Annotated in this window: 50 protein-coding genes (1 of these 50 only partly in view); 32 read left to right on the forward strand and 18 right to left on the reverse strand. The window is 69.4% G+C overall.

Features of this window, described 5'->3' with window-relative positions:
* Positions 1 to 218: 218 nt before the first annotated feature.
* Both rho and trxA read right to left on the reverse strand, forming a co-directional pair.
* Complete coding sequence (gene rho / locus G582_RS0110925) at positions 219 to 1,964, reverse strand: transcription termination factor Rho (RefSeq protein ID WP_028839863.1); 1,746 nt, start codon at positions 1,962 to 1,964, stop codon at positions 219 to 221.
* Positions 1,965 to 2,280: 316 nt separating this feature from the next.
* Positions 2,281 to 2,607, reverse strand: coding sequence for a thioredoxin (gene trxA, locus G582_RS0110930; protein ID WP_028839864.1), 327 nt, complete (start codon positions 2,605 to 2,607; stop codon positions 2,281 to 2,283).
* A 208-nt stretch (positions 2,608 to 2,815) separates the two neighbouring features.
* Between trxA and rhlB the strand changes: the two genes are divergently transcribed.
* The 4 genes from rhlB (at position 2,816) to G582_RS0110950 (ending at position 7,098) form a co-directional block, all read left to right on the forward strand.
* Entirely contained in the window at positions 2,816 to 4,546 is a 1,731-nt protein-coding gene (rhlB, locus tag G582_RS0110935) for an ATP-dependent RNA helicase RhlB (RefSeq protein ID WP_028839865.1), read from the forward strand.
* Positions 4,547 to 4,621: 75 nt separating this feature from the next.
* Complete coding sequence (gene ftsE / locus G582_RS0110940) at positions 4,622 to 5,311, forward strand: cell division ATP-binding protein FtsE (protein WP_028839866.1); 690 nt, start codon at positions 4,622 to 4,624, stop codon at positions 5,309 to 5,311.
* Positions 5,304 to 6,266 (forward strand): permease-like cell division protein FtsX, encoded by a 963-nt coding sequence (ftsX, locus tag G582_RS0110945; protein ID WP_028839867.1) that lies wholly within the window; start codon positions 5,304 to 5,306, stop codon positions 6,264 to 6,266. Before ftsE ends, ftsX begins: the two co-directional genes overlap by 8 nt.
* Before the next feature lies 1 nt (position 6,267).
* Entirely contained in the window at positions 6,268 to 7,098 is an 831-nt protein-coding gene (locus G582_RS0110950; RefSeq protein WP_038053843.1) for a response regulator, read from the forward strand.
* 54 nt (positions 7,099 to 7,152) lie between these two features.
* Here G582_RS0110950 and G582_RS16370 read toward each other — a convergent pair whose 3' ends face one another.
* A complete protein-coding gene (locus G582_RS16370; protein WP_051247159.1) occupies positions 7,153 to 9,438 on the reverse strand; it encodes a DUF5916 domain-containing protein in 2,286 nt (761 codons plus the stop codon).
* A gap of 196 nt (positions 9,439 to 9,634) precedes the next feature.
* On the opposite strand from G582_RS16370, the gene G582_RS0110960 reads away from it, so the two are divergent.
* Genes G582_RS0110960 through G582_RS0110970 form a run of 3 tightly spaced genes read left to right on the forward strand, consistent with a single transcriptional unit; the run spans position 9,635 to position 13,387 of the window.
* Positions 9,635 to 11,602, forward strand: a complete 1,968-nt coding sequence (locus G582_RS0110960; protein WP_028839869.1) for a M1 family metallopeptidase — start codon at positions 9,635 to 9,637, stop codon at positions 11,600 to 11,602.
* 50 nt (positions 11,603 to 11,652) lie between these two features.
* Positions 11,653 to 12,621: an alpha/beta fold hydrolase gene (locus G582_RS16375; protein WP_051247171.1), complete on the forward strand. Its 969-nt coding sequence runs from the start codon at positions 11,653 to 11,655 to the stop codon at positions 12,619 to 12,621.
* A 40-nt stretch (positions 12,622 to 12,661) separates the two neighbouring features.
* Complete coding sequence (locus tag G582_RS0110970) at positions 12,662 to 13,387, forward strand: hypothetical protein (RefSeq protein ID WP_038053846.1); 726 nt, start codon at positions 12,662 to 12,664, stop codon at positions 13,385 to 13,387.
* A gap of 10 nt (positions 13,388 to 13,397) precedes the next feature.
* Here the strand turns inward: G582_RS0110970 and G582_RS0110975 are convergent, their stop codons facing one another.
* Complete coding sequence (locus tag G582_RS0110975) at positions 13,398 to 14,333, reverse strand: carbohydrate kinase family protein (protein ID WP_028839871.1); 936 nt, start codon at positions 14,331 to 14,333, stop codon at positions 13,398 to 13,400.
* 207 nt (positions 14,334 to 14,540) lie between these two features.
* On the opposite strand from G582_RS0110975, the gene G582_RS0110980 reads away from it, so the two are divergent.
* From G582_RS0110980 to rarD, 14 genes are all read left to right on the forward strand, one after another.
* A complete protein-coding gene (locus tag G582_RS0110980) occupies positions 14,541 to 15,584 on the forward strand; it encodes a rod shape-determining protein (protein WP_028839872.1) in 1,044 nt (347 codons plus the stop codon).
* A 125-nt stretch (positions 15,585 to 15,709) separates the two neighbouring features.
* A complete protein-coding gene (gene mreC / locus G582_RS16380; protein ID WP_051247160.1) occupies positions 15,710 to 16,618 on the forward strand; it encodes a rod shape-determining protein MreC in 909 nt (302 codons plus the stop codon).
* Entirely contained in the window at positions 16,615 to 17,094 is a 480-nt protein-coding gene (mreD, locus tag G582_RS0110990) for a rod shape-determining protein MreD (protein WP_028839873.1), read from the forward strand. Before mreC ends, mreD begins: the two co-directional genes overlap by 4 nt.
* Before the next feature lie 6 nt (positions 17,095 to 17,100).
* The gene (gene mrdA / locus G582_RS16385; protein ID WP_425476550.1) at positions 17,101 to 19,050 is read left to right on the forward strand and encodes a penicillin-binding protein 2; all 1,950 of its coding nucleotides are present in this window, start codon (positions 17,101 to 17,103) and stop codon (positions 19,048 to 19,050) included.
* Entirely contained in the window at positions 19,047 to 20,174 is a 1,128-nt protein-coding gene (gene rodA / locus G582_RS0111000) for a rod shape-determining protein RodA (protein WP_028839874.1), read from the forward strand. Before mrdA ends, rodA begins: the two co-directional genes overlap by 4 nt.
* Positions 20,175 to 20,282: 108 nt before the next feature.
* Positions 20,283 to 21,392: a lytic murein transglycosylase B gene (gene mltB / locus G582_RS0111005; protein ID WP_028839875.1), complete on the forward strand. Its 1,110-nt coding sequence runs from the start codon at positions 20,283 to 20,285 to the stop codon at positions 21,390 to 21,392.
* Positions 21,389 to 22,594 carry a septal ring lytic transglycosylase RlpA family protein gene (locus tag G582_RS0111010; protein WP_028839876.1) on the forward strand — a complete coding sequence of 402 codons (1,206 nt, stop codon included), beginning with the start codon at positions 21,389 to 21,391 and terminating at the stop codon, positions 22,592 to 22,594. Before mltB ends, G582_RS0111010 begins: the two co-directional genes overlap by 4 nt.
* 126 nt (positions 22,595 to 22,720) lie before the next feature.
* Entirely contained in the window at positions 22,721 to 23,914 is a 1,194-nt protein-coding gene (locus tag G582_RS0111015) for a D-alanyl-D-alanine carboxypeptidase family protein (protein ID WP_156880469.1), read from the forward strand.
* 55 nt (positions 23,915 to 23,969) lie between these two features.
* Positions 23,970 to 24,251 (forward strand): DUF493 family protein, encoded by a 282-nt coding sequence (locus tag G582_RS0111020; RefSeq protein ID WP_028839878.1) that lies wholly within the window; start codon positions 23,970 to 23,972, stop codon positions 24,249 to 24,251.
* Positions 24,248 to 24,946, forward strand: a complete 699-nt coding sequence (gene lipB, locus G582_RS0111025; protein ID WP_211219353.1) for a lipoyl(octanoyl) transferase LipB — start codon at positions 24,248 to 24,250, stop codon at positions 24,944 to 24,946. The genes G582_RS0111020 and lipB overlap by 4 nt, the downstream gene beginning before the upstream one ends.
* Positions 24,947 to 24,983: 37 nt before the next feature.
* On the forward strand, positions 24,984 to 26,000 hold the full coding sequence (gene lipA / locus G582_RS16390; protein ID WP_051247162.1) for a lipoyl synthase: 1,017 nt from the start codon (positions 24,984 to 24,986) through the stop codon (positions 25,998 to 26,000).
* 155 nt (positions 26,001 to 26,155) lie between these two features.
* Entirely contained in the window at positions 26,156 to 28,339 is a 2,184-nt protein-coding gene (locus tag G582_RS0111035; protein WP_028839880.1) for a carboxy terminal-processing peptidase, read from the forward strand.
* Positions 28,340 to 28,415: 76 nt separating this feature from the next.
* The gene (gene yedA / locus G582_RS0111040) at positions 28,416 to 29,318 is read left to right on the forward strand and encodes a drug/metabolite exporter YedA (protein ID WP_038053855.1); all 903 of its coding nucleotides are present in this window, start codon (positions 28,416 to 28,418) and stop codon (positions 29,316 to 29,318) included.
* Entirely contained in the window at positions 29,315 to 30,235 is a 921-nt protein-coding gene (rarD, locus tag G582_RS0111045) for an EamA family transporter RarD (protein ID WP_248642766.1), read from the forward strand. The genes yedA and rarD overlap by 4 nt, the downstream gene beginning before the upstream one ends.
* Before the next feature lie 9 nt (positions 30,236 to 30,244).
* On the opposite strand, the gene G582_RS0111050 is transcribed toward rarD, so the two are convergent.
* The 4 genes from G582_RS0111050 to G582_RS0111065 all read right to left on the reverse strand — a co-directional run bounded on the left by G582_RS0111050 (position 30,245) and on the right by G582_RS0111065 (position 34,754).
* Positions 30,245 to 31,561 carry an ABC transporter permease gene (locus tag G582_RS0111050; RefSeq protein WP_028839883.1) on the reverse strand — a complete coding sequence of 439 codons (1,317 nt, stop codon included), beginning with the start codon at positions 31,559 to 31,561 and terminating at the stop codon, positions 30,245 to 30,247.
* 12 nt (positions 31,562 to 31,573) lie between these two features.
* The gene (locus G582_RS0111055; protein ID WP_028839884.1) at positions 31,574 to 32,731 is read right to left on the reverse strand and encodes an ABC transporter permease; all 1,158 of its coding nucleotides are present in this window, start codon (positions 32,729 to 32,731) and stop codon (positions 31,574 to 31,576) included.
* Between the two features lie 14 nt (positions 32,732 to 32,745).
* Entirely contained in the window at positions 32,746 to 33,435 is a 690-nt protein-coding gene (locus G582_RS0111060) for an ABC transporter ATP-binding protein (protein WP_028839885.1), read from the reverse strand.
* A gap of 68 nt (positions 33,436 to 33,503) precedes the next feature.
* On the reverse strand, positions 33,504 to 34,754 hold the full coding sequence (locus tag G582_RS0111065) for an efflux RND transporter periplasmic adaptor subunit (protein WP_028839886.1): 1,251 nt from the start codon (positions 34,752 to 34,754) through the stop codon (positions 33,504 to 33,506).
* Between the two features lie 295 nt (positions 34,755 to 35,049).
* Here G582_RS0111065 and G582_RS0111070 point away from each other — a divergent pair, with 295 nt between their 5' ends.
* Genes G582_RS0111070 through G582_RS0111085 form a run of 4 tightly spaced genes read left to right on the forward strand, consistent with a single transcriptional unit; the run spans position 35,050 to position 38,630 of the window.
* Positions 35,050 to 35,958 carry an ABC transporter ATP-binding protein gene (locus G582_RS0111070; protein ID WP_028839887.1) on the forward strand — a complete coding sequence of 303 codons (909 nt, stop codon included), beginning with the start codon at positions 35,050 to 35,052 and terminating at the stop codon, positions 35,956 to 35,958.
* Complete coding sequence (locus tag G582_RS0111075; protein WP_028839888.1) at positions 35,958 to 36,725, forward strand: ABC transporter permease; 768 nt, start codon at positions 35,958 to 35,960, stop codon at positions 36,723 to 36,725. The genes G582_RS0111070 and G582_RS0111075 overlap by 1 nt, the downstream gene beginning before the upstream one ends.
* A 49-nt stretch (positions 36,726 to 36,774) precedes the next feature.
* Entirely contained in the window at positions 36,775 to 37,977 is a 1,203-nt protein-coding gene (locus G582_RS0111080) for a sensor histidine kinase (protein ID WP_038053859.1), read from the forward strand.
* Positions 37,978 to 38,027: 50 nt separating this feature from the next.
* Entirely contained in the window at positions 38,028 to 38,630 is a 603-nt protein-coding gene (locus tag G582_RS0111085; RefSeq protein WP_028839890.1) for a response regulator transcription factor, read from the forward strand.
* A 7-nt stretch (positions 38,631 to 38,637) separates the two neighbouring features.
* Here G582_RS0111085 and G582_RS16395 read toward each other — a convergent pair whose 3' ends face one another.
* The 3 genes from G582_RS16395 to G582_RS0111100 are packed head-to-tail and all read right to left on the reverse strand — an operon-like array spanning position 38,638 to position 42,917.
* Positions 38,638 to 41,220 (reverse strand): EAL domain-containing protein, encoded by a 2,583-nt coding sequence (locus G582_RS16395; RefSeq protein ID WP_051247164.1) that lies wholly within the window; start codon positions 41,218 to 41,220, stop codon positions 38,638 to 38,640.
* 60 nt (positions 41,221 to 41,280) lie between these two features.
* Positions 41,281 to 41,832, reverse strand: a complete 552-nt coding sequence (locus tag G582_RS0111095; protein WP_028839891.1) for a cytochrome b — start codon at positions 41,830 to 41,832, stop codon at positions 41,281 to 41,283.
* On the reverse strand, positions 41,829 to 42,917 hold the full coding sequence (locus G582_RS0111100; protein ID WP_028839892.1) for a catalase family peroxidase: 1,089 nt from the start codon (positions 42,915 to 42,917) through the stop codon (positions 41,829 to 41,831). Before G582_RS0111100 ends, G582_RS0111095 begins: the two co-directional genes overlap by 4 nt.
* 126 nt (positions 42,918 to 43,043) lie before the next feature.
* Between G582_RS0111100 and G582_RS0111105 the strand changes: the two genes are divergently transcribed.
* Both G582_RS0111105 and G582_RS0111110 read left to right on the forward strand, forming a co-directional pair.
* Positions 43,044 to 43,559 (forward strand): RNA polymerase sigma factor, encoded by a 516-nt coding sequence (locus tag G582_RS0111105; RefSeq protein WP_028839893.1) that lies wholly within the window; start codon positions 43,044 to 43,046, stop codon positions 43,557 to 43,559.
* On the forward strand, positions 43,556 to 44,302 hold the full coding sequence (locus G582_RS0111110; RefSeq protein ID WP_028839894.1) for an anti-sigma factor family protein: 747 nt from the start codon (positions 43,556 to 43,558) through the stop codon (positions 44,300 to 44,302). The genes G582_RS0111105 and G582_RS0111110 overlap by 4 nt, the downstream gene beginning before the upstream one ends.
* A gap of 9 nt (positions 44,303 to 44,311) precedes the next feature.
* On the opposite strand, the gene G582_RS0111115 is transcribed toward G582_RS0111110, so the two are convergent.
* From G582_RS0111115 to G582_RS0111145, 7 genes are all read right to left on the reverse strand, one after another.
* Positions 44,312 to 45,688 (reverse strand): leucyl aminopeptidase family protein, encoded by a 1,377-nt coding sequence (locus tag G582_RS0111115; protein WP_028839895.1) that lies wholly within the window; start codon positions 45,686 to 45,688, stop codon positions 44,312 to 44,314.
* Positions 45,685 to 46,398, reverse strand: coding sequence for an HAD family hydrolase (locus tag G582_RS0111120; RefSeq protein WP_028839896.1), 714 nt, complete (start codon positions 46,396 to 46,398; stop codon positions 45,685 to 45,687). The genes G582_RS0111115 and G582_RS0111120 overlap by 4 nt, the downstream gene beginning before the upstream one ends.
* Positions 46,399 to 46,460: 62 nt before the next feature.
* Positions 46,461 to 47,579: an AI-2E family transporter gene (locus G582_RS0111125; protein ID WP_051247166.1), complete on the reverse strand. Its 1,119-nt coding sequence runs from the start codon at positions 47,577 to 47,579 to the stop codon at positions 46,461 to 46,463.
* Entirely contained in the window at positions 47,576 to 47,947 is a 372-nt protein-coding gene (locus tag G582_RS17270; RefSeq protein ID WP_051247167.1) for a hypothetical protein, read from the reverse strand. The genes G582_RS0111125 and G582_RS17270 overlap by 4 nt, the downstream gene beginning before the upstream one ends.
* A 10-nt stretch (positions 47,948 to 47,957) precedes the next feature.
* Positions 47,958 to 48,533: a phage holin family protein gene (locus G582_RS16405; RefSeq protein ID WP_248642768.1), complete on the reverse strand. Its 576-nt coding sequence runs from the start codon at positions 48,531 to 48,533 to the stop codon at positions 47,958 to 47,960.
* A gap of 6 nt (positions 48,534 to 48,539) precedes the next feature.
* On the reverse strand, positions 48,540 to 48,896 hold the full coding sequence (locus G582_RS0111140; protein ID WP_028839898.1) for a hypothetical protein: 357 nt from the start codon (positions 48,894 to 48,896) through the stop codon (positions 48,540 to 48,542).
* 60 nt (positions 48,897 to 48,956) lie between these two features.
* Positions 48,957 to 50,387: a Do family serine endopeptidase gene (locus G582_RS0111145; protein WP_028839899.1), complete on the reverse strand. Its 1,431-nt coding sequence runs from the start codon at positions 50,385 to 50,387 to the stop codon at positions 48,957 to 48,959.
* Positions 50,388 to 50,944: 557 nt separating this feature from the next.
* Here G582_RS0111145 and G582_RS0111150 point away from each other — a divergent pair.
* The 5 genes from G582_RS0111150 to G582_RS0111170 form a co-directional block, all read left to right on the forward strand.
* Positions 50,945 to 53,095, forward strand: coding sequence for an adenosylcobalamin-dependent ribonucleoside-diphosphate reductase (locus G582_RS0111150; RefSeq protein ID WP_038053861.1), 2,151 nt, complete (start codon positions 50,945 to 50,947; stop codon positions 53,093 to 53,095).
* A gap of 109 nt (positions 53,096 to 53,204) precedes the next feature.
* Positions 53,205 to 53,810: a histone H1-like repetitive region-containing protein gene (locus tag G582_RS16410; RefSeq protein WP_051247169.1), complete on the forward strand. Its 606-nt coding sequence runs from the start codon at positions 53,205 to 53,207 to the stop codon at positions 53,808 to 53,810.
* 79 nt (positions 53,811 to 53,889) lie between these two features.
* Positions 53,890 to 54,660, forward strand: coding sequence for a TSCPD domain-containing protein (locus G582_RS0111160; protein ID WP_028839901.1), 771 nt, complete (start codon positions 53,890 to 53,892; stop codon positions 54,658 to 54,660).
* An 84-nt stretch (positions 54,661 to 54,744) separates the two neighbouring features.
* Positions 54,745 to 55,758, forward strand: a complete 1,014-nt coding sequence (locus tag G582_RS18010) for a hypothetical protein (RefSeq protein WP_156880465.1) — start codon at positions 54,745 to 54,747, stop codon at positions 55,756 to 55,758.
* Positions 55,759 to 56,350: 592 nt separating this feature from the next.
* Positions 56,351 to 56,748, forward strand: the 5' portion of a protein-coding gene (locus G582_RS0111170; protein ID WP_028839903.1) for a hypothetical protein. Its footprint extends 79 nt past the window's final position; the window shows 398 of its 477 coding nt (coding positions 1-398); the start codon lies at positions 56,351 to 56,353; its stop codon lies beyond the right edge, outside the window.

Below are 56,748 nucleotides of genomic sequence, written 5' to 3' on the forward strand. Positions count from 1 at the left end.
GAATGGCATTACGCACTGATAGGCGAAGGTCTGTTCGATGATTGGCGCGACAAGGGCGCCCGGATGGCAGATTTGCTGTCTTTCTGCCGTATTCGGCCAGCGGCCAGCCACGTCGATCAAGGCGTGCTGGAGCTTTGATCGCTGCCCCGGCGGCACCATAAAACGAAAACGCCCCGCATCGCTGCGGGGCGTTCCGTATGCATCGACGGCGCGGCGGCCTACTTCCGCATCGAACCGAAGAACTCGTCGTTGGACTTGGTGTTCTTCATCTTGTCGAGCAGGAACTCCATCGCCGCGATCTCGTCCATCGGGTGCAGCAGCTTGCGCAGGATCCAGATCTTCTGCAGCAGGTCGGGTTCGATCAGGTAGTCCTCGCGGCGGGTGCCGGACTGGTTGACGTTGATCGCCGGGTAGACGCGCTTCTCGGTGATGCGGCGGTCCAGGTGCACTTCGGAGTTGCCGGTGCCCTTGAACTCTTCGTAGATCACCTTGTCCATCGCGCTGCCGGTGTCGACCAGGGCGGTGGCGATGATGGTCAGGCTGCCGCCTTCCTCCACGTTGCGGGCCGCGCCGAAGAAGCGCTTCGGGCGGTGCATGGCGTTGGAGTCCACGCCGCCGGTCAGCACCTTGCCGCTGCTGGGCATGACGTTGTTGTAGGCGCGGGCCAGGCGGGTGATCGAGTCGAGCAGGATCACCACGTCCTTCTTGTGCTCGACCAGGCGCTTGGCGCGCTCGATCACCATTTCCGCCACCTGCACGTGGCGCGCGGCCGGCTCGTCGAAGGTGGAGGAGATGACTTCGCCGCGCACTGTGCGCTGCATCTCGGTCACTTCCTCCGGGCGCTCGTCGATCAGCAGCACGATCAGGTGCACGTCCGGGTGGTTGTAGGTGATGGCGCTGGCGATCTGCTGCATCATCATCGTCTTGCCGGCCTTCGGCGGGCTGACGATCAGGGCGCGCTGGCCCTTGCCCTGCGGGGCCATGAGATCGAGGATGCGGCCGGTGATGTCCTCGCTCGAGCCGTCGCCGCGCTCCAGCTTGAAGCGCTTGCGCGGGAACAGCGGGGTGAGGTTCTCGAACAGGGTCTTGTTCTTGGACGCCTCGATCGGCTCGCCGTTGATGGTGTCGACGATGTTCAGCGCGAAGTAGCGCTCGCCGTCCTTGGGCCAGCGGATGCGGCCGGAGACGTGGTCGCCGGTGCGCAGGTTGAAGCGGCGGATCTGCGACGGGCTGATGTAGGTGTCGTCGGGGCCGGCCAGGTACGAAGCCTCGGCCGCGCGCAGGAAGCCGAAGCCGTCGGGCAGGATTTCCAGCACGCCGTCGGCCTGCACGCCCTCGCCGTGGCGGGTCAGCACCTTCAGGATCGCGAAGATGATGTCCTGCTTGCGCGCGCGGGCCACGCCCTCGCTGATCTGCAGCTGGTCGGCGATTTCCAGCAGCTTGTGCGCGGGCGAGCGCTTGAGGTCGCCCAGCGAATAGATGGGGAAGCCTTCCGGCACCTGCGGATGCGGGCGCGGGACGAAGTTCTCGCCGTTGCCGCCCTCGTCGGACATGCCGCCGTCACGCGGGCGGTCGCGCTGGCGGTCGCGGCGATTCTTGAAGCGCTCGCGGCGGCTGTTGCGCTGGCCGCCCTCATGCGACTGGCCGCCGTCCTGGTCGCCTTGCCCGCCTTGCCCGCCGCTATCGCCCTGCTGCCGGTTGCCTTCGCGCGGCTTGTCGCCGCGTGCCGGCTGTGGTGCGGAATCGGTGGCGGCGTGCGGCGTGGGGGCCGGCGGCGACGCGGGCTGCGCGGGCGCCATCGGTGCGCTCGCGGCCGGTGCTGCTACGGGTGCCGGCGCGGGTGGTGCCGCTACGGGCGACAGCGCGATCTCGGATTGCTCGGGGCTGCGCGGCTTGGCCACGCGGGGTTTGCGCACGCGCTTTTCGGCGACTTCGCCGCTGGCGTCGTTGGGGGTATCGGACAAGGGAAACCTCGCTTGCGTTGCGAGCGCCCGCAGGGGCGGGCGGATCGTCGGGAATGATTCGGACCGGGAGTGGATCAGAAGGGGTGCGGCGCGCCGTAGAGGGGACGGAGCAGCGCCGGATGGTGTGAAACGCTAGCACTGCCGCGGCCTGCCATGCAAGCGGCGGGCGCTGGCCGGTTCAGTTACGGCGGCGGCCCGCGATGGGAATCACGTTGTTGCCGGCGTGTTCGACGCGGGTCAGGAAGCCTGCGCGCGGGGCGGTGCTCGCCGGATGGCGCCGGTCATGGGGGTGACCGGCGCGTTTGCGGAGCGGGGCTCAGATCGCCTTGTCGATCATCTGCGCCAGCTGGGCCTTGCCCACCGCGCCGATCTGGGTGGCCTGCACCTGGCCGCCCTTGAACAGCAGCAGCATCGGGATGCTGCGGACGTGGTACTTCAGCGCGGTCTGCTGGTTCTGGTCGACGTCGACCTTGACGATCTTCGCCTTGCCGGCGTAATCGGCGGCCAGCTGGTCCAGCGCCGGGGCGATCATCTTGCACGGGCCGCACCAGGGCGCCCAGAAGTCCACCAGCACCGGCTGGTCGGAGGCCAGGACGTGGCTGTCGAAATCGGCATCGGTGGCGTGCAGGACGGTATCGCTCATGTCGGCTCCAGAGGGTTGCGGGGCGCGGCAGGCCGCGCCGGTGTTAGACTTGGGAGGTTGCGCCGGTTTTTTCAAGGCGCCGTGCCGGGAACGACCAGCCCCGGAATTGTCCCGGCAGTCTGCGTGGCTGCCCTCCATTCATGCAAGTGGCGAAGTGCAACGCGGCGTTCTGGAACCGCGTGCCTGCCACCTTCCGAGGCAGACACCCGTGTCCGACAAGCCGCTTACCGACATCACCTTTTCCACCTTCGACCTGCACCCGGACCTGCTTGCAGGGCTGGAAGGCGCCGGCTTCACCCGCTGCACCCCCATCCAGGCGATGACCCTGCCGGTGGCGCTGCCCGGTGGCGACGTTGCCGGCCAGGCGCAGACCGGCACCGGCAAGACCCTGGCCTTCCTGGTCGCGGTGATCAACCGCCTGCTCACGCGCCCTGCGCTGGCCGACCGCAAGCCGGAAGACCCGCGCGCGCTGATCCTGGCGCCCACCCGCGAGCTGGCGATCCAGATCCACAAGGACGCGGTGAAGTTCGGCTCCGACCTCGGCCTGAAGTTCGCGCTGGTGTACGGCGGCGTGGACTACGACAAGCAGCGCGAGCTGCTGCAGGCCGGCGCCGACGTGATCATCGCCACTCCCGGCCGGCTGATCGACTACGTCAAGCAGCACAAGGTGGTGAGCCTGCATGCGTGCGAGGTCTGCGTGCTGGACGAAGCCGACCGCATGTTCGACCTCGGCTTCATCAAGGACATCCGGTTCCTGCTGCGGCGCATGCCCGAGCGCGGCACCCGCCAGACCCTGCTGTTCTCCGCCACCCTCAGCCACCGCGTGCTGGAGCTGGCCTACGAGCACATGAACGAGCCGCAGAAGCTGGTGGTGGAAACCGAGCACATCACCGCGGCGAAGGTGCGGCAGAAGCTGTATTACCCGGCCGACGAAGAGAAGATCCCGCTGCTGATCGGCCTGCTGTCGCGCAGCGAAGGCGCGCGCACCATGGTGTTCGTCAACACCAAGGCGTTCGTGGAACGGGTCGCGCGTGCGCTGGAAAAGGCGGGTTACAGGGTCGGCGTGCTCAGCGGCGACGTGCCGCAGAAGAAGCGCGAATCGCTGCTCAAGAAATTCCAGGCCGGCCAGCTGGAACTGCTGGTGGCCACCGACGTGGCCGCGCGCGGCCTGCATATCGATGGGGTGTCGCACGTCTACAACTACGACCTGCCGTTCGATGCCGAGGACTACGTCCACCGCATCGGGCGCACCGCGCGCCTCGGCGCCGAGGGCGATGCGATCAGCTTCGCCTGCGAGCGCTATGGCATGTCGTTGCCCGACATCGAGGCCTACATCGAGCAGAAGATCCCGGGCGAACACGTCACCCCGGAAATGCTGGTCCCGCTGCCGCGCAAGCCGCGCGAGGGCGTCGAGCTGAATGCCGAGGAAGGCGAGAGCGTCGGCGAGATCTTCAAGGAAGTGCGCGAGGCGCGCGCCGCCGAGGATGCCAAGCGCGGCGGTGGCCGCGGCGGCCGCAGCGCCGGTGGGCGTTCGGGCGAGCGCAGCGGAAGTGGCGAGCGTCGCAGCGGAGAGAGCCGTGGCCCGCGCCCGCCGCGCAAGCCGCGCGCGGAAGGTGATGCCGCCGTTGCCGCTGCGCCGCAGCCCGCGGTTGCGCAGGCACAGCCGCAATCGCAGCCAGCGGTCGAAGGCGAAGCACCGGCACGCAAGCGCCGCCGCCGCCGCAGCGGGCGTCCGCTGGAGGGCGCCGAGGGCGCAGTGCCGGCACAGGCGGCCGCGCCGCAGCAGCCGGCCAAGCCGGCGGCACCGAAATACGTGCCGGCCAGCAAGTCCGCGGCTGGCGCTGCTGCTGCGCAAGCCGCCGACAAGTCCTCGCTGCTCAGTCGCATCGGTCGTGGGTTGAAGTCGCTGGTAACGCGTACGCCCAACCGGCAGCACTGAGCAGGCGCGCCCGCGCTGGCCGCTGGCGCCGGCTCGGGCGATACTGCCTGTCCGTTCGTATCGTCCATCCCACGCATGCCGGTCCTGCGGTTCGACAACGTCAGCAAGCTCTACCCCGGCGGCCAGCCCGCGCTGTCCGAGGTGAGCTTCGCCGTGGACGCGGGCGAAATGCTGTTCGTCACCGGCCATTCCGGTGCCGGCAAGAGCACGCTGCTGAAGCTGATCCAGCTGGCCGAGCGGCCCAGCCGCGGCGCGGTGCTGTTCGACGAACGCAACCTGGCCAAGGTCCGCGGCGGGCGCATCGCCGCGCATCGCCGCAACGTCGGCGTGGTCTACCAGAACCACCAGCTGCTGATGGACCGCAGCGTCGCCGACAACGTCGCGCTGCCGCTGGTGCTGCGCGGCATGAAGCGCGCCGAGATCGGCAAGCGGGTGCGTTCCATCCTCGGCCGGGTGGGGCTGGAGGCGCGCGCCAACGCGCTGCCGACGCAGCTGTCGGCGGGCGAGCAGCAGCGCGTCGGCATCGCCCGCGCGGTGGTGGCCGAACCGCCGCTGCTGGTTGCCGACGAGCCGACCGGCAACCTCGATCCCACCCTGTCGGCCGAAATCATGGCGCTGTTCGCCTCGCTGCCAGAACGCGGCACCAGCGTGCTGATCGCCAGCCACGACCTGGCGCTGGTCAAGCGCATGCGCAGGCGCGTGCTGGTGCTGGAGCAGGGCCGGCTGACCGACGACATCGCCCCGGAGGACCTGGCCGATGGCTAAGCCCGGCAACCAGCGCGTCGAGCAGCTGCATTCCAGCCGCGCCGGCGCATGGCTGGAACACCACGGTTACAGCGTGGTCGCAAGCCTCGGCCGGCTGCTGCGCAAGCCGTGGGCCAGCCTGCTCACGATCGGGGTGATGGCGCTGGCGCTGGCGCTGCCGCTGGGCCTGTGGGTGGTGCTGGCCAATGTGCAGCGGCTGGGCGGGCAGGTACAGGCCGCGCGCGAGGTGACGGTGTTCCTGCAGCCGGGCATCGACGCGGCGAAGGCGGATGCGCTGGCCGCGGTGCTGCGTGCGCGCAGCGATGTCGCTTCGGTCGAGCGGGTGGCGCCGGAGCAAGCTTTGGCACAGCTGCGCCAGCGCGACGATCTGGCCGCGGCCATCGATGCGCTGGGCGAAGACGCCGCGCGCGCGGCGCTGCCGCAGGCGCTGCGGGTGGTTCCGCGCGCAGACGAGCACGCGCTGGTGCAGGCGGCGCAGGCGCTGCCCGAAACCGACCGCGTGCAGCACGACGCGCGCTGGCGCGAACGCCTGCAGGCGTGGCTGGGTTTCGGCGCGCGGGTGGTGCAGGTGCTGGCTGCGCTGCTGGGACTGGGCGCGCTGCTGGTGGTCGGCAACACCGTGCGTCTGGACATCCAGTCGCGGCGCGAGGAAATCGGCGTGCTGCAGCTGCTCGGCGCCAGCGACGGTTTCGTGCGTCGCCCGTTCCTCTACCTCGGCATCTGGTACGGGCTGTCCGCCGGCGCGCTGGCGCTGGGCATCCTGACCCTGGCATGGATGGCGCTGCAGGCGCCGCTGGCAGCGCTGGCCACCCGCTATGGCAGCAGCTTCGCGCTGCAGGGCCTGGATCCGCTGGCCGCCGCCTGCGTGCTGGCCGGCGCAGGCCTGCTGGGCTGGCTCGGGGCGGGTGCTGTCACCGGGCACTATCTGCGGCAGGCCCGCCCACGGGAGTATTGAGATGGCCGAGAAACAGGATCTGCGCCACGTGGTCAGCGACGCGCCGCGGGTGATGGTGGTCGATGGCAGCAAGCTGGTGCGCAAGCTGGTGGGCGACACTCTGGCGAAAGAGCTGCCGGGCGCGCAGGTGCTCGGCTGTTCCAGCATCGCCGAGGCGCGCAAGGCGCTGGCAGAGGGCGCGGTCGATCTTGTCACCACCGCGCTGGTGCTGCCCGACGGCGATGGCCTGGCGTTGGCGCGCAGCGTGCGCGAGGCGTCCGGGCAGAGCTACGTGCCGGTGATCGTGATTTCCGGCAACGCCCAGGAGGCGCTGGAGACGCGCGCCTTCACCGAGGACATCACCGACTACTTCGACAAGTCGCTGGGGCAGACCGCGCTGGCCGCGTTCATCCGCGGCTACGTGCAGCCGGCGCCGATCGAGGGCGCGCGGGTGCTGTACGTGGAGGACAGCCGGGTGGTGGCGGTGGCGACCAAGCGCATGCTGGAGCGCCACGGCATGCAGGTGCTGCACGTGATCAGCGCCGAGGACGCGCTGGAGCACCTGCACAAGTTCTTCGGCCGCAAGGACGGCGACGTCGGCGCCGACGTGGTGCTCAGTGACGTGTACCTGAAAGGCGCGCTCAGCGGCCGCGAACTGCTCAACCAGATCCGCGACGTGTTCCACTACGGCAAGCGCCGACTGCCGATGGTGATGATGACCGGCGACGACAACCGCGACAACCAGGCCGCGCTGCTGCGCGACGGCGCCAACGACCTGGTGCTCAAGCCGATCGAAGAGCGCCTGCTGGTGACCAAGGTGCTGTTCCAGCTGCGGCTGTCGAAGCTGGGTTGAAGACCGGAAAGGCGGCGTTGCCGCCCCTCTCCGTTGCCGTCCGCGCCGCGCCGCTTACGGCTGCCAGCCGTAGCTCAACTTGACGAACACGCTGCGGGTATTGCCGAACAGCTCGCGGTGATCGTCGTCCATGAACGCGCCGTAGGACGCGCCGGCGTACAGCGCGGTGCGCGGGTTGACCTTGTAGGAATAGACCACCTGCGCGGCCCAGTCGCGTGCGTTTTCGTTGATCGTGTCGGGATACAGCGCCTGCTCGCGGTCCACCTTGCTGCCCTGCACGGTGATGCGCAGGCGCTGGCGCGGGTCGAACTGCCAGCTGCCGCCGGCGTTGAGCACGCTGGCGGTGAACGCGGTGCCGCCGTCGCGGCGCATGCGCTGGTGGACCAGGTCCATGTCCAGCGCGATGCCGCGGCCGACGTTGAGGTTGCCGGACAGCTCGACCATCGTGCGCCGGCCGGTGCGGTCGGCGGCGAGGTCGAGCATCTGCCCGACCTGCACGTAGGCGCCCAGCTGCAGCTTGCCGTTGGGGCGGAAATTGGCGTCGACGTCGACGTAGTGCTCGTCGAACAGCCGGCCTTCCCAGTAGCGCGCGCGGGTCAGGCCGTGCAGGCGCAGGTTGCTCTGCATCGGTCCCTGCGCGTTCACCTGTGCTTCCAGCTCGCGTTCCAGCAGCTGGCCGTCGAAGCGGTGGGTGATGTCGAAATCCATGTAGGCATTGATGCGGTTGAACGCCTTGCCGTCGCGGAACCAGCTGTGGCCGCCGCCGACCAGCGACTTGTCGTAGCCCACCTGGCCCATGAAGCCGAGGTCGGCGCGGAAGCCGGGATCGATGTCCATGTGCCAGGCGTCCAGGCTCCAGTTGCGGTTGCCGAACGAATACGCGGCGCGCCAGGCATTGCCGGACGGGGTGGCATCGTCGCCCAGTTCGTCCCTGTAACCATCGACGATGGCGGCCGGATATTCCGACCGGCTGTGCAGGAACTGCGCGGTGGCGGTGTGGCTGCCCTGTTGCCAGCGCGCGTCGACGCCGGCCACGTTGTTGCTGTAGTCGTCGCCGCTGCGCAGGGTGCCGATCGCGCCGACGCTGAAGTGGGTGTTGAAGTCGTAGCGGTAGCGGCCGACGGCCACGTTGGCCTTCTGGTCCAGCTGTTCGAAGCCGGAGCCCAGCACGCCCGGCACCAGCAGCAGGGTGGTGGCGTCGCGCGCCACGATCGCACCGTAGGCGCCGCTGCCGGTGCGGCCGGCGGCGCGCAGGCCGAAGTCGGGGTCGGCGATCTGGCGGGTGTAGAGCACGTCGAACTGGCTGGTGAAGTAGTCCGCGCCCTCCAGGAAGAACGGCCGCTTCTCCTGATAGAACAGGGCGAAGCTGTCGTTGAAGGCGAGCTGCAGCTGGTCGGTTTCGACCTGTGAGAAGTCCGGGTTGAGGGTGGCGTTGAGGGTCATCGCCGGCGACGGCGCCCAGCTCACGTCGACGCCCGGCTCGATGCTGGTGTCGCCGCTGCGCCAGCGTTCGCCGGCGTTGTCGCGGCCCTGCGTGGCGCCCACGGTCAGGGTCGGCACGATTTCCAGGTTGCGGCCCTGCTGCGCGCCCGCCAGGCCGTCGTACTTGCCCCACTGGCACTGGAAGCAGTTGGATTCGCGCGGCACCCGGTGGCTGGTCAGCTGGTGGCGTTTGTCGCGCGGCCAGTTGCGGAACAGCGAAATGCCCCAGCGCTGGTCGCCGCCGGCGGCGGGGAAGCGCAGGGTGGAGAACGGGATGCGAACTTCCACTTCGTAGCCGTCGGCGGTGAGACGGCCGGCGCTGGCCCACAGCCCATCCCAGCTGGGGTCTTCCTGGTTCTCGCTGTTGGTCTCGTCGCGGATCAGGTCGGCCTGCACGCCCAGCGGATTGACGATCAGCTCGTAGCCGCGGCGGTGGTCGTTGAAGGTGTCGAGGAACACGCCCACCCAGTCGTCGTTGAACGCGGCGTCGCGGTCGCGCAGATGGGCGCGGATGCGCTCGGGGTTCGGGTCCATTGCGCGGAACGCCAGGTACAGCGCATCGGCGGTGTAGCCCATCCGCACCGTGGTCTTCACCGGCGCCGGCGTGTTGTCGCCGGGCTGGATGTCGAAGGCGATTTCCTGCACCAGCGCATCGCCCCACGCCGCCTCGTCGGGGTTGCCGTCGATGCTGATCTCGCCGCGCAGCAGCGGGATGCGGCCGCCGGGCACGAACGGCGAACGCGACACGGAACCGGAATCGTCGGCGGCGGGCGGGGTGGCGGCATGGGTGCCGGCGAACGGGGCGCATAGCAGCAGGGCGGTGGCCAGGGCGTGCGGCTTCAGGGTGAACGGCTTCAAGCGGGCTCTCCGTAGCGGATCGTCGATGACACTGGGATGCCGCACCGCCGGCCACGGTTGCCATGACTGATGGCAGGGGATTGCGGGCGGCAGCGGGCGCGCAGTGTGGTGCAGGCGCGCTGCGGCGCGGCCGGGCATGCGACGGATGCGCGCTGGCGGCGATAAACTCGGGTTTTTCCGCTATCGGGTCGTGACCATGCGTCAGCTGCTTCTTTCCGTTTCCATCGCCGCCGCGCTCGGCCTGGTCGCCACCGGCTGCCAGCGCAACCAGAACCCCGCGCCCGCCGCCGCCACGCCGGCCGCGCCGGCTGCCGCTGCGGAGAAGATCGTGGACGAGCATTCCTATGCCCAGCCGGACAAGGTCCGCACCACCGACCTGGCGCTGGACCTGGCCGTCGACTTCGACGGGAAGACCATCGCCGGCACCGCCACCTACGCGCTGGACTGGGTGGACAAGTCCGCGGCCCAGCTGGTGCTGGACACCCGCGACCTGACCATCGACAAGGCCGAAGGCCTGGGCGCCGACGGCAAGTGGGAACCGCTGAAGTTCGCGCTGTCGGACAAGGACAAGGTGCTGGGCAGCGCACTGACCATCGAAACCCCGAACCGCCCGGCCAAGGTGCGGGTCAGCTACGTCACCTCGCCCGAGGCCTCGGGCCTGCAGTGGCTGGCGCCGTCGATGACCGAGGGCAAGCAGACCCCGTTCATGTTCAGCCAGTCGCAGCAGATCCACGCGCGTTCGTGGGTGCCGCTGCAGGACACGCCGCAGATCCGCTTCACCTACAGCGCCAACGTGAAGTCGCCGGCCAACGTGATGGTGCTGATGAGCGCCGACAACGACCCGGCCGCCGCGCGCGACGGCGACTACAGCTTCAAGATGCCGCAGAAGATCCCGTCCTACCTGCTCGCCATCGCCGCCGGCGACCTGGTGTTCAAGAAGATCGGCGAGCGCAGCGGCGTGTGGGCCGAGCCGGCGATGGTCGACAAGGCGGTGGCCGAGTTCGACGACACCGAGAAGATGATCGATGCCGCCGAGGGCCTGTACGGCCCGTATCGCTGGGGCCGCTACGACCTGCTGGTGCTGCCGCCCAGCTTCCCCTACGGCGGCATGGAGAACCCGCGCCTGACCTTCGCCACCCCCACCGTGATCGTCGGCGACAAGTCGCTGGTCTCGCTGATCGCGCACGAGCTGGCGCACAGCTGGTCGGGCAACCTGGTCACCTTCGCCACCGACAAGGACAGCTGGCTCAACGAAGGCACCACCACCTACGTGCAGAGCCGCATCACCGAGGCGTTGTATGGCCCGGACATGGCGGCGATGGAGGAAGTGATCGACCGCGACGAGCTGAAGAGCGAATTCGCGTCGCTGGATCCCAAGCTGCAGCGCCTGTCGCTGAAGCCGGGCACGCTGGCCGACCCCGACGACCAGTCCAGCGCCACCGTCTACACCAAGGGCGCGTGGTTCCTGCAGTTCCTGGAGAAGCGCTTCGGCCGCGAGGTGTTCGATCCGTGGCTGAAGGGCTATTTCGACCACTTCGCCTTCCAGAGCATCACCACCAGCCAGTTCCGCGATTACCTGAAGGCCAACCTGATCGACAAGCACCCGAACGTGGTGACGATGCAGGAAGTCGACCAGTGGCTGTATGAGCCGGGCATCCCCGCCACTGCGCCGAAGGTGGAGTCCGCCAAGTTCAGTACCGTCAATGCCGCGCGCATCGCCTGGCAGGGCAGCGCCACGCTGCCGGACAAGGCCATCACCGGTGCCTGGGGCACGCAGGAGTGGGTGCATTTCCTCGAAGGCATGCCGGAGACGCTGAAGCCGGAACAGCTGCAGCAGCTGGATACCGCCTATCACTTCACCGGCACGCCCAACGGCGAGATCGCGATGCGCTGGTACCCGCTGGCCGAACGCAGCGGCTACGCCGCGGCGCGTGAGGAAATGGGCAAGTTCCTGGAGCGTGTCGGCCGCCGCAAGCTGATCCTGCCGGTCTACAAGGCGCTGGTGGCCACCCCGGACGGGCTGGCGTTCGCCGAACAGGCGTTCGCCAAGGCCAGGCCGGCCACCCATCCGATCACCGCCGGCTCGGTCGAGGCGATCATCGCCGAGGCCAAGGCCAAGGCGCCGGCCGCGCCGGTCGCGCCCGTCGCACCGGCGGCGCAGTAAGCGCGTCGCGCGCGCCGGCCACCGCGGCCGGCGCGCGCCTGGCGTCGATGATGGCCAAACCCCTCGTCCTGTCGCTGTTGCTGCTCGCGGCGCTGGTCGCCGCGATCGCCCTGTGGCGCGATCCCTACCTGCTGGTGCGCGCCGAATTCGCGCGCCAACGCGTTGCCGCCGGGCTGTCCGCGGGCACGCTTGAAGCCGCCGGCCACCGCTGGGCGTATGCGTCCCGCGACGCCGACGATCCCGCCGCGCCCACCCTCGTCATGCTGCACGGCTACACCGGCAGCAAGGAGAACTGGTATCCGCTGGCGCGCGAACTGGGTGGCCGCTACCGGCTGCTGATTCCCGACCTGCCGGGCTGGGGTGCATCGCAGCGCAAGCCGGGCGTCGGCTACGGCTTCCCCGAGCAGGCGGAACACGTGGCGGCATTCATTCGCGCCGTCTCGCCGGATCGGCCGGTGGTGCTGCTGGGGCATTCGATGGGCGGCGGCATCGCCGCGCTGGTCGCCGCGCGGCATCCGCAGGCGGTGGCGAAAGTGGGCCTGCTCAACGCGGCCGGCGTGCGCTTCAAGGACAACCGCTTCGGCCTCGACGTATTGGCCGGGCACAACCCGTTCGCGGTGGAGGACGCCGCCAGCCTGCAGCGCTACCTCGACACGGTGTTCTTCGACGCTGCCGCCAGGCCGTGGATCCCGTGGCCGGCGTCGGCCGGGCTGATCGAAAAACGCCGCGCCGACGCCGCCTTCGAGCAGTCGGTGCTGGACCGCATCGGTCGCGGCGAAGACAGCCTGCTGCCGGGAGAAGAGGCCGCACGCATCCGCCAGCCGGCGCTGCTGCTGTGGTGCCGGCAGGACGCGGTGATCGACGCCAGCGCGCTGGACCTGTACGCGGCGCGCATCCCGCAGGCGCGCAAGGTGCTGCTGGACGGCTGCGGCCACATGTCGCTGATGGAGCGCCCGCGCGAAGTGGCGGATGCCGTGGTTGGGTGGATCGATGCCCACAATGGCGCTGCGGGCCATTAAGCTCGCGCAACCGTCGCCGTTCCCGCTCCGGATGCCCGCCATGACCAAGATCGCCACGCTCGCCCTCGCCACCGCGCTGCTGCTTGTCGCCTGCAAGGGCGAGGACCCGGAGGCCGCCGCGCGCGCCGCCGCCGCGCAGGGGGAAGCGAAGGAGCAGGCCGCGGCGGCGATGGAGAAGCAGTTCGAGGACGCGGTGGCCGCGCACAACTGGCGGCTGGCCAAGGGCTACGGCGATGTCCTGCAGATCGATCATCCCACCAGCCAGGCGGCGGCGCGGGTCAAGCCGCAGCTCGACGACATCCGCGCCAAGGCCGAGGCCGAGGTGCTGCAGCAGCGGCTGGCGGCGCTGTGGAGCTATGGCGATGAACCGGTCGGCAAGGACGGCCACCAGCTGTCGGCGTCGATCTATTCGCAGGAGCCGGTGGACACCGACGGCGGCGGCGCGCACCCGGTGCGGCTGATCTTCCGCGACCACCCGGAGTGGGGCCGCAGCGCCTACCTGGTGCTGGAGGCCGGCGACTTCGACTGCTACGCCGGCTGCAGGCTGAAGGTGGTGGCCGACGGCAAGACCCACACTCTGCCCGGCTCGCGGCCGAAGACCGACGAAGCCATCGCCATGTTCATCGAAGACCACAAGGCGCTGTGGAAGCTGGCGAAATCGGCCGGCCACCTGTCGATCGAATTCCCGACCAAGGCGGTGGGCCGGCGTACCGCCGAGTTCGAGGTCGGCGGCCTTGCGCCGTCTAAGCTGCCGAAGTGGAACTGAGCGGGCCGGATCAACCCAGCGAGTAGCCGAACTGCTGGCGGAACTGTTCGGCGAATTCGTCGTAGTCGAAGCGCTGGTTCTGGGTGCCCGGGTGCTCGACCTTCAGCGCGCCCATCAGGTTGCCCATGCGGCCGATGGTCATCCAGTCGTAGCCCTTCTCGATGCCGAAAATCAGCCCGGCGCGGAACGCGTCGCCGCAGCCGGTGGGATCGGTGACGCGGCGCTCGTGCGCCGGCGGGATGCGGTGGGTGGTGCCGTCGGCATGGATCTCCGCGCCCTGCGGCCCGCGGGTGGTGATGTAGGCCTTGACCCTGCCGGCGATGTCCTGCTCGCTCCAGCCGGTGCGCTCCTGCAGCAGGTTGGATTCGTAGTCATTGACGGTGACGTAGTCGGCCAGCTCGATGAAGTGGCGCAGCTCGTCGCCGTTGAACAGCGGCATCGCCTGGCCGGGGTCGAAGATGAAGCGGATCCCGGCCGCGTGGAATTCCTTCGCGTTCTGCAGCATGCCCTCGTAGCCGTCCGGGCTGACGATGCCGATGGTGACGCCGGGCACGTCCTTCACGTGGTTTTCGTAGCTGCGCATCATCGCGCCCGGGTGGAAGGCGGTGATCTGGTTGTTGTCGTGGTCGGTGGTGATGAACGCCTGCGGAGTGAACAGCTCGTCGATCACCTTGACGTGGTCGAGGGTGATGCCCTGCTCGCCGAACCATTCCCGGTACGGGCCGAAGTCCGCGCCCACCGTGGCCATCGGGATCGGGTCGCCGCCCAGCAGCTTGAGGTTGTAGGCGATGTTGCCGGCGCAGCCGCCGAACTCGCGGCGCATCCGCGGCACCAGGAAGGACACGTTGAGGATGTGCACCTTGTCCGGCAGGATGTGGTTCTTGAACTGGTCGGGGAACACCATGATGGTGTCGTAGGCCAGGGAACCGCAGATCAGTGCAGCCATCGGAATCTCAAGGGAGCGGACGCAAGGCCGCCCATGATACCCGCGGTGCCCGGGCTTGGCAGCCGCCGATGAATGGGTCTGGGACGTGGTTCCTTGCCGCCGACGGGGGGCGTTGCTAGGCTAACCGCCCCCGGCGGTGTGACCGACGCGGTCTTCTTCCTTCCGCGTTCCCCCGCGCGGCGATCCCCCTTTCCGGCAGCCCTCCGCATGTTCAAGTTCCTCGGCCGCTACTTCTCCAGCGACCTTTCCATCGACCTCGGCACCGCCAACACCCTGATCTACGTGCGCGGCCAGGGCATCGTCCTCAACGAACCTTCGGTGGTGGCGGTGCGCCAGGACCGCGGCGGCGGCGCCCGCGCGGTGGCGGCGGTCGGCAGTGAGGCCAAGCAGATGCTCGGCCGTACCCCCGGCCACATGACCACGGTGCGGCCGATGAAGGATGGCGTGATCGCCGACTTCACCTACACCGAGGAAATGCTCAAGCACTTCATCCGCAAGGTGCACAAGAGCCGCTTCCTGCGTCCCAGCCCGCGCGTGCTGGTGTGCGTGCCGGCCGGCAGCACCCAGGTGGAGCGCCGCGCGATCAAGGAGTCGGCGGAAGAAGCCGGCGCGCGCGAGGTCTACCTGATCGAGGAGCCGATGGCGGCGGCGATCGGCGCCGGCATGCCGGTGACCGAAGCGCGCGGCTCGATGGTGGTCGACATCGGCGGCGGCACCACCGAGGTGGCGGTGATCGCGCTCAACGGCATCGTGTACTCGCAGTCGGTGCGGATCGGCGGCGACCGCTTCGACGAGTCGATCATCAACTACGTGCGCCGCCACCACGGCATGCTGATCGGCGATGCCACCGCCGAACGCATCAAGATCGAGATCGGCAGCGCCTACCCGAACGACGAGGTGCGCCAGACCGAGATTTCCGGCCGCCACCTTGCCGAGGGCGTGCCGAAGATGATCACCATCAGCTCCACCGAGGTGCAGGAAGCGCTGCGCGAGCCGCTGCAGGGCATCCTTGCCGGCATCCGCCAGGCGCTGGAGCAGACCCCTCCGGAACTGTCGGCCGACGTCGCCGAGCGCGGCATCGTGCTGACCGGCGGCGGTTCGCTGCTGCGCGATCTGGATCGCCTGATCTCCGAGGAAACCGGCCTGCACGTGCAGGTGGCCGATGATCCGCTGACCTGCGTGGCCCGCGGTGGCGGTCGTGCGCTGGAGCTGGTGGACATGCACGGCAACGAGTTCTTCGCCCCCGAGTGAGGCGGGCATCGGCAGCAGGCGCAGGGCGGCGGGCGGGCATGCCAACGTCCGCGCCGCTTTCGGGCGCGCGCGGTTGTCCCTGAGCTTTTTCCGGCTTTCCACTTCCTTCCACTTGCCCTCCGCTCATGCCCCACGCCGGCCCCTCCGCTTCCCGCCCCGGTGAAATCGCCGGCGTGCTGCGGTTGCTGGTTTTCCTGGTGCTGGCCGTTGCGCTGATGGTGCTGGACTTCCGCGGTGGCTGGCTGCATGCGGTGCGGGTGCAGGCCGAGGCGGCGATGCAGCCGCTGTGGTGGCTGGCCGGGCTGCCGTCGCGGGCGGGCGCCAGCCTGCGCGAAAACGCGGTCACCCGCGCCCAGCTGGCCAGCGACAACACCCGCCTGCGCCAGGCGCTGCTGCTGTCGGCCGCGCGCAATGCGCGCCTGCGCACCGCCGCGGCCGAGAACGCACGCCTGCGCGGGCTGCTGGGCAGCGTCGAGCGTGGGCGCCTGGACGTGCAGCTGGCCAGCGTGCTCGACGTCGACCTGGACCCCAGTCGGCAGCGCCTGCTGCTGGGTGCCGGCAGCGGCAGCGGCGTGCGGGTCGGGCAACCGGTGATCGATGCCGGTGGGTTGATGGGACAGGTCATCGCCACCACCCCGACCACCGCCACCGTTCTGCTGCTGACCGACCCCGACCACGCGGTGCCGGTGATGGTCGCGCGCAGCGGGGTGCGGCTGATGGTCTATGGCACCGGCCGCAACGACGCCCTGCAGCTGGCCGACATCCCGCTGTCCGCCGACGTGCGCGAAGGCGACGCGTTGCTGACCTCCGGCCTGGGTGACCGTTTCCCGCCGGGCTTCGCGGTGGGCCGGGTGGGCGCGCTGCGCGCCGATGACAGCCGCGCCTTCCTGAAGGCGGAAGTGAAGCCGGCCGCGCAGCTCGACCGCGGCCGCGACGTGCTGCTGCTGCGCGGCTACCGGCCCGCAAACCAACCCCTCCCCAACCCTCCCCTGCCTGCGCAGGGGAGGGACACAAGCGCGGAGCCGCGCCGATGAGCCGCGCGCGCAACGGCTGGGTGTTGCCGGTCAGCCTGCTGCTGGCGCTGCTGCTGGGGCTGGTGCCGCTGCCCGGCGTATTGCAGGCGCTGCGGCCGTACTGGCTGGCGCTGGTGCTGGCCTACTGGCTGCTGGAAACCCCGGACCGGCTGGGCCTCGGCACCGCGTTCGCGCTGGGACTGCTGGCCGACATCGCCTTCGGCGGGCTGCTGGGCGAGCAGTCGCTGCGGCTGGTGGTGCTGGCCTTCATCCTCGAACGCTTCCGCGCGCGGCTGCGCTTCTTCCCGGTGTCGCAGCAGGCGCTGACCATCGGCGTGCTGCTGCTCAACGACCGCGTCATCAGCGCCGGCCTGCACGTGTTGACAGGCGTGCCGCAGCTGCCGTGGCTGTACTGGGCGGCGCCGCTGGTCGGCATGCTGCTGTGGCCGCCGCTGCACCTGCTGCTCGATTTCCTGCGCCTGCGCCGGCCCGGCTGAGCGATGATCCGCCGCGCCCGCCAGATCAAGGACCACGCGAGCGAGGCCGCGCTGTTCCGGCGCCGCGCGCTGGCCGGTTTCCTGCTCGCGCTGGCCGGGTTGGGCGCGCTGGCGGGCTGGTATTTCCGCCTGCAGGTGCTGCGCCACGACGAGTTCGCCACCCGTTCCGAGGCCAACCGCCTGCGGCTGGTGCCGGTGGCACCGGCGCGCGGGCTGATCTACGACCGCAAGGGCCGCATCCTTGCCGAAAACGTGGCGGCGTGGCGGCTGGAGGCGGTGCCGGAACGCGCCGGCGACGCTGCCAAGCTGCTGGCAAGCCTGCAGGGCGTGGTCGCGCTTGATGACGAGCAGAAGGCGCAGTTCCTGCGTGACTACAAGGCTGCGCGGCCGTTCAAGCCGGTCACCATCAAGCTGCGCGTGCCGGACGAGGAGGCGGCGCGGTTCGCGGTGGACCGCTGGCGCTTCCCCGGCGTGGAGCTGGTGCCCTACCTCGGCCGCGTCTATCCCTACGGCGACCTGTTCGCGCACGTGGTCGGCTACGTCAGCCGCATCGATGAAAAGGACCTGGCCGCACTGGGCGATGCCGGCGGCGCCTATAGCCACACTGGCAAGACCGGGCTGGAGCGCTATTACGAAGCGCAACTGCGCGGCCGGCCCGGCTTCCGGCGGCTGGAAACCAACGTCGCCGGGCGCACCGTGCGCGCGCTGGACACGCTGCCGGCGGTGCCCGGCACCGACCTGCGGCTGTCGATCGACGCCGAGCTGCAGCAGGCGATGGTGGATGCGTTCGGCCAGCTGGAAGGCTCGGCGGTGGCGATGGACCCGCGCAGCGGCGAGGTCCTGGCGATGGTCAGCCTGCCCTCGTTCGATGCCAACCTGTTCGTCAACGGGATCAGCCACGCCGACTTCAAGGCGCTGAACGACAACCCGTCGCGCCCGCAGTTCAACCGGGTGGTGCTGGGCGGGGTAGCGCCCGGTTCCACGATCAAGCCGCTGACCGCGCTGGCCGGTCTCGACAGCGGCCTGCGCCAGCCCGGCGACAGGGTCCTGTCGACCGGCGTGTTCCGCCTGCCGGGCATGCGCGGCCGCGGCTGGCTGGATGGCGTGCACGGCTGGACCGACGCGCGAAAGTCGATCTACGAATCGGTCAACACCTACTACTACCAGCTGGCGCTGGACCTGGGCGTGCAGCGCTACGACGAGTACATGACGAAATACGGGTTCGGCCAGAAGACCGGCATCGACCTTGCCGGCGAGATCGAGGGCATCGTGCCGTCGCCGGCTTCGAAGATGAAATACGCCAAGCAGCGCTGGTATCCGGGCGACCTGGTCAACTCCTCCATCGGCCAGGGCCTGTGGAAGGTGTCGCCGCTGCAGCTGGTGCGCGGCGTTGCCGCGATCGCGGATGGCGGCAATCTGCGCCGCCCGCACCTGGCCGTGGCGCAGCGCGCCGGTTTCGATGCGCCGTGGCAGCCGCTGCCGCAGTCGCCGCCGGCGCGCATCAGCGACCATCCCAGCAATGTGAAGGTGATTCAGGAAGGCATGGAGATGACCACCGGCGGTTCCGGCACCGCTGCGCGCGTGTTCCGCGGCGCGCCTTACCGTTCCGCCGGCAAGACCGGCACGGCGCAGGTGGTCAACCGCGGCGCGACCGCGGTCGATCCGCGCTCGCTGCCGCTGTGGAAGCGCCACCGCGCGCTGTACATCGGCTATGCGCCGGCGGAGGCGCCGACCATCGCGGTGGCGGTGGCGGTGGAGGGCGGCGGGTTCGGCGCCGATACCGCGGCGCCGATCGTGCGCAAGGTCTTCGAGGCGTGGCTGCTCGGCAGGAAAGCTGCCCCGCCGGCATCGAAGGAAATGCCCGCGGCGAGCGCGAAGCCTGATTTTTCCGACGTGCGCGGCACCCCGGCCACTGCGGCCCCTGCGGCACCCGCACCCGTGCAGGTGGGTCGATGAACGTGCTGCTGCGGATGCTGCTGGAGCTGCTGCAGCGCTTCGCGCGCACGCTCGACCTGCCGCTGCTGGCGGGGCTGCTGGCGCTGATGGGCATGGGTCTGGCCACCCAGTACAGCGCCGGCAACGAATCCCTGCGCGGGGTGGCGATGCAGGGCGCGTTCTACTGCGTCGGCCTGGGCGCGCTGTGGGTGGCCTCGCGGGTGCCGGCGCACCTGCTCAAGCAGGCCACCCCGGCGATCTTCGTGGCCTCGCTGGTGCCGCTGGTGCTGGTGCTGTTCATCGGCAGCGGCAAATACGGCAACCACTGGATCAACCTCGGTTTCTTCAACTTCCAGCCGTCGGAGCTGGCCAAGCTGACCTTGCCGATGATGCTGGCCTGGCATTTCGACCGCCAGCGGCTGCCGCCGCGCTTTGGCGTGCTGCTGGCCGGGGTGGCGATCATCGCCCTGCCGGTGGGCCTGACCCTGCTCCAGCACGACCTTGGCACCGCCGCGCTGGTGCTGGCCGCCGGCGTGTTCGTGCTGTTCCTGGCCGGCACCTCGTGGTGGTGGTGGGGCATTGCCGGCGCGCTGGGTGGCACCGGCTTCGCGCTGGCGATGTTCGCGCCGATCGAATGGATGAGCTTCCTGCGGCCCTACCAGCAGGACCGCATTCTTACTTTCCGCAATCCGGAAAACGACCCGATGGGTGCGGGCTGGAACATCCTGCAGTCGCAGATCGCCATTGGCGGCGGCGGCCTCACCGGCAAGGGCTGGGGCCAGGGCACCCAGTCGCACCTGAACTACCTGCCCGAGCACACCACCGACTTCGCGTTCTCGGTGCTGGCCGAGGATTTCGGCTGGATCGGGGTGGCGCTGGCGCTGGCGCTGTACCTGTTCGTGGTGACGCGCTGCCTGTGGATCGCCGCGGATTCGCGTGATGGCTACGCGCGGCTGCTGGCCGGCGCCATCGGGCTGTCGCTGTTCGTGTACGTGCTGGTCAACGGCGCGATGATTTCCGGGCTGCTGCCGGTGGTCGGCGTGCCGATGCCGCTGCTGAGCTACGGCGGTACCTCGGCGGCCACCCTGCTGCTGGGTTTCGGGGTGGTGATGGCGCTGAAATCGCGGCGACAAGTCCACCGCTGAGGCGCGTTGCAGCTGCGTTTGCGGTGGCAGGAGCCACGCGGTTTTGCGCCGGTAAACCTGAATGCGATGTTCCGATTTCGCCGGGAGCGCGTGCTACCCTCCGCGCCGATGATCCGACGCATCCTGCCCAGCCTCGCCGTGCTCGCGCTCGCCGCCTGCGCGGGAACGCCACAGAAGCCGACGCCAGCACTGGTGCCGGAACCCCTGCCACCCCCCGCGGCACCGGCGCCGGCCGAAGCGCCGCGCGACATCAGTGCCGCCCGCGCCGAATTCGTGCGCAGCACCGCGCAGCGATTCGCCATCCCGGCTGCCGACATCGAAGCGGTGCTGGCGCGCGCGCAGATCCGCGACGCCATCGTCAAGGCGATGTCGCGTCCTGCCGAAGCCAAGCCGTGGCGCGACTACCGGCCGATCTTCATCCAGCCGGCACGGATCGACGGCGGCCGCGCCTTCCTCGAAGCCAACCGCGCTGCCCTGCAGCGCGCCGAGGACCGCTATGGCGTGCCGAAGGAAATCGTGACCGCGATCATCGGCGTGGAAACCAGCTACGGCGGCAACAAGGGCAGCTGGCCGGTGGTCGATGCGCTGTACACGCTGGCGTTCGCCTATCCGCGCAGCGGCGATCCGGCGCGGGTCGCCTACGAGGACAAGCGCGAGGCGTTCTTCCGCGACGAGCTGGCGCAGCTGTTCGCGCTGGGCAAGGAGGAAGCGCTGGACATCACCACCCTCAAGGGCAGCTATGCCGGGGCGATGGGCTGGGGGCAGTTCATGCCGTCCAGCTATCGCCAGTACGCCGTGGATGGCGATGGTGACGGCCGCCGCAACCTGTTCGACAACCTCGACGACGTGATCGCATCGGTGGCCAACTACTTCGCCCAGAAAGGCAAGTGGCAGCGCGGCGGCCCGGTGATGGAGCGGGCGGTGCGCGCCGCCGCCGCACAGGACTTCGCCAATCCCGGCAACGCGGTCACCCTGGACCAGCATGTGGGCGGCCTGGCGGCGCTGGGCTATCGCGCCGCCGATCCGGTCGCGGTGCTGCACATGGACGGCGGCCAGCCGGTCACCCTGATCACCCTCGAGGGTATGGCCGGTCCGGAGTACTGGATCGTCTACAACAACTTCAAGGCGATCACCACTTACAACATCTCGCGGCTGTACGCGACCGCGGTGTACCAGCTCGCCGAGGCCATCGCCGGGCGCGGGGCGGACGGGGCATGAGCACGCCGATGCGCCTGCTGGCCGCGATGCTGCCGCTGGTGCTGGCGGCCTGCGCGACCACCGGCGGCGCGCCGCGCGCTGCAGCGCCGGACGCCAGCACGCGCAAGCCGGTCGATGCCACTCCCGCGGAAGGCATCGCGCCTACCCCGCGTCGGGTGTCGCCGTATGCGCCGGCGCAGGAAGACCTGTCCAAGCGCGGCGACTACGTGGCCGGTGGGCTGTTCCGCCCCGGCGTGGCCGACACCGTGCCCGACGAGATTCCCGATGTCGACCTGATTCCGGAACCGGAAGTGCGCGACGAACCGCGCGCGCGCTCCGGCAACCGCGACTACGCGGTGCTCGGGCAGAAGTACCGGGTGCTGGACGACCACGAGGGCTACAACGAGGAAGGCGGCGCTTCCTACTACGGCAAGAAGTTCCACGGCCGCCGCACCTCCAGCGGCGAGGTGTACGACATGTACGCCTTCAGCGCCGCCCACAAGAGCCTGCCGCTGCCCAGCTTCGCCCGCGTCACCAACCTCGACAACGGCAAGTCGGTGGTGGTGCGGGTCAACGACCGCGGACCGTTCCACAAGGGCCGCATCATCGACCTCAGCTACGCCGCCGCGGTCAAGCTGGGCTACCGCGAGCGCGGCACCGCGCGGGTGCGGGTGGAGGCGCTGTCCGCGGATGGCGTCGCCGTCGCGTCCGCGGCGCCTGTCGCCGCGGCCACCGCGATGGACAAGCTGGTGCAGGCGCTGCCCGAGCAGAAGCCGGTTGCCGACACCGGCAACCGCTTCGACATGCACCAGGACGGCCGCACCATGGGCGCCGACGAATTCGATGCGTGGATGCGCGCCCGCCAGATCCGCGTGGCCACCGGCAAGCCGACGCCGGTCGCCGCGAATGCCGCGCCGGCGCCGGCCGTGGTCGCGCCGGTGGCGGTTGCCGCCGCGCCGGTCACCACGGCGGCGGCCAGCTCGCCGGCCGCCGCAGGCATCACCCTGCAGGTCGCCAGCTTCAGCAACCAGCGCAACGCCGAGCAGGCGCTGTCGCTGCTGCGCGGCGCGGCAATCGCGCAGGCCCAGCTGCAGGACGCCGACATCAACGGCAGGAAGGTCTGGCGGCTGCGGATCGGCCCGGTCAGCGAAGCGGCGACCCCGGAACTTGCGGCGCGCATCGTCGGTCTGGGTTTCGGACAGCCGCAGCGCATCCGCAACTGACGGCTGCCGCGCGCAGACGCGGCCTCCGCCACGGGCGGGCATCCAGCCTGTTGTCGCTAGAATGACCGCCTGCATGTTTTTGCGTCGCGCCTGCGCGACCTCCAGGAGTATTGATCGATGCGTTCCATGTTTTCTGTCGTCCTCGTTTCCGCTGCACTGGCCGCCGGTTCCGGCCTCGCCATCGCCCAGACACCGGCGCCTGCCCGCCCGGCTGCGCTGAGCGACAACCTGCCGGTTCCGGACGCGCCCGCGCCCAAGGTCAGCAAGGCCTGGCTGGTGATGGACTTCGCCACCGGCCAGGTGCTGGCCGGCGAGAACGTGGATACGCCGGTCGAGCCGGCCAGCATCACCAAGGTGATGACCAGCTACGTGATCGCCGCGGAAATGGCCGCCGGCAAGGTCAAGGCCAGCGACCCGGTGATGATGAGCGAGAACGCCTGGCGCAGCGGCGGCGCCGGCACCGACGGCAGCTACAGCGGCTTCGAGGTCAACAAGACCGCGCCGCTGGAGCAGATGGAAAAGGGCATGGTGGTGCAATCCGGCAACGACGCCGCGATCGCGCTGGCCGAACACGTCGCCGGCAGCGAACAGGCATTCGCCCAGCTGATGAATGCCTATGCGAAGAAGATCGGGATGAAGGCATCCCACTTCGTCAACCCGCACGGGCTGACCGCCGAGGGCCACATCACCACCGCGCACGACCTGGCCCTGCTCGGCCGCGCGCTGATCCGCGATTTTCCCGAGGCCTATTCGTACAACAAGATCAAGGAATTCACGGTCGGCCCGATCACCCAGCCCAACCGCAACCTGCTGCTGTGGCGCGATGCGTCGGTGGATGGCATCAAGACCGGCCATACCTCCAGCGCCGGCTATTGCCTGATGGCCTCGGCCAAGCGCGGCGACCAGCGCCTGATCACGGTGGTGATGGGCGATACCAGCGAGAACCAGCGCGCGGTGGATTCGCAGGCGCTGCTCAACTGGGGCTTCCGCTTCCACGAAACCCACCGCCTGTACGAAGCCGGCAAGGCGCTGGCCTCGCCGAAGGTGTGGAAGGGCGAGGAAAACGTGGTGCAGGTGGGCGTGGCGCAACCGCTGCTGGTCACCACCGCGCGCGGCAAGTACGACCACCTGAAGGCAACCATGGACCTGCCGAAATCGCTGGTGGCGCCGATCGCCAAGGGCCAGAAGATCGGCACGGTGAAGGTGGCCTTGGACGGCAAGCTGGTGGCGCAGGCGCCGCTGGTGGCGGTGAGCGCGGTGGAAGAGGGCGGCTTCTTCAAGCGCCTGTGGCACGAGCTGCTGATGTGGTGGCAGAGCTGAGCCACCGCGCGAATACAGGGTTGGGGAAGCCGCGGCGCGTCCCCATAATGGGCCGATGAACACGATCCATTCCGACAATCCCGAGCACGGCTTCCAGTTTCCCGGCACCTTCGAGCTGTCGGCGATGGGCCCGGCCGACAAGCAGCTGGAATCCGAGCTGCCGCAGCATCTGCTGGCCGCCGGCATCGACGTGCTGCACGAAGACGTGACCTGGCGGCATTCGGCAAGCGGCAAGTACGTGTCGGTGCGGATTTCCTTCCGCGCCCGCTCGCGCGAGGAATACGACCGCGCCCACGCCGCCCTGCGCGACCATCCGGAAGTGAAGTGGACGCTGTGAGTCCCGCCGCCCCGCTCCCCGCCTGCGCGGGGACTGGGTCGAAGCTGGAGCAGCGCCACGCCATCGTCCACGACCTCGGTCGCCAGCCTTACGAGCCGGTCTGGCGCGCCATGCAGGCGTTCACCGACGTGCGTACCGATGACAGCGCCGACGAGCTGTGGCTGGTCGAGCACGAGCCGGTGTTCACCCTCGGCCAGGCCGGCAAGCCGGAGCACGTGCTGGTGCCGGGCGACATCCCGGTCATCCACGTCGACCGCGGCGGCCAGGTGACCTATCACGGGCCCGGCCAGCTGGTGGCCTATCCGCTGCTGGACCTGAAGCGGCTGAAGATCGGCGTGCGCGATTACGTGTGCAGGATCGAGCAGGCAATCATCGACACCCTCGACGAATGGAACATCGGCGCCGCCCGCAAGGACGGCGCGCCCGGCGTGTACGTCAACGGCGCCAAGATCGCCTCGCTGGGCATCCGCGTGCGCCGCGGCTGCACCTTCCACGGGCTGGCCTTCAATATTGCCGGTGAGAGCACCGCCGCGTTCGCGCGGATCAACCCCTGCGGCTACGCCGGCCTGCAGGTGGTGGCGCTGTCCGACCTCGGCGGGCCGCCGTCGCTGGACGCGGTCAAACCGGTGCTGCTGGAGCAGCTGGGCCGGCAGTTCGGGCTGGCATGGCGACACGAGGCGCCGCCGCCGGCCTGAACCTGACCGCCGGCGCGATGTGCGCGATAATTGCGCCATGAGCACTCCCCCCCGCAGCATCCCGCTCGCCGTCGTCGATGGCGCGCGCCCCCTCGAGCCCGGCGTGCGCCAGGTTGCCGACCAGAAGATCGCCCGCTCGCCGGTGCAGTTCGCCGACGCGCCGGTTCTGCGCAAGCCCAGCTGGATCCGCGTGCGCATCCCCAGCGGCAACGCGGTGCAGGCGCTCAAGGCCAAGCTGCGCGAGAACCGGCTGGTGACGGTCTGCGAAGAAGCCAGTTGCCCGAACATCCACGAGTGCTTCAGCCACGGCACCGCCACCTTCATGATCCTCGGCGAGGTCTGCACCCGCCGCTGCAGCTTCTGCGACGTGGCCCACGGCCGGCCCAAGCCGCCGGACCCGGTGGAGCCGCTGCGGCTGGCGCAGACGGTCAAGGACATGGGGTTGCGCTACGTGGTGGTCACCAGCGTGGACCGCGACGACCTGCGTGATGGCGGCGCCGGGCACTTCGTGGACTGCATCGCGGCGATCCGCGAGGTCGCACCGGGCACCAAGATCGAGATCCTGACCCCGGACTTCCGCGGCAAGGGCCGGATGGAGCGCGCGCTCGAAATCCTCGCCCTCAATCCGCCCGACGTGTTCAACCACAACGTCGAAACCGTGCCGGACCTGTATCGCAACGTGCGTCCGGGTGCCGACTACCAGTGGTCGCTGACCCTGCTGCAGAAATTCAAGCAGCAGCATCCGGCCATCCCGACCAAATCCGGGATCATGCTGGGGCTGGGCGAGACCATGGAGCAGGTGCAGGCCACCCTGCGCGACCTGCGCGCGCACGATGTCGAGATGATCACCATCGGCCAGTACCTGCAGCCCAGCGCCCACCACCATCCGGTGCTGCGCTACTGGACGCCCGAGGAATACCAGCAGCTTGCCGATTACGGCAATGCGCTGGGCTTCGCCCACGTCGCCTCCGGGCCGATGGTGCGCTCCAGCTACCACGCGGATCGACAGGCCGCCGCCCGCCTGGGTACCGGCGAGGGCCGCACGTCGGATTGACGCGCGGGCGTGGAGGTGGCGTTCACTCTGGACGCGGGCGGGCAGGTACAGTGGCGTGGAACGCAGTGGTGCAACTTCCAGCACTGTTGCGGGGTCGAAACCTTCGCCATCCTGCCCCTGACCTCCCACAGCGGCCCCCACGCCGCGGAATCCAGATGATCCGCAATCGCCCCCTGGTTGTTCTGTCCATTGCCCTGGTGCTGGCCGCGCCGCTGGCCCTGCTGGCCGGCAGCAGCGACATCGTGCCGTCCTCCGGCCCCACCCCGGACCAGTCCACCACCGCGCGCATGGTGCACGGGCTGCTGTCCGACAGCCGCTACGCCTACCGGCCGCGCGCGCTGGACGACGCGCTCTCGCGCGAGATCCTCACTGAATACCTGAAGACGCTGGACCCCGGCAAGGTGTTCCTGACCGCGCAGGACGTGACCGGCTTCCAGCGCTATGCCACCACCCTGGACGATGCGATCAAGAGCGGCCGGGTGGATCCGGCGTGGACGATCTTTTCGACCTACCGGCAGCGGGTGGAAGACCGCATCGGCTACGCGCGCGGGCTGCTGAAGGGCGAGTTCGACTTCACCCGGGATGATCGCTACCAGTACGACCGCGAGGACGCGCCGTGGGCCGAGCCGGCGGCGCTGGACACGCTGTGGCGGCAGTCGGTGAAGAACGACTGGCTGCGCCTGAAGCTGGCCGGCAAACCGGCTGACGAGATCCGCAAGACCCTGGACAAGCGCTACGCCAACCTGCTGACCAGCGTGCGTGAGCTGAAGGGCGAGGAAGTGTTCCAGAGCTTCCTCAACGCCTATGCCGGCAGCATCGATCCGCATACCGATTACATGACCCCGCGCAGCGCGGAGAACTTCAACCTGTCGATGTCCAATTCGCTGGAAGGCATCGGTGCGGTGCTGTTCCGCCAGGACGACGTGGTGGTGGTGCGCGAGGTGGTGCCGGGCGGGCCGGCGGCGCGCAGCGGCAGGCTCAAGCCGGGCGACCGCATCGTTGGCGTCGGCCAGGGCACGTCCGGCGAGATGAAGGACGTGATCGGCTGGCGCATCGACGATGTGGTGGCGCTGATCCGCGGCGCGGCCGACACCCAGGTGCGGCTGGACACGGTGCCGGCGGAGGCGCCGCTGGACAGCAAGCCGCTGACGCTGCAGCTGACCCGCGCCAAGGTGCGGCTGGAAGACGCGCGCGCCAAGGCCGAGACCATCATCGTGCCGGCAGGCCGCGACGCGCCGGCGCGCCGGATCGGCGTGATCAAGCTGCCGGGCTTCTACCAGGACTTCGAGGCGCGTCGCCGCAACGAGGCCAACTACGCCTCGGCCACCCGCGACGTGGCGAAAATGCTGGGCGACTTCCGTGCGCAGAAGGTCGATGGCGTGGTGCTTGACCTGCGCGGCAACGGCGGCGGCTCGCTGACCGAGGCGGTGGAGTTGACCGGGCTGTTCATCGACAAGGGCCCTGTGGTGCAGGTGCGTGAATCCGGCGGCCGGGTCAACGTGCAGTACGACCAGGACGCGGGCGTGGCCTGGGATGGCCCGCTGGCGGTGCTGATCAACCGAGGCTCGGCCTCGGCCTCGGAAATCGTGGCCGGTGCGATCAAGGACTACGGGCGTGGCCTGGTGATCGGCGAGACCACCTTCGGAAAGGGCACCGTGCAGACCATGGTCGACCTGGACCGCTGGCCGGCCAACGAGAAGCCGCGCTTCGGCGAGGTCAAGCTGACCGTGGCGCAATTCTTCCGTCCGGACGGCAGCAGCACCCAGAACCGGGGCGTGGCGCCGGACGTGGCGTTCCCGGCCAGCGTGGACGCCGCCGAGTTCGGCGAAAGCACCTATCCCAACGCGCTGCCGTGGACCCGGATCGCGGCCGCGCCGCACCCGCGCTACGGCAATTTCGCGCCGCTGCTGGTGCAGCTGCAGGCGCGCCACCAAGCGCGTTCGGCCAAGGACGTGGAGTTCCAGTGGTGGGCCGAGGACGTGAACCGGTTCCGCGAGGAGCAGGCCAAGAAGTCGATCTCGCTCAACGAGGCCGAGCGCCGCGCCGAGCGCGACAAGTTCGATGCGCAGCGCAAGCAGCGGGCCGAAATCCGCGCCAACCTCGGCATCGAGCGCGATCCGCTGCTGGAGTCGCGTGCCGACGACGGCCTGGCCGCCGACGAGCGCAACGTCGCCGAATCGGTGGCACGCGAGGAGGCAGCGAAGAAGGCCACCGATCCGCTGCTGCGCGAATCCGCGGCGATCCTGGCGGATGCCGTGGCCCTGCTCGGCAAGGATGCGGCGCTGGCGGCGCAGGTGCTGCCGGTCACCCGCAACGGTGCGGGGCACTGGGCCGACTGACCCGGCGCGCACGCGTTTCTCCTGTGGTTCCTGGCGGGCACCTTCGGGTGCCCGCCGCTGTCTGAAGGTCCAGCCGATGCCTGCTTCCCCCGTTCCCGCGGCGCCCGCCGCCCGCGTCGCGCTGGCGCTGGCGGCGGTGTATGTCATTTGGGGTTCCACCTACCTCGCCATCCGCTTCGCGCTGGAGGGCGGCTTCCCGCCGTTCCTGCTGGGCGGCGTCCGCTTCCTGATCGCAGGCTCGCTGATGTTCGCCTTCCTGCGCTGGCGCGGGGTGCCCGCCCCCACCCGCGCGCAGTGGCGCAACCTGGCGGTGATGGGCGTGCTGCTGCTGCTGATGGGTAACGGACTGGTGAACTTCGGCGAGCAGAGCGTCTCGTCGGGGATGACCGCGGTGATCGTGTCCTCGTCGGCGCTGTGGATGGGCGTGTTCTCGGCGGTGCGCGGGCACCGGCCCAACGCGATGGAGTGGGCCGGGCTGTGCATCGGCTTCCTCGGCGTACTGTGGCTGAGCGCCGGCGGCAGCCTGTCCGCCACCCCGGCGGGGCTGGTCGCGCTGCTGCTCGCGTCGGTCGCGTGGTCGTATGGCTCGATCTGGAGTAAGGGCCGCGACCTGCCGTCGCCATTCATGACCTCGGCCGGGCAGATGCTCTGCGGCGGCGTGGCGATGTGCCTGCTTGGCGGTGCGCTGGGCGAGCGCTTCCACGGCCTGCCCAGCGCGCACGCGATCGGTGCGTTCTGGTACCTGGTGGTGATGGGGTCGCTGATCGGCTTCTCAGCCTATATCTGGCTGCTGCACCACGTGCGGCCGGCGCTGGCCACCAGCTATGCCTACGTCAATCCGGCCATCGCGGTGGCGCTGGGCGCGCTGTTGGCGCACGAGCGCTTCGGCGTGCGCGAATCGGTGGCGATGGGGGTGATCCTGCTCGGCGTGGTGACCATCACCTTCGCCAGGACGCGCAAGCCGAAGGCCACATCGTGAGTGCTGGCGGGCTGGATCGGCGCGGCGTCTGGATCGCGGTTGCCGCCTATGTTGCTTGGGGGCTGATGCCGCTGTACTGGCATCTGCTGCAGGTGGTGCCTTCGATGCAGATCATGGCGCACCGGGTGGTCTGGAGCGCGCTGCTGGTGTGCGGCTGGCTGTTCTTCAAGTACGGCCGCGGCTGGCTGCGGGAAACCCTGTCGCGGCCGCGTGCCGCCGGGCTGCTGGCGCTCAGCGGCGTGCTGATCGCGTTCAACTGGGGCCTGTACATCTGGGCGGTCAATGCCGGCCACGTGGTGGAATCGGCGCTGGGCTATTTCATCAACCCGCTTTTCAGCGTGATGCTGGGCGTGCTGGTGCTGAAGGAACGTCTCAACCGCGTGCAGTGGCTGTCGGTCGCCATCGCCGCCGCCGGCGTGCTGTGGCTGACCCTCAGCTATGGCGGCTTGCCATGGATCGCGCTGGCGCTGGCGGCCTCGTTCGGCATCTACGGCCTGGTGCGCAAACTGCTGGGCGCGCCGCCGGTGCGCGGGCTGGGGGTGGAAAACCTGTACCTGCTGCTGCCGGCGCTGGCGTTTCTGGCGTGGGTGGAAGGTGCGGGGCAGGGCCATCTGTTCGCCCACGGCGAGGCCGCATCGTGGGGGCCGGGCGTGGCCGGGCTGCTGGTGTTCGGCGGCGTGCTCACCGCACTGCCGTTGATCGGGTTTGCCGCCGCGGTGCAGCGCATTCCCTATTCGCTGGTGGGCCTGCTGCAGTACATCTCGCCGACCCTGCAGCTGCTGGTCGGCGTGCTGGTGCTCGGCGAGCCGTTCGGTCGCGATCGCGCCGTCGGTTTCGCCTTCATCTGGATCGCGCTGGCGCTGTATGCCGCCGACGGCCTGCTGCGCGCGCGGCGCAGCAGGCTGGTCACGGCCTGAGCGCCGCACTCAAGCCGAGCGCAGCGCTTCGGTGACCGGCAGCCGCGCCGCGCGCAGCGCCGGGAACAGCCCGCCCACCAGGCCGATCCCCAGCGCCCACTTCAGCCCGGTCCACGCCAGCGTGGGGCTGACCTTGAACTGGAACACCACCTGGCTGAAGTTCTGCCCCAGCGTGCTGACCGTGTAGCCGTTGAACACCGCCCACGCGATGGCCGCGCCCAGCAGGCCGCCCAGCAGCGCCAGCAGCATGGTTTCCAGCATCACCGCGGTGACTACCGGCACGCTGCGGAAGCCCAGCGCGCGCAGGGTGGCGATCTCGCGGGCGCGCCCTGCTACCGCCGCGTACATGCTGTTGAGCGCGCCGAACACCGCGCCGATCGCCATGATCGCGCCGATCACCGAGCCGAGGATGCGGATCAGCTTGGTCAGTCCTTCCGACTGCTTGCCGTAGTAGTTGCGGGTGGTATCCACGTCCAGCTTCAGCCGCGGGTCGCCGGCCAGCGCGGCCTTGAGCTGCTTGAAGCCGCCCTTGCCATCCAGCTTCACCGTCATCGACTGGAACGCGCTGCGCTGGTAGGCCGGGCCCAGCACGTCGGCATCGGTCCACAGCTCGGACTCGTGCGAATCCTTCGACTCGAACACGCCCACCACCGTCCACATCTGGTTGGCCAGCTTCAGCTGCCGGCCGACCTGCAGGCCGCGGAACTGCCGCTGCGCGCCCTTGCCAATCACTATTTCGCGCAGGCCGGGATTGAACCGGCGGCCCTCGACGATCTTCAGCTGCGGGCGGATCGCCCAGCCGGCCGGGCCGACGCCGCGGAACTGCACGTTGGCGTCGGTGCCGTCGGCCATGGTCGGCAGGTTGACCACCTGCGACAGCTCGGGCGACGCCAGCGGCTTGCCGTCGGCGCCGCGGGCGATGCCCGGCAGCGCCGACACCAGCGGCGCCTGATCGCGGGTGATGACCGAGTTGGTCTCGGCCTGCGAGCCGGCGCGCAGCAGGATCGCGGTGTCATCGCCGCCGGTCTTGTCGAGCGTGGCCTTGAAGCCCTCGCCCATCGCCAGCATCGCCACCAGCACGCCGACCACGCCGGCAATGCCGATCACAATGACGCTGGAGGCGCCCCAGCGCTGCGGCAGCCCGGCCAGGCCGATCTTCGTGGCCTCGCGCGCCAGCCGCCCGCTGCGGGTGGACAGCAGCCACAGTGCGATGGCCGCGGCGATCGCCAGCACCGCGAACCACGGCAGCGCGATCCAGATCCCCAGCCCGATGGCCAGCAGCAGCAGGGTGGCGAGGCTGGCGAAAAATCCCTTGAGTCGTTTCATGTGGTGATCCCCTTAGCGCCCGGCCAGTGCATCGACGATGTTCAAGCGCATGCCGCGCAGCGCCGGCAGCAGCCCCACCAGCAACCCGATGCCGAGCATCAGCGCCAGCCCCATGCCCCAGGTCTGCGCCAGCAGCCCGGGCAGCTGCACCATTCCGCCGCTGGCTGCCCCCACCGCCGGCACGATGGCGGCGGCCAGACCCATTCCGATCAGCCCGCCCAGCACCACCAGCAGTACCGACTCGCCCAGCACCAGCCACAGCACGCTGCGGTTGGAGAAGCCGATAGTCTTCAGCACCGCCAGCTCCGGGATGCGCTCGCGCACCGCCTGCGCCATGGTGTTGCCGGTCAGCAGCAGCAGGGTGAAGAACACCGCACCCATGATCGCGGTGACGATCAGGCCGATGTCGGCGAACTGCTTGGCGAAGCTCTGGTTGAACGCGGCCTCGCTCTGGGTCTTGGTCTCGTGGTCGGAGTTCTCACTGAGCCGGTCGACGGCCTTGGCCACGCGGTCGGCGACACCGGCATCGGCCGGCTCCACGATCCACCAGCCCACCCGGCCTTTCACGTAGTCGTTGGCTTCGTCGAAGTACTTCCAGTGGAAGAACATCGCCTGTTCCTGGCCTTTCTGCTTCGGATCGTCGATGCGGTAGATCCCGCGCAGGGTGAACGACCAGTCGTTGCTGCCCTTGGTCGGGAAGATGGTCGCCTGCAGCGGGATGGTGTCGCCCACCTTCCAGCCGAAGCGTTTGGCCAGAGTCTCGCCCACCACCGCGCCGCGACGGTCGGCCAGCCAGGCCCGCTTCTGCGCGGGAGAGAGCTTGAACTCCGGATACAGGTCCAGGTACTCCGGGCTGACGCTGAAGTTGGCGAAGAAGTTCTTGGGGTCGCGGTAGATGCCGCCGAACCAGGCCGCATACGCGGCGCGCTTCACCCCCGGCACCGCGCGGATCTGCGCATCCAGGCTGTACGGCAGCATCTGCGTGATCGACAGCCGCGACATCGTCACCATGCGGTTGGCGCCGGCCACGCTGCCGCCGGAATTGAACGCCACCCGCACCGAATCCAGCATCCCGAACAGCAGGAACGCCGCCACCACCGACAGCAGGGTGAGCAGGGTGCGGGTCTTGCTGCGCGAGAGCGCGGCCCAGACGAGATGGAGGTATTTCATGGCGGGGCTCCGGCTCAGGCCTGCACGGTCTGCTCGACCAGGTTGCCCTTGTCGAGGTGCAGCGTATGCGTGGCGTACTCGGCGGCCTTGGGATCGTGGGTGACCATCACGATGGTCTTGCCGTGCTCGCGGTTGAGCGTCTGCAGCAGGCCCAGGATCTCCTCCGCCGAGGCGCGGTCCAGGTCGCCGGTGGGTTCGTCGCAGATCAGCAGGGTGGGGTCCGAAACGATCGCGCGGGCGATCGCCACGCGCTGCTGCTGGCCGCCGGAGAGTTCGTTCGGGCGATGCTTGCCACGATCCTTCAGGCCCACCAGCTCCAGCGCGATGGCGGCGTTCTGGCGCCGCTGCGCGGCCGACAGCCGGGTCAGCAGCAGCGGCAGCTCGACGTTCTTCTGCGCGGTCAACGTGGGCATCAGGTTGTAGAACTGGAACACGAAGCCGACGTTGTTGCTGCGCCACTGCGCCAGCTGGCCGGAACCCATCTTCTCGATGTGCTGGCCGGCAACTTCAATGCTGCCGGCGCTGGGCGAATCCAGCCCGCCGATCAGGTTGAGCAGCGTGGTCTTGCCGGAGCCGGACGGCCCCATCAGCGCCACGAAGTCGCCGCGGGCGATGTCGAGGTCGATGCCGCGCAGCACGTCCACCGTTTCCGGGCCGCGCTGATAGGTCTTGTGCAGGTTGCGGGTGCTGACGAGGGTGGACATTGAGCGGTTCTCCGGTTGTCGGTTGCGCTGGTCCCGCGTCTGCGGGAGCGACAGCACTTGGCATTCGCTTATTCGTTGCTGGCTTCGGCAGGCGCCACCGTCACCCGCGCGCCGTCGGCCAGCGTTTCAGGCGGGTCCAGCACCACCTGCTCGCCGCCGGCCAGGCCGGCCAGCACCTCGCGGTCTTCGCCGAGGGTGCGGCCCAGGGTCAGCTTGCGCAGGGTGGCCATGCCGCCGTTGACCACGAACGCCACGTCCCTGTCGCCGCGCTGGGCGATGGCGGCGGCGGGCACCAGCACGCCGGGCTTGGCATCGGCCTGCGCGGGCTTGGCGTCTTCCAGGAAGCCGACCCGCGCGCCCATCTCCGGCACGATCCGCGGATCGCCCTTGGCGTCCAGCGCGACGCGCACCTTCACCGTGGCCTTGCCGCGGTCGGCGGCCGGGATGATGGCGATGACCTTGCCCGGGATCTTCCAGTCCTGGTAGGCGTTGAGCACGGTCTCGGTGCGCATGCCCGGCTTGACCCGGCCGATGAAGGCCTCGCCCACCTCGACTTCCACTTCCAGCGAATCCATGTCGACGATGGTGCCGATGCCGGTACGGGTGAAGCCGCCGCCGGCCGACAGCGGCGAGACGATCTCGCCCGGCTGCGCCGACTTGGCGATCACCACCCCGGCGAACGGCGCGCGCACGATCGTGTTGTCCACGCCGTTGTCGGCGATGCGCAGGCCGTCGCCGGCCACCTGCGCATTGCGGCGGGTGGTGGCCAGCTGCGCGCGCAGGGCGTCGCGCGTGGCCAACGCCTGTTCGAACTGGGCGCGCGACACCAGCTTCTGCGCCGCCAGCGTGGACAACCGCGCTGCATTCGCTTCGGCTTCCTTCAGCTGCGCCTGCACGCTGGCGATCTGGCTCTGCGCCGCGGCCAGCTGCGAGGCCGACAGCGTGCGCTGCGCCTGCGCATCCACCGGATCCAGCCGCGCCAGCACCTGGCCTTCCTCGACCTTCTGGCCTTCCTCGATCAGCACCTCGCGCACCCGGCCGGTCACCTTGGCCGAGACCGTGGCCATGCGCCGCGCCACCACGTAGCCGGTGGCATCCAGCACCGATGCGTTGCCGGCGCCAGCGCCACCGATCGCGGTGGCCTCGGCCACGCTGACTTCGACGCCCTTGCCGCCGCGCAGGGCGAACGCACCGACCACTGCCAGCACCACCACGCCGGCGGCGGCCAGTCCGATCCACAGTCCCTTGCGCGAGGACGGCGGGGGCGGCGCGCTGCGGTCGATCTTCAGGGAATTGAGCAGGTCGGCGGAAGTAGTCATGGGCACGGGAGGGGAAGGGAATGGGTGGCGGACGGACACGGCACGGCCGCAGTCAAATCCAGGCCGCCACCTTCATGCATGCGATCTATCGTGTCAAGTTTCCTTTACAGCCGGTTTGTCCGCCGGTGCCGGGCCTGCCGCCAGGACTCTGACGCGCCGATCCAGCGAAGCGCAGGCTACCGGCCGCGGCGGCGCAGGTCAGGTGATGGTTGTCATGTGATTCGGCTGACGGCTGCGGATGTCACGCGCCGCGCCGACGACGGAGCATGCCGCCATCGAACACGGAGGAATCCCGATGCCGGATGGACAAGCGGTGGTGGCGCGGTTGCGCGGCGTGAGCAAGCATTACGGCGGCACGCTGGCGCTGGACGGGCTGGACCTGTCGCTGCGCGCGGGCCAGGTGACCTCGCTGCTGGGTGCCAACGGCGCCGGCAAGAGCACCGCGGTGAACCTGCTGCTGGGGCTGCTGGCCGCGGACGCGGGCGAGGTGTCGGTGTTCGGCCGCCCGCCCGGCTCGCGCGCGGCGCGGCTGGGCACCGGCGCGATGCTGCAGAGCGCCGGCATTCCCGACCGATTGCGGGTGGGCGAGGTGCTGGCGCTGGTGCGCAGCTACTACCGCGACCCGCGCAGCGTGGCCGACTGCGTGGCGCTGGCGGGACTGGACGGGTTGATGGCGCGTCCGTACCGGCACCTGTCCAGCGGCCAGCAGCGGCGCGTGCAGTTCGCGCTGGCGATCTGCGGGCGGCCGCGCCTGCTGTGCCTGGACGAGCCGACCACCGGCCTCGACATCGAGGCGCGGCAGGGCATCTGGCGCGCCGTCCGCGAGCTGGTGGCCGACGGCAGCGCGGTGCTGCTGACCACCCACTATCTGGAAGAGGCCGAGGCGCTGGCCGACCATGTCGCGGTGATCGATCGCGGCCGCATGCTGGCGCAGGGCAGCGTGGCGGCGATCCGCGCGCACGTCGCCCAACGCCGCATCCGCTGCGTGTCGGCGCTGGATGCCGGCGCGGTGGCGCGCTGGCCGGGCGTGCGCCAGGTCGAGCGCGTGGGCGACGTGCTGCGAATCGTCGCCGACGGTCCGGAACCGGTGGTGCGTCGCCTGCTCGCTGCCGACGACGGTCTGCGCGATCTCGAGGTGCAGCGCGCCGGTCTTGCCGATGCCTTCCTCGAACTGACCCGCAACGATCAACAGGAGGCCGCGTGATGGCTGCCATGCTTCCCGCCGTGGAGCGCCCCGCATTGCGCAGTTACCTGCTGGAAGCCAAATGCGAGTTCCTGCGCATGCTGCGCGACCCCGCCTTCTGCATCCCGGTGACCTGCTTCCCGCTGATGTTCTACCTGCTGTTCGCGGTGGTGCTGAACAAGCAGCACAGCGCCGCCACCGCGCAGTACCTGCTGGCCACCTACGGCGCGTTCGGGGTGGCCGGCGCGGGCCTGTTCGGCTTCGGCGTGACCATCGCGCTGGATCGCGAGCGCGGCTTCCTGCGGCTCAAGCAGGTGCTGCCCACGCCGCCGGGCGCACTGCTGCTGGCAAGGATGGCGATGGCGATGCTGTTTGCCGCCGCCATCTCGCTGCTGATGGCGCTACTGGCGGCCACGGTCGCCGGCGTGGTGCTATCGCCACTGCAGTGGCTGGCGCTGCTGGTGGTGAACATGGGGGGTGTACTGCCGTTCGCCGCGGTGGGCCTGTACGTGGGCACGCGGGTGAGTGGCAGCGCCGCACCCGCGCTGCTCAACGGGCTGTACCTGCCGATGTCGTTCCTATCCGGTCTGTGGCTGCCGCTGTCGATGCTGCCGCCGCTGCTGGCCAAGCTGGCGGTGGTGTGGCCGGCCTACCACCTCGGCCAGCTGGCGCTGAAGGTGGTAGGCCATGACCAGGGCCAGCCGGCGTGGCTCCACCTGCTGGCGCTGGCGGGTTTCACCGCGGTGTTCTTCGCGCTGGCCCAGCGTCGTCTGGGGGCAGCGGAATGAGGCCGACGCGACATGCCATGATCCGCGCATCGCGCCTGAGGAGCCGTCCATGACGTTCGCCCTGCCCGTGCGCTGGCCGCGGCCGGCGCCCGACTCGCTGATGGCACAGGACCTGCGCCTGGGCCGGTCGGTCTGGACCCACCACATCCACCTGGTGTGGACGATCTGGGTGTTCATCACCCCGTCGTTTTCCGGCGGCGTCTACGGCTACACGTTGCGCTGGCTGCTGCTGACCCTGCTGTCGTTCCCGCTGTTCCTGCTGCTGTTCCACGTCAGCGTGACCGCCAGCGAACGGCGCGCGCAGCTGGCCGCTCTGGGCATGCTGGCGCTGTGCTTCGCGCTGCTGCCCTGGTATCCATCGGGGCTCAGCTACTTCGTGTTCGGCTGCGTGATGCTGCAGCCGCGCTGCAAGGGCTCGCTGCTGCGCTACCTAGTCGCGCTGGCGGCGTGCAACGCGGCGCTGATTTTCTATGCGCGCTACATCGGCTACCCGTGGATATCGCTGGTGTGGATGCCGGCGGTCACCGCGATCATCGGCGTTATCACCATGGTGGAACGCGTCAACCGCCAGCGCGACGCCGCGCTCAAGCTCTCGCACGAGGAAGTGCGGCGGCTGGCGGCGCTGGCCGAGCGCGAGCGCATCGGCCGCGACCTGCACGACCTGCTGGGCCACACGCTGTCGATGGTGGCATTGAAGTCGGACCTGGCTGGTCGCCTGCTGGCGCGCGATCCCGCCGCCGCGCAGGCCGAGATCGCGGCGGTCAGCCAGGTCGCGCGCGAAGCGCTGGCGCAGGTGCGCGGTGCGGTCAGCGGCATCCGTGCGGCCGGCATCGCCGCCGAGCTGGCTTCGGCCAAGCTGCTGCTGGAAACCGACGGCGTGGCCTTCGAGTACCGCCTCGACGACGACTTCTCCGGCGCTGCGCTGCCGGCCGCGGTGGAGTCGGCGCTGGCGATGACCGTGCGCGAGGCCGCCACCAACATCCAGCGCCACGCCCGTGCGCGCCGCGCGCACGTCCGCTTCGGCGTGGAGGCGGGCGAGGCGGTGCTGCGGGTCGAAGACGATGGTCGCGGCGGTGCCCTGGTGCCGGGCAATGGCCTGGCCGGCATGCGCGAACGCATCGAGGCGCTGCGCGGGCGCCTGCGCGTCGACGCCGGCGCCGGCCAGGGCACCTGCATCGAAGCGCGGGTGCCGCTGGCCGCCAACGACCACCTGCCCGCAACGCCAGCGTCTGCCGGCGCGGCCCCCGCCTAGCCGCGCTTGCCGGACCAGCCGCGCGGCGCGATCTGTTAACGTCCCGCGCCATGATCCGAGTCCTGCTGGCTGAAGACCAAGCCCTGCTGCGCGGCGCGCTGGCCGCGCTGCTGGGCATGGAGTCCGATATCGAAGTGGTGGCCGCCGCCGCCGACGGCGAGTCGGCCTGGCGCGAGCTGCAGCGGCTCAAGCCCGACGTGCTGCTGACCGACATCGAGATGCCCGGCCTGACCGGGCTGGAACTGGCGCAGCGGATCCAGCGCCACGCGCTGCCGGTGCAGGTGGTGGTCATCACCACCTTCGCCCGCGCCGGCTTCCTGCGCCGCGCGCTGGATGCCGGGGTGCGCGGCTACCTGCTCAAGGACGCGCCTGCCGAACAGCTGGCCGAGGCGCTGCGCCAGGTCCACCGCGGCGGCCGGGCGATCGACCCGCAGCTGGCGCTGGAGGCCTGGGGCGAAGCCGATCCGCTCAGTGATCGCGAGCGCCAGGCGCTGCGGCTGGCCGGCGAAGGCATGTCCGCCGGCGAGATCGCGCAGCGGCTGAACCTCTCGCACGGCACCGTGCGCAACTACCTGTCCGAGGCGATCGGCAAGCTCGGCGTCGGCAACCGCATCGAGGCCTACCGGCTCGCGCGCCAGAAAGGCTGGCTGTAGCCGCCACTCAGGCGCGGCGCGGTTGCCGCCGGTGCGCGGTGACCCACGCCACCAGCGCATCCGGCGGCAGCGCGCGCGCGTAGTGGAAACCCTGCGTCAGGGTGCAGCCGCCATCCCGCAGGAACGCCGCCTCATGCGCCTGCTCCACGCCTTCCGCCAGTGTCTCCAGGCCTAGGTTGCGGCCCAGCGCGATCACCGTGCGGCAGATCTCCTCGTCACCGGGGTCATTGCCGATGCCGCTGACGAAGGCGCGGTCGATCTTCAGCCGGGTCAGCGGCAGCCGCCGCAGGTAGGCGAGGCTGGAATAGCCGGTGCCGAAATCGTCGATCGCCAGCCGCACGCCCTGCGCCTTCAGCGCCTGCAGCACCACGATGGCGTGCTCGGGATCGCGCATCAGTACCGATTCGGTGATCTCCAGTTCCAACCGGTCCGCGGCGATCCCGGTGGCGGCCAGGATCGCCGCCACCTGCGCCGGCAGGCGGTCGGCGTCAAGCTGCTGCACGGAACAGTTGACCGACATCCCGGCCACGCCCAGGCCCGCCTCGTCCCAGGCGCGCAGCTGGCGGCAGGCTTCCAGCAGCACCCATTGGCCGATCTCCTCGATCTGCCCGGTCTCCTCCGCCACCGGGATGAACTGCGCGGGCGGGATCATTCCCAGCTCCGGGTGTTCCCAGCGCAGCAGCGCTTCCACCCCGGTCAGCGCGCCGCTGCGCAGGTCCAGTTGCGGCTGGTAGTGCAGGTGGAACTGCTGGCGCGGCAGCGCCATGCGCAGGCCGGTTTCCAGCGCCAGCCGCTGTGCCGCGCCGGTGGACAGTGCCGGCTGGAACAACTGGCGGCGGCCGGTTCCCAGCCGCTTGGCTTCGTACAGCGCCAGCTCGGCGTGGCGCAGCAGGGTGTCGGCATCGTCGCCGTCGGCGGGGGCCAGCGCGATGCCGACGCTGATGGTCAGCACGGTGGGCGAGGCGCCGCCCAGTAGCGGCCGGGTGAACGCGTCCGTCACGTCGAGCGCGAACGCATCGGCCTCGGCTTCGGCAGCGCCGGGCAGCATCGCGGCGAATTCGTCGCCTCCCAGCCGGGCCAGGAAGCCCTCGGCCGGCAGCCGCGCCTGCAGTCGCTGGGAGGCGGCGCGCAGGACCTGGTCGCCCAGTTCGTGGCCGAGGGTGTCGTTGACGCCGCGCAGGCGGTCCAGGTCCAGCGCGACTACCGCGAAGCCCCGGCCGCCGCGGGCCGCGTCCTCCAGGAACAGCTGCAGCAGGCGCCGGTTGGGCAGCCCGGTCAGGCTGTCGTGGTGGGCCAGGTGGCTGAGTTCGGCGGCGTGGGCCTTGGCCTCGGAGACATCGGTCCAGGTGGAGAGCGCGCGCAGCGGCTGGCCGGCCGCTGCGGGCAGCGCGCGCAGCGCTTCGTGCACGTGGTGGACGGCGCCGGCTTCGTCGACCACGCGGTACTCGCGGGTCAGCGACGGGTGGCGGCGCAGGTGGTCGAGGGCGGGCTCCAGCGTGGGCAGGTCGTCGGGGTGCACGTGCTGCTTCCACCGGCCCGGGGCCAGCACTTCATCGGCGGGCACGCCGTACAGCCGCGGCACGTTCGGGCTGGCCCATTCCACCGCCAGCTCGCCGTCCTCTTCGCGCAGCAGGAACAGCGCCACCGGGCTGACCTCCAGCACCAGTTCCAACCGGTTGCGTGCCGCGGTGGCATCTACGGTCGCCGCGCGCACCCGCCAGCGCAGGACCAGACTGAACACCAGCAGCGCCAGCACCAGCGCAGCCGCGGCGGCCACCGCAGCCGGCAGCCAGGGCGGCGTCACCGTCAGTGGCGGCGGCATCATGGCGTGACGCATCGCGCGGAAGTAGACCGAGTCCGGCGCCTGCTGCCAGGCGCGCAGCCAGTGGTCGATGCGTGCCAGTACCGCCGCGTGGCGGCCACGCGGCGCAGCGAAGTACAGCGTCGCCGGGTTGAACAGGATCGCGGTTTCTTCCAGCCCGAAGTCCCGGCCCGAGCGGGCGCCGAAGAAGTTGTTGGCGACGGCCACGTCGGCGCGGCCGTCGTGCACCGCGCGGAAAGTTTCCCGGTAGCTGTCGGCCCCGACTGCGGTCCAGCGCACGCCCAGTTCCTGCAGCAGGTGGCGCAGTTCGCCTTCCTGCACGCTGTCGCGCAGCAGTGCTACCCGCAGGTCGGCCAGGTCGGGGAAAGCGCGCACCACCAGCCCATGATGCTTGTAGACCTGCGACCACGAATGCGCCACCGGCACCGTGTGGAAGTCGAACAGGCGGCCGCGCTCCGGCGTGTAGGCGACGTCGGGCATCAGGTCCAACTCGCCCGCTTCCAGCCGCGCAAGGCAGTCCGACCATTCACAGGGCACGTACTGCACGCGCCAGCCCTGCTTGCGGGCGATCGCATCGAGCAGCTCCACGAACAGCCCGGCCGGGTGGCCGTCCTTGTCGCGATAGACCTTCGGCGCGTTCTCGTACAGCCCCACCCGCAGCGTCTGCGCGGCGTTGGCATCGTCACCTCGCAGGAAACTGATGCCCCACCATGCGCAGGCGGTGATCAGCAGTGCAGACAGGACGAACCAGGCGGTGCGTGCGCGCATCGTCGCGATCCCCGGAAGACGGCCGCAGGATAGCGCGCCGGTCCGCCAATGCCGCGTGAGTCAGCCGGTCCCCGGCGGCGGCCGGCGCCCCCACGTCATGGCCTCGAACACGCCGTCGCGGCGGATCCACGCGTGGTGCAGCGCGGCCGCCACGTGGCCCAGCACGGTCGCCAGCAGCAGCCACGCCAGCAGGCCGTGGGCAGCGCGCAGCCACGCGTACAGCACGGCATCGTGCGGCGCGATCGCCGGCAGCGCCACGTCGCCGGGCAGCACCACCACATTGCCCGCGGCCGAGGTCAGCGCCCAGCCCAGCAGCGGCAGCGCCAGCATCAGCGCGTACAGCAGCACGTGCGAGGCGTGCGCGGCGGCCGCCTGCCAGTGCGGCAGGTCGGCCGGCAGCGCCGGCGGCGGATGGCGGCGGCGCACCCACAGCCGCACCAGCACCAGCACCAGCAGGGCCAGGCCCAGCGGACGGTGCAGCGCGATCAGCGGCGGCCGCAGGACCAGCGAGGCCATCATCGCCACGCCGATCAGCAGCTGGGCCAGCAGCAGCGCGGCCATCAGCCAGTGCAGCAGGCGGGCTAGCGGGACGAAGCGCGGTGCGGGGCTCATGGCTTGCCTCCCTGGCCGGTGGCCTCGGGCGCCTGGCCGCGGGCGATCTCGCGCTCGCGGCGGTTGAACGACTGCGCGTACACCACCGCGCGCGCGGCCAGGATCGAATCGTTGGAGCGCTCGATGCCGGGCGGCAGCACGGTGGGGTCGAAGTTGACGTCGCGGCAGGCGCCCTCGGCCTGCGGCGCCATGGTGTCCAGCCACAGCGTGCCGAGCGTACGGGTGGGCCGAGACGCCGGCCACGGCTGCGAAGGATCATCCAGCGCATCGCCGGGTGCCGGCAGCGTCGCCACCAGGTCCCAGGCCACCGGGCCGGCTGCCAGCCGACCGGCGAACTCTGCGGCCAGATAGTCCGGGGTGGCCGCGGCGCGCGCGGCAGCATCCATCGCCACCAGCGGCGCGCGCGGGCGCAGCGACCAGCGCAGCGGCTGGCGGCGGCCATCGGGCGCGACGAAGATGAAGGTGTGGATGCCGTTGTAGGTCGTGTTGGCCCAGCTGTCCGGCCACGGCGCGCTGGCCGCCCAGTCGCGGAAGGCGCGCGCGCTGGGATATTTCGCCAGCACCGCGGCCATCCGCGCCGGGTCCGGCTTGCCGGTGGCGGGGTCCGGGATCTGCGCGCGGGTCTGCTCGAGGAAGGCCTCGGCGCTGGGCACCGCGAAGAACGGGAAGCTGTTCATCGCCAGCCGCCAGTTCGCGCCGTCGTCGCTGCGCAGCAGCAGGGCCAGGCTGCGCACGCGCGCGCCGGCCTCGGCGCCATGCGGATCGCCGCCGCCGATCGACAGCCGGCCCAGCACCGGCACGCGGTCCTGCGCGAACACCCGCGCCGGCGAGAGCGCGGCGCCGTCGGCTGTCCCCTCGAACCAGCCACCCACGCAGACACCGCGGCTGTGCGCGCGGCGGTAGCCGGGATGCGGGCCACCGGCAGCCTCGATCGCGCCGATCAGGGTGCGCGCGGTGGGCTGGGTGTCGCCCAGCCGCCCGGCGGCGTACAGGAAACCGGTGCCGGCCACGGCCACCACGGCGGCGATGGCAGCCAGCGGCACTAGTGGTAGCCGTTGGCGGGGAGGTGGGTTGGGCGTGGTCATTGCGGCTCCGATTCGTAGGGGGGATACGGGTGGGACGTGCAGGCGGAGGCGTTATTCCCCGCTGCGGCGGGGAATAATTCGCGGGCCGGTGCGTCTGACCGGTGAATCCCCAGTGGACGGAGACCCATGGACGCCCTCGACGAAGAGGCCTTGCAGGTGCTGCTGCCGCGGTTGCGGCGCTTCGCCCGTTCGCTGGCGGGCGATCCCGCGGCGGCCGACGACCTGGTGCAGGCCGCGCTGGAGCGCGCGCTGCGCCGCTGGGGCAGCCGCCGCGACGCCGAGGCGCTGCAGCCCTGGCTGTTCTCGATCCTGTACCGCCAGTTTGTCGACGAGCACCGCCGTGGCCGCCGCTGGCAGCGCCTGCTGGCCCTGCTGGGGGCGCAGGACGCGCCCACCGCGCCATCGCCCGAGCAGATCCACGCCGACCGCCTGCAGCTGGCGGCATTCGCCCGCCTGCCGGCCGAGCAGCGCGCGCTGCTGCTGCTGGTGGCGGTGGAGGGCTTCAGCTACCGCGAGGCCGCCGACACCCTGGGCGTGCCGATCGGCACCGTGATGTCGCGCCTGTCCCGCGCCCGCGACCGGCTGCGCGCCGCCGCCGACGAGGCGCTCACCCCGACCCGCCGCCTGCGAGGTGTGCCATGACCTGGACCCCGGACGATGCCGACCTGCATGCGCTGGTCGATGGTCGCCTGCCGCCCGACCGCCGCGACGCCGTGCTGGCGTGGCTGTGCGCGCATCCCGAAGCGCAGGCGCGGGTGGACGCGTGGCAGCGCGACGCGCAACTGCTGCGCGCCGACTGGGCCGGTCTGGATACGCCCGCCGCGCTGCCGGGGTCGGTCGGCGTGGCCGCGGCGCGGCGACGGCTGGCCCGGCGCCGCCGTGCGCGGGTCGGGCTGGCCACGGCCTGCATGCTGGCGCTGGGGATCGGCACCCTGTTCGGCTGGCAGCTGCGCGGCGCCGGCGTGGGCGAGCGAGCGCCGATGGCCGATGCGGTGGCGGCGTACCGGCTGTTCGCCGCCGGGCCGGCGCCGCTGGAGTTCGACGCCGGCGGCCGCGCGCAGCTGCAGGCATGGCTGCACGCGCAGTTCGGCGCGGCCGGCGACGTACCGGACTTCAGCGCGCAGGGCTACCGGCTTGAAGGCGGGCGGCTGCTGTCCACGCCGGAGGGCGCGGCCGCGATGCTGGTCTACCAGGACCGCGATGGCGGCCGCATCGGCCTGTACCTGCGCCCGCGCACGCCGCGCCTGGCCGCGCCGGGTGAACGCCGCGACGGCCGCCTGCTGGCGCAGTACTGGGCGGAAGGCCGCACCGCGTTCGCGCTGGTCGGGCCGGCCACGCAGGTGCGGCTGCGCGCGCTGGCACCGCTGCTGCGCGGCGCCGGCTGAGCCGCGGGATCAGCCCGCGGCGCGCGCCTTCAGCAGGGCGTAGGCGGCGCGCAGGCCCTGCGCTTCGCCGCCGGCAGGCTTGCCGGGGCGGTCGCTGTCGTTCCATGCGTACACGTCCACATGGCCCCAGCGCACGCCATCATCGACGAAGCGTTCGAGGTACAGCGCGGCGGTGACGCTGCCGGCCATGGTGGTGTTGCTGCTGTTGGCCAGGTCCGCGATGCCGCTGGTGAGGTAGCGCAGGTACGGCCGCCACAGCGGCATCCGCCACAGCGGGTCGCGCGCCTGCTGGCCGGCGGCCAGCCACTCGTGGGCCAGCGCCTCGTCGTTGGCGTACAGCGCCGGCAGGTCCGGGCCCAACGCGATGCGCGCGGCGCCGGTGAGGGTGGCGAAGTCCAGCAGCAGGTCGGGCGAAAGTTCGCAGGCGCGGGTCAGCGCGTCGCACAGCACCAGCCGGCCTTCGGCGTCGGTATTGTCGATCTCCACGCTGACGCCCTTGCGGGTGGCGATCACTTCGCCGGGCCGGAACGCATTCGGGCCGACGGCATTCTCCACCGCCGCGACCAGCAGGGTGGTCCGCAGCGGCAGCTTGCGCGCCATCACCAGTTCGGCCAGCGCCAATGCGTGCGCGGCGCCGCCCATGTCCTTTTTCATGTTGCGCATGCCGGCGGCGGCCTTGAGGTCCAGCCCGCCGGTGTCGAAGCACACGCCCTTGCCGCAGATCACCACGTGCGGATGCGACGGCTCGCCCCAGCGCAGTTCAATGATGCGCGGCGCGCGGTGCGAGGCGCGGCCGACCGCGTGGATGGCCGGGTAGTTCTGCGCCAGCAGCGCGTCGCCGGCGATCACCTCTACCGCCGCGCCATGCACCTGCGCCATTTCGCGCGCGACGGCTTCCAGTTCGTCCGGGCCCATGTGCTCGGTGGGCGTGTTGACCAGGTCGCGCACGCGCACGCAGGCGGCCAGCACATCGAAGCTCTCGGCGTCGAACGCCTCCGATACCAGCCGCGCCAGCGGCGCGGGCTGCGACTTGTAGCGGCTGAAGCGATACAGGCCGAGGCCCCAGCCCAGCTGCAGCGCGCGGAGGGCGCCACCGTCGAGTTCGCAGGCCGCCCGCCAGTCGCCGGCCGGCAACGCGCGCGGCGCGTGCGCCCAGGCCAGCGGGTCGTGCGGGTCCTCGATGCCCAGCACCGCGCCGGCCACGCGGCCTTCACCATCCGCCCAGGCCTGCACGCTGCCGGCGCTGCCGTCGAAACGTTGTGCCGCCAGCCAGGCCTGCACCGGCGCGGGCTGCGCCGCGCACCAGGCGGCGAACTCGGGCTTGCGCACGGCATGCAGCGGCAGCGGGGTGTCGGTGGTGGCGGTGAAGCCGGCGGGCAGGTTCATGCGGCGTTCTCGAAAACAGCGCCCGCGTCCAGCCAGTCGGCCAGCGCGGTCAGGGTGGGGATGTGCAGGTCGGCGCGCGCCAGCGGTTCCGGCCAGGCGTGGTCGCCGCGGTCGATCCAGCAGCTGCGCAGGCCGGCGTTGGCGGCGCCCGCCACGTCCATGTGCGGATGGTCGCCTACGTGCAGCACTTCGCCGGGGGCAACGCCCAGCCGGCGGCAGGCCTCATGGAACAGGCCGGCATCCGGCTTGGCCGCGCCGTATTCGCGCGCGCCCAGCTGGAAGCGGAACAGGCTGCTAATGCCGATCGCCGCAAGGTCGGCGTTGCCGTTGGTCAGCGCGGCGACCGGCAGGTGCGCGGCAATGCGCTGCAGGCCGGCGTGCGCGTCGGGATAGAAGTCCACCCGGTTGCGCTCGTGGAAGAAGATCGCGTACGCCGCGCTGGCCAGTGCCGGGTCGTCGCCGCTCTCGCGCAGCGCACGTTCGATGGTCAGCCGGCGCAGCAGGCCGAGGTCGTGCGCATGCTCCGGGAACTCGCTGAAGACCCGCTCGCGCAGCGCGCGCATTTCGCTGATCGGGAAACGCTCGGCGGTGCGCGGGCTGTGCTCGGAGAACCAGGCGTGCAGGGCGGTTTCGATGCGGTCCCCGATCGGGGCGAACGGCCACAGGGTGTCGTCGAGATCGAGGGTGATGGCGCGGATGGGCAGGTTCACGCCGCCATTGTAGGCCGGCCAGTCAGGGCGCGCCCGGCGGCGCGTCCTGGCCTGCGGCCCGGCTATTCGAGCAGGCGCGCCCAGCCGTCCATGCCTTCCATCTTCGCCAGCATGATCTTCACGCAGACCAGCATCGGCACCGCCAGCAGCAGGCCGATGATTCCCCACAGCCAGCCGAACACCATCAGCGCCAGGATCAGCACCAGCGGCGACAGTGCCATCCGCCGACCCAGGATGATCGGGGTCACGATCTGTCCTTCCAGCGTGTGCAAGCCCAGGTAGATCGCTGCCGGCAGCAGCGCGCGCAGCGGCTCGTCGTAGCTGGAGAAGCCCATCAGCAGCATCACCACGATGCCGATCAGCGGGCCGACGTAGGGTGCGAAGTTGAGCAGCATCGCCATCGTGCCCCACAGCAGCGCCTCGTCCATTGGCATCTCGAGGAAGAACCACAGGCAGCCGGCGAAGGCCAGCCCCACCACCGCGTTGATCGCGCTGATGGTCAGCACGTAACGGCTGATCTCGATCTCGATGGCCTGCAGGATCTCCACCGTCAGCTTCTTCTTCTGCCGGTCCGGCAGCAGCGCGATGGCGTGCCGCTGCAGATCCTGGCCATAAACCATGAAGAAGAACGTCAGCAGCACCACTGCCAGCACCGAGGCCATCATCATCGGGGTGGCGGTGAGCGACTTGTACGGATCGTTGACCTCCGTGCGCACCACCTGCACCGGCTTGCTCGTGCTCTCGCCACCAGCCACGCGGGCGATGTTTTCGGCGGCGCGGTTGGCGTCCTGCACCGGCTTGGTCAGCTTCTGCAGCTTGGGCGTCAGGGTGCGCAGTTCGCGCGGCGCTTCGCGCACCCATTCGCTGGCCGGCTGCACCAGCTGCAGGCCTAGCAGCACGGTCAGCGCGATGCCGCTGCACAGCACCGCCAGCGCGGCCACGAAGCGCGGCACGTACAGGCGCTGCAAGAGCCGAATGATGGGGTTGCCGATCAACGCGAAGAACATCGCCAGCAGCACCGGCAGGATCAGGTCCTGGCTGGCCCACAGGGTGTAGGCGACCGCCAGCACCGCCAGTACCACCAGCGAAAGCGGCCCGCGCGGGCGCGGCGCAGGTGGCGCGGGTTCGCCTGCGGCGGGCGCCTCGGCGATCGTTGTCGCGGCATCGGCCGATGCGCTCACGGAATCGCCCCATAGCTGGGGGGAACAACGGGCGCGGGGGCAGGTGCCGGCGCGGGCGCGGGTGGGCTCTCTTGCACCTCCTCCTGCGCCGCTTGCGCGGTCTGCACGCCTGCCTGCAGTCCGGCCAGCAGCGGCGCCAGCGTGCGTAGCAGGGCCACCACGCCGTTGCCACTGCTCGCCAGCTGCGCAGGTTTGGCGCGGCCAGCCACGAAGCCGGCGGCAAGCCCCACGATGACAATCCGGCCGGGCGTCCACGCCGCGCGCCAGCTGGCGGCCAAGTGGCGCCAACGGCCCACGGCTTCGCGCTCGCGGGCTTCCAGCGTCTCTTCCGCCTGTTTGACCTTGGTGAGTAGCGCGTCGAATCCCATCGCGGCTCCCTTAAGGCGGTGTCACGTCGATGCCGAGGCCCTTCTTCGGCGGCGTGCCGGTCTGCGCTTCAACCTCCGCCACCTTTTCCGCGGCAGCCTCGCTGGACTGCGCGCCACCCGCATCGGGCATGAAGTCGGCCAGTTCGCCCACGCCCAGCCGGGCCAGCTGGCGACGCGTGGCTTTCAGGCGGGTGTGCTCGAAGTAGCGCATTGCCCCGAAACCCGCGGCGGCGGTGGCCACCATGCTCAGCGCAGCGGCAATCAGCAATCCCGCCAGCCACGAAAGTCCGGCAACCACCAGCGCCGCCACCAGCGCGGCCATCAGCAGCAGCCAAGCGGAGGCGCCAAAGGCGATCGCGATGCCGGTGAAGGCCAACGTGCGGCCGAACGCGCTGCGCGCCAGCGAGACATCGGCGGCCACCAGGATGCGCAGCGCCTTGGCCGCGTCGGCAGCCGCCTTCAGTCCTTCCCGGCCTTCGTCACGCAGCCCGCGCAGGGTTTCTTCGATGCCGGGCGCGGCCTGCGCCGATGCATCATCCGGTGCGCCCCGCGGCGTGTCCTGCGGGGCGTCCTCGTTGGCATGCATGGGTGCTTACTTGTCGCTGCGGCCAAGTCTGGAAATGATCCAGCCGGCGGCGAAGGCCGCGCCGAACGCCACCAGCGGGCGCTCGCGGATCAGCTCGGCGGCGCTGTCCAGCAGGTCGCGGCCCTTGTCCATCAGCGCGCTGGCCTGTTCGCCTGCGGCTGCGCCCAGATGCTCGGCGGCGCCAAGCCCGGACAGCGCGCCATCGGCGAGTTCCGCCTTGATCTGCGCCTTGCCCAGCCGCAGTTCGTCACCGGCCACGGCCGCCGCGTTGCGGACCGCGCCGCCGCCAGCACTGGCCGCCTGCTTCAGGTGCGCGCCGGCCTCGCCCAGGCCGCTCTTGACCGCATCGGTGTGTTCGCTCATTGACGCATCCTCGAGTGGGAGTGGGAAAGGGCAGTGTCGCACCGATGCGTGACGGCCGCGTCAGCGCATCGGCACGTTGTAGGCGCGGCCGTTGCGCAGCACCTGCAGCACCAGCTGCTCGCCGCCGCGGGACAGGCTGGCGCGGAAGCCGGTGAGGTCGCTGAAGTCGCCGCTGCTGGCGGTGAGGATCACGTCGCCGGGCTGCAGGTAGTTCTGCTGCGCGCGGCTGCCGCGTTCCACCTTCTCCACCAGCACCCCGGCCAGGCCCTGCCGGCGCAGCGATTCGGGCAGCTCGGCGAAGTTGGCGCCGGCCAGCCGCGCATCCAGCTGCTCGCCGGCCAGCGCCTTCGGCGCCTCGCGCAGCCCGCTGGTGATCTTCAGCGGCTTGCCCTCGCGCAGCAGGTCCAGCGTGATCTTCGCGTCCGGCGCCTGCAGGCCCTGGAAATTGCGCAGCGCCTCGGCGTTGTCCACCGGCTGGCCGTTGGCCGCCACCACCACGTCGCCGATCTTCAGGCCCGCCGCGCCGCCGGCCGAGCCGGGATAGACGCGGGTGACCACCGCGCCGCGCGCTTCGGCCAGGCCCAGGCCCTTGGCGATGCGTGCGTCCACGTCCTGGGTGTCGATGCCCAGGGTGCCGCGGCGGACCACGCCGCCGGCCAGCAGCTGGTCCTTGATCCGGCTGGCCAGGTTGGACGGAATGGCGAAGCCCAGGCCGATGTTGCCCGCCATCGAACCGCGCGGGTTGAAGCTGGCGGTGTTGATGCCGACCAGCTCGCCGTTGAGGTTGACCAGCGCGCCACCGGAATTGCCGGGATTGATGCTGGCGTCGGTCTGGATGAAGTTCTGGTAGCCGGCGCCGGGCAGGTTGTTGCGGCCCACCGCGGAGACGATGCCGCTGGTCACGGTCTGACCGACGCCGAAGGGGTTCCCGATGGCGACCACGAAGTCGCCGATCTGCAGCGCATCGCTGTTCGCCACCGGAATGGCGGTGAGGTTCTGCGCCGGGATGCGCATCAGCGCGATGTCGGTGTCGGCGTCGTTGCCCACGAACTCCGCCTTCAGGCTGCGCCCGTCGGCCAGCGTGACCTGCACTTCGTCGGCGTCCTCGACCACGTGGTTGTTGGTCAGCACCAGCCCGCGCTGGGCGTCAATGATCACGCCCGAGCCCAGCGACTGCGCGATGCGCTCCTGCGGGATGCCAAAGATGCGGCGGAACACCGGGTCGTCGCCGAACGGCGTGTTCACCCGCACCCGCTGCTTGGTGTTCACGCTGACCACCGCCGGCAGCACCTTCTTCAGCATCGGCGCCAGCGACGGCAGCGGCGTGCCGTTGACGGCTGTCGGCAGCGCCGCGGTGGCCGGCACCGCGGCGCTCGCGGTCGGCGCGGCGGCGGCCGGCTGCTCCAGCATCAGGTTGAGGCCGGTGGCGGCGAAGCCGCCGAACGCGGCGGCGGCGGTCAGGGCGAACAGTGTCTTGGTGGCGGTCTTCATGCGGTGATACGTGGGGCAAGGTTGGTGACAGGTCAAGTATTGCCGAGTCTCGTGATGGCACGCGCAATCCTGGCTGAAGGCGGCCCGGGCGGGGGGTCGGCAGGGAGGCATTGCCGGCGCTGCCCATGCACCGCGCTGCAACATTTCCGCATTCAGTTCCACGCCCAGAAACCGTCGCTTGCCGTGGAACCCGCATCGCCGGGCGATCTCAGCCAGGCGCCCGGAAACGCAAGCCTCCGGGCGCAAATTTTGGCGTTGACTTGGTCCGGGGGCGTGGCTATCGTCCGTCGGGTTGGGCCACTAGATCTAGTGGTTCGTGATTGCAGGAAAACCCAAGGCTAGTGGCGCAGGGGCGCCGCAGGATACGGGGCAACGACGTCGGCAGGGGAGCGGCGCGTGACGAAGCAAGAACCGGCGGCAACGCCATCACATTGAGAAAGCAGCAGGCTGCGCGCCCCGCGCGGCCTGCATCGTCGCCCCCGTCGGAAGCCGGGGGCGGGGCACGGGCAACGGGTCCGCCAGCTGGCGGGTCTATAAAGACAGGAGAGTCGAAGGGCATGAGCACGGCGAGGCTTGAAGCGGTGACCACGGACGCAAATCAGGACATTCCGATGCAGCCGGCATCGACCGACATCTGGGACAAGAAGTACCGCCTGAAGACCAAGCAGGGGGCGCCGCTGGATGCCGACATCGACGGCACCTACAAGCGCGTCGCCAAGGCGCTGGCCGAAGCCGAGCCCACCGCCGAGCTGCAGCAGTACTGGCAGGAGCGTTTCACCTGGGCGCTGCGCCGTGGCGCGATCCCGGCCGGCCGCATCACCTCCAACGCCGGCGCGCAGGAACACAAGCCCGCCACCTCGACGATCAACTGCACCGTCTCCGGCACCATCGAAGACTCGATGGACGGCATCCTGGACAAGGTCCACGAAGCCGGCCTGACCCTGAAGGCCGGCTGCGGCATCGGCTACGAGTTCAGCACGCTGCGCCCGCGCGGCGCGTTCGTGGCCGGCGCCGGCGCCTACACCTCCGGCCCGATGTCGTTCATGGATATCTACGACAAGATGTGCTTCACCGTCTCCAGCGCCGGCGGCCGCCGTGGCGCGCAGATGGGCACGTTCGACGTCAGCCATCCGGACGTGAAGGACTTCATCCGCGCCAAGCGCGAGGACGGCCGGCTGCGCCAGTTCAACCTGTCCCTGCTGATCACCGACGGCTTCATGCAGGCGGTGGAGGACGACGCCGACTGGCCGCTGGTGTTCCCGGTGAACATCAAGGAAAGGGGCGAGATCGACCTGGACAATCCGGAGCAGGTGGTCTGGCGCGAGTGGCCGACCCACCGCAATTACATCGCCCGCGAGGACGGGCTGGTGGCCTGCAAGATCTACGGCCACATCCGCGCCCGCCACCTGTGGGACATGATCATGGTCTCGACGTATGACTACGCCGAGCCGGGGTTCATCCTGATCGACAAGGTCAACGAGATGAACAACAACTGGTGGTGCGAGACCATCCGCGCCACCAACCCCTGCGGCGAGCAGCCGCTGCCGCCCTACGGCGCCTGCCTGCTGGGTTCGGTCAACCTGACCAAGTTCGTCAAGCATCCCTTCACCGACCAGGCCACGTTCGACTGGGAGGAATACAAGGAAGTGGTGCGCGTGTTCACCCGCATGCTGGACAACGTGGTCGAGGTCAACGGCCTGCCGCTGCAGCAGCAGCGCGACGAGATCATGCGCAAGCGCCGCCACGGCATGGGCTTCCTCGGCCTGGGCAGCACCATGACCATGCTGAAGATGAAGTACGGCAGCAAGGCGTCGTGCGAGTTCACCGAGCGCATCGCCCGCGACATGGCCGTGGCTGGCTGGGAAACCGGCCTGGCGCTGGCCAAGGAAAAGGGCCCCGCGCCGATCATGGACGAGACCTTCGAGGTCACCGCCGAGATGCTGCGCAAGCGTCCGGAGATGAAGAAGGACGGCTGGAAGGTCGGTCAGAAGATCGCCGGCAAGGCCCTGCACGCGCGCTATTCGCGCTACATGCAGAAGGTCGCCGAGGTGGCGCCGGAACTGGTGGAGGAGCTGGCCGATGTCGGCGCCCGCTTCACCCACCACAGCTCCATCGCGCCCACCGGCACCATCTCGCTGAGCCTGGCCAACAACGCCAGCAACGGCATCGAACCCAGCTTCGCGCACCACTACAGCCGCAACGTGATCCGCGAGGGCAAGAAGTCGAAGGAAAAGGTCGACGTGTTCTCGTTCGAGCTGCTGGCCTACCGCGAGCTGGTCAACCCGAAGGCGATGCCCTACGCCGAGGACGCGGCCGCCAAGCTGCCGGACTACTTCATCGCCGCCGACGACATCAGCCCGAAGGAGCACGTGGACGTGCAGGCCGCGGCGCAGAAGTGGGTGGACAGCTCCATCTCCAAGACCGCGAACGTCCCCACCGACTACCCGTACGAGGACTTCAAGGACATCTACCGCTACGCCTACCAGCAGGGCCTGAAGGGCTGCACCACCTTCCGCTTCAACCCCGCCGCCTTCCAGGGCGTGCTGGTGAAGGAAGCCGACCTGGAGAACACCACCTATCGTTTCGAGCTGGAAGACGGCAGCGTGGTGGAAGTGAAGGGCAACGAGCAGATCGAATACGACGGCGAGATGCACACCGCGGCCAACCTCTTCGATGCGCTCAAGGAAGGGTATTACGGCAAGTTCTGATGTGCCGGCCAACGGCGCGCGCGGCAGTGTTGCCACAATCACTGCACGCGCGCGCGGCCGGGTATAGGATCGCGCTGTTGTACCCACCAACCCACGCCCCGGAGGGCACATGAGCAATGGAGATGGAATGACGGCAACGCTGTCGGATGCCGTTGAAACTGCGAAAGAAAAGGTTGTCGAAGTCGGCGGCGCGGTCGCCAGCACCGCCAGCGCCACCGTGGCCAAGGCGAAGAAAGCCGCCAAGTCCGCGGAGAAGAAAGTGAAGACCGAAGTGGCCAAGGTGAAGAAGGCGGTCAGCAAGACCGTCGCCGGGGCCAAGAAGAAGCTCGAGACCGCCAGCAAGGACGCCAAGAAGGAAGTGGCGAGCCTGAAGAAGAAGGTCGCCGGCAAGAAGGCCGCGGCGAAGAAGGCGGTTGCCAAGAAGCCGGCGGCGAAGAAAGCCGCGGCCAAGAAGGCGCCCGCCAAGAAAGCCGTCGCCAAGAAGGCGCCGGTGAAGAAGGCCGCCGCGAAGAAGGCCGTTGCCAAGAAGCCGGCGGCGAAGAAGGCCGTTGCGAAGAAGGCACCGGCCAAGAAGGTCGCCAAGAAGGCGGTTGCGAAGAAGGTCGTCGCCAAGAAGGTCGTCGCCAAGAAGGCGGCTGCCAAGAAGGCGGCTGCCAAGAAAGCGCCGGCCAAGAAAGCAATGAAGAAAGCGGCCAAGAAGACCGCCCGGAAGTAAGCCTGTCCCTGCGCCCGCCCGGCACGCCGGGCGCGGCGCGCATCCCAAGCAACGCAAGCAGACAACCAGAGTCAGGACCATGACCGTCAGGATCGATAAGAAAATCAAGGGCTACGCCGTCGTCACCCCGGACGACAAGGCGAAGGAAACCGCCAAGGCCGCGGCACCCGCGCCGGCCGCCGAGCCCGAAGACAACGTCATCCAGATGCACGAGCGCATCGAGCGTCCTGAAGTCCTGATCGGCAGCACCTACAAGATCAAGTCGCCGCTGGTGGAACACGCCATGTACGTGACCATCAACGACATCGTGCTCAACGCCGGCAACGAGCACGAACACCGCCGCCCGTTCGAGATCTTCATCAACTGCAAGTCGATGGAGCATTTCCAGTGGATCGTGGCGCTCACCCGCATCATGTCCGCGGTGTTCCGCAAGGGCGGCGACGTCACCTTCATCGTCGACGAGATGAAGGCCGTGTTCGACCCGCGCGGCGGCTACTTCAAGGCCGGCGGCGTGTACATGCCCTCCTTGGTCGCCGAACTCGGCCACATCGTCGAAGACCACCTGAAGTCCATCGGCATGCTGCACGACCCGGAGATGAGCGACCACCAGCGCGCGCTGATCGCCGAGAAGCGCAAGCAGTTCGAAGAGCGCTCAAAAAAAAACGCTGACGCCGGTTCGGCCGGCCTGACCGGCAGCGCTGCCGATCATCCCGAAGACATCGAAGTCACCGGCGAAGGCGCCACCTTCCCGCCGTCCGCGACCATGTGCCACAAGTGCAGCACCAAGGCGCTGGTGCTGATGGATGGGTGTGCTACTTGTTTGAATTGTGGGTATAGCAAGTGCGGGTGATGGCTAGCGCCTAAAGAATAGGCCAGGCAGCGCAAGCGCCTGGCCTTTTTATTGTCTTGCGATCAATGGCTTGAGCAAAAACCTATGGCCACCTTGCTCTCAATCCTCGCCGCACTATTTATCGCATTAATCACTTGGTACGCCAGACAGCAATTCCTAAAGAGGCGCCTCTATTGTGTGGCGCCACACGTGTTCGAGTATTCACAACTCGCCAAACAATCGAGCGTTGCATTCATCCAGCTGCAAAATGCTGGCCGTCAAGTTGAAGACGACGTGGAGCTATGCCTCTCACCGACCTTTCACTATGAGCTTATTGCAAGTACCGCCACCGAAGTTGCCGCCGAGTCGAGCGGTACGGTTCGGTTGTCGAGGTTGCGCAACGGCGAGCAAGTGGGTCTTCTTTTTCTGGTGGAGGGCGCCAGCAGCTTCCGACGTGATCAGATACTCAGCATCAAGTCGAAAGATGCAACAGGAAAAATCGTTACGAGCGCCGCAGAAATCGGCGCAAGCACTCCGAAAGTGCTGGGTGTCCTGCTTGCTGTGTTCTTAATCTCAGGTTTGATAGCCAACATTGCTTTCGAAATGGCTAAAGATCTTATCTGGCCTACGGTACGTGACTACGTCACCCCTGCAAATGAGATCGCTCTCTATCCTGCATGCATTTCTAGTTTGTCCAACGCCCCAGAAAAAGGGAAAAACGCTCTCACACATGACGATCTAAAACAGATCGTTGTAGCCACACAAAAAATTAGCAGGCTTTACCGTCGTGGTGATTTCGTCTACGCCGACATTGAACTACTAAACCCTATTGATATTCGACTTGAATACAGAATGGATATGAAGAGCACGGCCGCAGACAGCCTGAATCGCCCGTTCTCAGACCCGGTCGATTCGATCTATGGCGTAATTTTGCTCTCTAAAGGAAGCAGCCGAAAGTTCACGCTTGCGGCGTACCTTCCTGCCTCTGAGCGCGACCAGTTATTTTGGATCGACTCTCACCTCAAGGTCGATGGAGGACTCTGGATCAACTACGAGCAGCGTATGTACCTTGATAAAGCGCAGGCTGACGCCTGCTTGGCTCGGAGCAGTGAAAAATAAGGGCCAAAAAGGGGTCAGAGTGGACTGTCCCGCATTCCACAGACAGGTAGTCAGGATACAGTCCTGACGGTTTGGTAATCACGCTCCGCCTGCATCGGTGCCCGGTAGTCCAAGGCCGAGTGCATGCGGGCGAAACCAAAATGGGGTCAGGTTCACTTATGAATAATGGGGCAAGAAAGGGGCGGATGGAATTGAGTCGCCTTAATTCCCTCCGCCCACTTTCGGTCGTGGTGTTCAATAAGCACCTACCGCAAAAAGGGGTCAGAGAACATTTCCGTTTGAACCGCATTGCGCTGCGTGTGATCGCGCGGAAAATGTTCTCTGACCCCTTTTCCGGAAAATGTTCTCTGACCCCTTTTCCGACCCCTTTTCAAAATAAAAGGGTCAGAGAACATCTCCGTTTGAAATGCGATGTGATCTGAGTCCTCGCGAGAAACGAGAACGGGGAACGAGAACGGGGTCAGGTTCACTTTCCCTGTAAGGAAACGGGGTCAGGATCACTTCCCTGCAAAGCGGCACACCACGCCACGTCAACGCCCGCGTCCGTAGGCTGCACGAACACCAGTCCCTGGTGCATACAACGGAGTTCGTCGTGAAGGCACTTCCCCTGCTGTTCGTCGTCGCGGCGCTTGCTGCCTGTTCTGATCGCCCGCAGGCAGTCGATGCGCCCGCGCCGGCCGAAGACCACGCGGCCACCACGCCGCCGGCAACCGGAACCGTGCCTGCGCACAACTTTGCGGGTGCCAATGCCGCGCCCGCCACGCCGCCGGCATCGGCGGATACCCCGCAGACGGAGGCCAGCTACCTCGGTCGCTGGACGGGGGTGGAGGGCATGTATCTGGTGGTGGCCTCGAAGCCCGGTGGCGGCGTCACCCTCGACATGCAATGGGACCTCGACAACAAGGGTACGTTCGACGGCTCGGTGACTGCCGAAGGCCTGCGCTTCATGCGCAGCGGTGTTGCCGAAAGCGCGGTGCATACCGATGGCGA

Source organism: Thermomonas fusca DSM 15424 (assembly GCF_000423885.1).
Lineage (GTDB): Bacteria > Pseudomonadota > Gammaproteobacteria > Xanthomonadales > Xanthomonadaceae > Thermomonas > Thermomonas fusca.

Bases quoted from the DNA above. Each gene is read 5' to 3' on its own strand.
- trxA (WP_028839864.1), bottom strand. From the start codon at position 2,607: ATGAGCGATACCGTCCTGCACGCCACCGATGCCGATTTCGACAGCCAC.
- ftsE (WP_028839866.1), top strand. From the start codon at position 4,622: ATGCCGGTCCTGCGGTTCGACAACGTCAGCAAGCTCTACCCCGGCGGC.
- ftsX (WP_028839867.1), top strand. From the start codon at position 5,304: ATGGCTAAGCCCGGCAACCAGCGCGTCGAGCAGCTGCATTCCAGCCGC.
- G582_RS0110950 (WP_038053843.1), top strand. From the start codon at position 6,268: ATGGCCGAGAAACAGGATCTGCGCCACGTGGTCAGCGACGCGCCGCGG.
- G582_RS0110960 (WP_028839869.1), top strand. From the start codon at position 9,635: ATGCGTCAGCTGCTTCTTTCCGTTTCCATCGCCGCCGCGCTCGGCCTG.
- G582_RS16375 (WP_051247171.1), top strand. From the start codon at position 11,653: ATGGCCAAACCCCTCGTCCTGTCGCTGTTGCTGCTCGCGGCGCTGGTC.
- G582_RS0110970 (WP_038053846.1), top strand. From the start codon at position 12,662: ATGACCAAGATCGCCACGCTCGCCCTCGCCACCGCGCTGCTGCTTGTC.
- G582_RS0110975 (WP_028839871.1), bottom strand. From the start codon at position 14,333: ATGGCTGCACTGATCTGCGGTTCCCTGGCCTACGACACCATCATGGTG.
- G582_RS0110980 (WP_028839872.1), top strand. From the start codon at position 14,541: ATGTTCAAGTTCCTCGGCCGCTACTTCTCCAGCGACCTTTCCATCGAC.
- mreC (WP_051247160.1), top strand. From the start codon at position 15,710: ATGCCCCACGCCGGCCCCTCCGCTTCCCGCCCCGGTGAAATCGCCGGC.
- mreD (WP_028839873.1), top strand. From the start codon at position 16,615: ATGAGCCGCGCGCGCAACGGCTGGGTGTTGCCGGTCAGCCTGCTGCTG.
- rodA (WP_028839874.1), top strand. From the start codon at position 19,047: ATGAACGTGCTGCTGCGGATGCTGCTGGAGCTGCTGCAGCGCTTCGCG.
- mltB (WP_028839875.1), top strand. From the start codon at position 20,283: ATGATCCGACGCATCCTGCCCAGCCTCGCCGTGCTCGCGCTCGCCGCC.
- G582_RS0111010 (WP_028839876.1), top strand. From the start codon at position 21,389: ATGAGCACGCCGATGCGCCTGCTGGCCGCGATGCTGCCGCTGGTGCTG.
- G582_RS0111015 (WP_156880469.1), top strand. From the start codon at position 22,721: ATGTTTTCTGTCGTCCTCGTTTCCGCTGCACTGGCCGCCGGTTCCGGC.
- G582_RS0111020 (WP_028839878.1), top strand. From the start codon at position 23,970: ATGAACACGATCCATTCCGACAATCCCGAGCACGGCTTCCAGTTTCCC.
- lipA (WP_051247162.1), top strand. From the start codon at position 24,984: ATGAGCACTCCCCCCCGCAGCATCCCGCTCGCCGTCGTCGATGGCGCG.
- G582_RS0111035 (WP_028839880.1), top strand. From the start codon at position 26,156: ATGATCCGCAATCGCCCCCTGGTTGTTCTGTCCATTGCCCTGGTGCTG.
- yedA (WP_038053855.1), top strand. From the start codon at position 28,416: ATGCCTGCTTCCCCCGTTCCCGCGGCGCCCGCCGCCCGCGTCGCGCTG.
- G582_RS0111050 (WP_028839883.1), bottom strand. From the start codon at position 31,561: ATGAAACGACTCAAGGGATTTTTCGCCAGCCTCGCCACCCTGCTGCTG.
- G582_RS0111055 (WP_028839884.1), bottom strand. From the start codon at position 32,731: ATGAAATACCTCCATCTCGTCTGGGCCGCGCTCTCGCGCAGCAAGACC.
- G582_RS0111060 (WP_028839885.1), bottom strand. From the start codon at position 33,435: ATGTCCACCCTCGTCAGCACCCGCAACCTGCACAAGACCTATCAGCGC.
- G582_RS0111065 (WP_028839886.1), bottom strand. From the start codon at position 34,754: ATGACTACTTCCGCCGACCTGCTCAATTCCCTGAAGATCGACCGCAGC.
- G582_RS0111070 (WP_028839887.1), top strand. From the start codon at position 35,050: ATGCCGGATGGACAAGCGGTGGTGGCGCGGTTGCGCGGCGTGAGCAAG.
- G582_RS0111075 (WP_028839888.1), top strand. From the start codon at position 35,958: ATGGCTGCCATGCTTCCCGCCGTGGAGCGCCCCGCATTGCGCAGTTAC.
- G582_RS0111080 (WP_038053859.1), top strand. From the start codon at position 36,775: ATGACGTTCGCCCTGCCCGTGCGCTGGCCGCGGCCGGCGCCCGACTCG.
- G582_RS0111085 (WP_028839890.1), top strand. From the start codon at position 38,028: ATGATCCGAGTCCTGCTGGCTGAAGACCAAGCCCTGCTGCGCGGCGCG.
- G582_RS16395 (WP_051247164.1), bottom strand. From the start codon at position 41,220: ATGCGCGCACGCACCGCCTGGTTCGTCCTGTCTGCACTGCTGATCACC.
- G582_RS0111095 (WP_028839891.1), bottom strand. From the start codon at position 41,832: ATGAGCCCCGCACCGCGCTTCGTCCCGCTAGCCCGCCTGCTGCACTGG.
- G582_RS0111100 (WP_028839892.1), bottom strand. From the start codon at position 42,917: ATGACCACGCCCAACCCACCTCCCCGCCAACGGCTACCACTAGTGCCG.
- G582_RS0111105 (WP_028839893.1), top strand. From the start codon at position 43,044: ATGGACGCCCTCGACGAAGAGGCCTTGCAGGTGCTGCTGCCGCGGTTG.
- G582_RS0111110 (WP_028839894.1), top strand. From the start codon at position 43,556: ATGACCTGGACCCCGGACGATGCCGACCTGCATGCGCTGGTCGATGGT.
- G582_RS0111115 (WP_028839895.1), bottom strand. From the start codon at position 45,688: ATGAACCTGCCCGCCGGCTTCACCGCCACCACCGACACCCCGCTGCCG.
- G582_RS17270 (WP_051247167.1), bottom strand. From the start codon at position 47,947: ATGGGATTCGACGCGCTACTCACCAAGGTCAAACAGGCGGAAGAGACG.
- G582_RS16405 (WP_248642768.1), bottom strand. From the start codon at position 48,533: ATGCATGCCAACGAGGACGCCCCGCAGGACACGCCGCGGGGCGCACCG.
- G582_RS0111140 (WP_028839898.1), bottom strand. From the start codon at position 48,896: ATGAGCGAACACACCGATGCGGTCAAGAGCGGCCTGGGCGAGGCCGGC.
- G582_RS0111145 (WP_028839899.1), bottom strand. From the start codon at position 50,387: ATGAAGACCGCCACCAAGACACTGTTCGCCCTGACCGCCGCCGCCGCG.
- G582_RS0111150 (WP_038053861.1), top strand. From the start codon at position 50,945: ATGAGCACGGCGAGGCTTGAAGCGGTGACCACGGACGCAAATCAGGAC.
- G582_RS16410 (WP_051247169.1), top strand. From the start codon at position 53,205: ATGAGCAATGGAGATGGAATGACGGCAACGCTGTCGGATGCCGTTGAA.
- G582_RS0111160 (WP_028839901.1), top strand. From the start codon at position 53,890: ATGACCGTCAGGATCGATAAGAAAATCAAGGGCTACGCCGTCGTCACC.
- G582_RS18010 (WP_156880465.1), top strand. From the start codon at position 54,745: ATGGCCACCTTGCTCTCAATCCTCGCCGCACTATTTATCGCATTAATC.